Source organism: Microbulbifer thermotolerans (genome assembly GCF_001617625.1).
In the GTDB taxonomy this organism is placed as follows: domain Bacteria; phylum Pseudomonadota; class Gammaproteobacteria; order Pseudomonadales; family Cellvibrionaceae; genus Microbulbifer; species Microbulbifer thermotolerans.
Genome location: NZ_CP014864.1, coordinates 1 through 57,671, shown reverse-complemented (window position 1 = coordinate 57,671; position 57,671 = coordinate 1). Strand labels below are relative to the sequence as shown.

Here is a 57,671-nt window from a genome sequence, read left to right as displayed (position 1 = left end):
ATTGGCTCCGCCTTCGTGGAATTTGCGATTCCCCTGCCCGCCAATCTGGACTTGACCCTGGCCGGCCGCTACGACGATTACAGCGATTTCGGTTCCACCACCAACCCTATGGCCAACCTGCTGTGGACCGCCAATGACCGCCTGTCACTGCGCGCCTCCTGGGGCACCGGTTTCCGCGCCCCCTCCCTTGCACAGATTGGCCTGGGTCCATCCCAGGAATCCACTTTCTTCGTGGATACCTACGGTTGTGCGATAAACAGCACCTATTGCGCCAGTACCGACTACACCATTGTCTTTTCGGGCAACCCGGATCTGGAGGCTGAGGAATCTGAGTCTTTCAATCTGGGCGCAGTCATCACCCCGATCGACGACCTGCAGCTTTCCCTCGATTACTGGAGCATCACGCAGGAAGGCAAGATCGATGAAGTGCCCTTTGGCTATATCTACAACAAATACTGCAACGACCAGAACAGCACCGTGTGCCGACGCGATACACCCCTGCCCGGCGAGTCCCTCGGCGCCTTGCAGTCCGTTAACAGCAGTTTCCAGAATATCGGCGAACAAACGGTGTCCGGTGTCGATCTGAGCCTGGTCTATTCCAGTCTGCAGCTAGCGGGCGGCGATCTGAGTCTCCGCCTGGATTACACCTACTTGTCAGAGTTTGAACGAGTGGAACTAAATGCAGACGAGGTATTCCAAACCCGCGATCTGGCCGGCGAATACGAATATCCACAGCACCGCTGGTCTGCATCTGGCGACTGGACCTTCGACAACTTCGCCTTTACTGCCGGGCTGAATTATATCGGTGAATTTGAGGATACGCCGGATATCGACTTCGACGGCACCCTCGACTACGAAGCCAACAAATCGCGTACTGTGGATGCTTTCCTGACACTGAATCTGCAGGCCCGCTATACCGGTTTCGATAATCTGGTGTTGAGTCTCGGCGCCGACAACGCCCTGGATGAAGAACCGCCCTTCGCAATCGGCGATGGCGATTCAGACCTCTACGGGTATGTACAAAGTCAGCACGACCCTCGCGGCCGCTTTATCTATGGCAAGATGGTTTACAACTTCTGAGATCGCTGGCTCTGCCGTTTCAAGAAGGGGGCGAGCCCCCTTCTTTGCCAATTATCAGCGAAACTTCACTGCGGTACCGCTGACGCTGACCATCATTATACTTCCCTGCTGGCCGACCACTTCATAGTCAATATCGATACCGACAATCCCATCCGCTCCCAGCTTACGGGCTTCTTCCTCCATTTCTTCAAAAGCCACCTTGCGCGCTTTGGCCATCTCGCGCTCGTAAGCCCCGGCCCGGCCGCCGACAATATCCCGCACAGCACCAAAAATATCCTTGAAAATATTTGCTCCCAAGATGGCCTCCCCCACCACGACACCCAGATACTCCTGGATCTCGCGGCCATCAATCACGGAAGTGGTTGTCATTAACATCATTCACCTCTCTACAAAACACGAAGGATCTAGGGAACCTCTGATTAATTCATTTCCTGGTGGCAGAGGTTCTTCGGGAGCGGATGTGAAGTTCAGGTGATAGGACGGATATTTCGAAACCGTCGGATACAGGGATGTATCTGTCGGAGCTATAGGAAAGTACTCGTGCGTTTTCGAAATATCCGCCCTATTACCTGAGCGCCCCGGAAGCTACCATTGTGTTCACGCGAATTAATCAGAGGTTGACTAGAACGCAAAGCGAGCGAACTAGCGATTGCCCAGCCCAGCTACGCTGGCAGCGGATAGGGCAAAAACAACAAATGCAACAAATTCACACCCCAGTGGGCCAGTACACAGGCCCAGAAGTTCCGCCGCAAGCACCACAACAAGGCATAACCGAAACCGGCGAGGCTCACCAAGCCCAATGCCAACGGGGAAACTGCCCAACCGGTATGCAGCAGGGTGAAGAGCGCCGTCACCACCAAGGCTGCGATCCAGCGTCCCAGGAACAACTCCCCTCCGCGCTGCAGTACCCAGCGGAAAAAACCTTCCTCACTGATACACACCACTAATAAATTGATCAGTGCTGCGACTCCAATCGCTGCGCCGAACTTTAGCGAGGGGCCATAAATCATCAAACCAGCAAAAAACGGCAAAGCAATGGCAGCCAGTACTATCGGGAGATCGGCCAGCTTAAACCACTGGCGGCGGCGAATCATAAACGCCATAACGGCGGCCGCAATGGCCGCTTTGCCAGCGTTAAAACTGGCGTAAATCCGGTTGCCATCGTTATCTATATAGGGTGGCATCAGCGCTATTCGCTCGCTGCCCGGCACCTGTCCACTGGCGGCAGCCAACATCAATAGAGCGCTGAATCCGTAGGCCAGAGCCCGCTTCCATCCGACACTGGATTCTATGGCGTGCAATAGCAGCCACAGAAAGGGGGCTACCAGTCCCGCCCAGCCTAAGGGAAGCGCGCATAGAGAAAGCAGTGCAGCTACGGCAATAGCATCGTTTTTTTGCAGCAGCGGCTTCGCGGAATTGCTGTCCGTTCTGACGGAATTTGCAGAAAGCATCGTGTGTTTCGTTCCCGTTGGTGTATATGCAACTACGCAAGCTGCGGCAGCATGATACCTATCGCCGATCAATGACACACCATAAAGCGACTGACAAATTCTTCCGCCAGTGGACTTTTACATTTAATCGCTTTCCTTTGGTAAACATATTTCTAGGGAGCCTTCGACAAATTCGCCCCTTAATGACAACGGAATTTCTCCACCAGACGCAAATCTCAAGTGGGAATAGAAAGCGGAACCGTAATTGATTATTTCACCCCTTAAATGCCGCGCGCATGGATCGGTAGGTGAGTTTCATTTTAGCCGGGTCCAGGGGCGCTTTGAAAAAGGCGTGGTAGTGGCCGCGGGGGTTGAGCAGAACCACTTGTGATCCATGGTCTACGGTATAGGTGCCATTTTCCAGGGGGACCTTGTTGAAGGGGACATTGAGTTGGTTGGCAAATCGCTTGAGCTGTAGGAATTCACCGGTCACACCGCGGAATTCCGCATTGAAATAGCGCACGTAGTCGCGCAACTGCTCAGGGGAATCCCTTTTCGGATCTACCGATACCAGCAAAATATCAGTATCCGCACGGGTTTTATCATCGAGCAGCTGATAGAAATGATTCAAAGTTGCCAAGGTTGTCGGACAAATATCCGGACAGTGAGTGAAGCCAAAGAAAATTAGCGTCCAACGTCCATTGAGATCTTGTGTGTAAAACGGTTCGCCACTATCCGCCACCAGCTGGAAATCATCCAGTATACGCGGTCTTTCTAGTTTCACCGCACCATTGGCTCGCAACTCGGAATCAGTGAGTACCCTCGGCTGGCTCATTTTGTGTAAAAAGCCCGCGAGTACCATGACCATAAACAACAATAGAACGGCAACGGTCATCCAAATGCCGCGCCTTTGCTCCGGTGTCGCGCCCCCGTACTCCTCCACAGCTATTGAATTGCTCATAACTTACACCGCAACCAGGTAGTGATCCAACAACATTATGCAGAAGAGAGACATCAAATAAATAATGGAATATTTGAAGGTTTCCATACCCGCGTCCGGATTTTTGTCCCGCAACATTTCCACTGCCCAGTAGACAAAACCCAGTCCCAAAATCACAGCGCCGAGCAGATAGAGCCAACCGAGCATGGCGGTAGCGAAAGGCAGCAAACTGACCGCCAGCAAAATGAAGGTATAAAGCAGAATATGCAGCTTGGTGTATGCCACGCCGTGGGTCACCGGCAACATCGGGATATCCGCTTTTGCATATTCCTCGCGCCGATGCACCGCCAGCGCCCAGAAGTGCGGAGGTGTCCAAGCAAAGATGATCAGCATCAGCAGCAGGCCGTGACCGTGCAGCTCTCCGGTCACCGCAGTCCAGCCCAACAGTGGCGGCGCGGCGCCGGCGATGCCCCCAATGACGATATTCTGCGGTGTGGCACGCTTTAAAAATAATGTGTAGACAACGGCGTAACCGAGCAGGGAAAACAGGGTCAGCCAGGCGGTCAGTGAATTGACAAAAGCAAGCAGAATGGACATCCCCGCACAACCGAGCAGCAGGGCAAACAGCAGAGCTTTCTGCGGTTCAATCCGGCCTCGCGCCACCGGCCGCTGACTGGTGCGGGCCATTCTGATGTCCACATGACGGTCCACCAGGTGATTGACCGCAGCGGCACTGCCTGCGCAGAGTGCTATGCCCAAATTGCCCAACACCAGAATGTCCAGTGGCGGGGCAGCAGGCACCGCGAGCAGCATACCGATCACGGAGGTGAGGATCATCAGCATCACCACCCGCGGTTTGGTGAGTTCGTAGTAATCGCGCCAGCGGGCACGACCCAGTGTTGCGGTACGCGAGCTCATGGTTTCACCTCATTATTCTTATATGTGAATCTTTTCCCGTTTGGGATCAATCATAGCAACCACACGGTTGGACGTGGGGGCCTTCGGTGACTGTTTTTATCCCTTGGGTTTTAAGGAGTCTCAGAATAATTCGCTTCCCGACAGTAAAGAGGTTGCAAGGCCTGAGCGCCGCAAATTAACTACAGCGCTTGTACGAATTAATCAGAAGTTCCTTAACAAAAACAGGGGAACCCATACCTTTCCAAATTCCTAACACTCTCAATAACTTTTTCACAGGTCTGTCACCAGCACGCTATCATCGCCCGGCGAAACGGCTCGTGAAGTCATAGTGCCTGATGCCGCCGGCTGCGCTGTCTGTATCCGGTAAGCGAATGTCAGCAGTCCCAACAGCAACACCGCCGCACAGGCATTGTGCGCCACGGCAATCGGCAGCGGCAGGGAGAGCAATACATTGGCAATTCCCAGGCACACCTGCAGACAGAGCACCACGGCGAGGCCAATAGCCCAGCGGCGCGATCCCGCGCGCCAGGCGAGCACAGCAAGGGTCAACACCAGCATAGTGACCACCAGGGCGCCAATCCGGTGCGTCAAGTGAATCGCGGTACGGGCATCGCTTTCCAGTGCGCCACCCAGATAGTTGGGACCGATCTGCTGAGCAATATTAAAGCCCTGCAGAAAATCCGTTTCCGGCCACCATTGGCCGTGGCAGGTGGGGAAGTCCGCACAGGCGAGAGCCGCGTAGTTGGCACTGGTCCAGCCCCCCAAGGCGATTTGCAACACGACCGCCACAACAGCCGCAAACGCCAGTGGGCGGATTTTCTGCAGTGCACGGAATTCATGCGTGGGGATAAACCGCCCTTTGTTGGGCGGCGAGTTTCTCAACCGCTCGGCAATCAGCCACAACATCGACAGGGTCGCCATGCCCCCGAGCAGGTGTGCGGTCACTACCTGGGGCCACAGTTTGAGGGTCACGGTCCACATACCAAAGGCCGCCTGCAAAATGATCAGGGCGAGCAGAATATGGATTTGAATAAAAGCGCGTTGCCCCCGGCGGCGCCACGTCAGCGCCGTAAGCCCCGCAACCAGTAGCAGCAAGGCGCCGGCAAAGTAGCGGTGCACCATCTCCGGCCAGGTTTTGTCGGTTTCAACCGGTGCGTGGGGGAATGCGACGTTGGCACTTTCTATTTCGTGCTGTTCAACCGGCCACGTCAGGTGACCGTAGCAGCCAGGCCAGTCGGGACAACCAAGACCGGCATCCATCAGACGGGTAAAAGCGCCGAGCACAACCACCACCAGCGCCAGGGCACATCCGATCAGCGTCAAACGCAGGCGCCAGTCCGTATGTGGCTGACCGTCGGCAGATAGTGCAGTGTATGAATTCATTGTCTCTCCTTTACTGCTCATAGGAGTATTTCAACAAGCGCTTGATATCCTTCAGCAGCTGGTTGCCGCTGTGGCGGTTGTCATAAGCCATCATCGCAAAGCCCTGCTGATCCACCAGCAACAGCCTGGGATCAGAGATGTTACGGTGTTCTGTCTGTTGGTGCAGCTGCTGCCATGCGCGTTCCTCCAGGCGCACTAGGCGCAACCGTGGATGTTCCCGCTGCAGCATTTGCAACTGACCGTCCGACGGTGGTGCCATCACTACCAGCAAACGCTCTACCCGGTTCGCCTTGTCACCCAAGCGTATATGCACTTGACGGCTGGTGTAGAGTATTTTTTCACAGTCTGTGTCGCACTCACCACCCGGTATGATCAGGTAGCGCCACTTAGCCTTTTCCCCGGCGAATGTCTGTGGTTTTCCGCTCAAGTCGCTGAAAGGAAGATTCAGGATATTCACCGGCGGATGCAACAACTCACCCTGGTTAATCCTGCCGTCGGGTATGCCGTACCCGGTGTAGTAGACGATATAGGCCGCGACCATCGGTACGAGCACGGCGGCGATCATCAAAACCCCTTGAAGACGGCTGCGGGCAGAGGGCAACTCCCGACTATTAGCCGCAATACCCTTGTATTGGTTCACTGTTCAGTCACCTCTACGCGTTTTTTGCTGGTTTGCTGGATCTACACTTACTCTCGCAACTTCCGCGGCAGGTTTGTCGCCGCGAAAAACCACAGGATCACAAGCGCAATAGCCATAGCAAACCACTGTGTGGCATATGCTTGGTGACGCTCGGGCGGGCTGTTTAACAGCTGCCAGTCCGTCACCAACGCTGTGTCCGAATCCGCCGTCAAGCGAATGGACCAGTCGGGCCGCGCCAACTGTAGACGACCAGTAAATACCGTGTTAACCCTCTGTATTCTTTTTTCACTCGTGGTTTTCCGCCCCTTGTCGCTTGTTGCGACCGGATAAAGAAACCCGGTTATTACCTTGGCCGCCATTGGCCAATGGATTTCTGGCAGCTCATTCCTCTGCGGCGGTGCCGCCACCCATCCCCGGTTGATTATCCAGCGCTGCCCGCCGGATACGAAAATCTGAAGTACCTCGTAACCGGGACGGCCATTCCTGGTTTGATTGTCCAACAGGTAATATTCATCGGTATAACGGCCATGTAGACGCACCGGCTGGTAGTTATCGAGGTCCTCACCAAGTTCGATGATGGAGCGCGGCTGTGATGACAATCGGGCGTCTATAGCGGCATTGATCGCGGCTTTTTCCCCAGCGCGATGCAGCTGCCAGAAGCCGAGACACAGAAGCAGTGGAAACAGCAGACTGCTGAACAGAGTAAGAGGCCAGCTGCGTATCAGTGCTACACTGGCCTTCTTCGCTGGCACTGATGATGCTTGTACAGTCATGCCGATTCCGGCCCGCTAGCGGGCCCCTACAATAAAAATGGCAAATAAACTATGTGGCTGAAAATCGTTATTGTGTTTTTATTTCTCGCCGTGCTGGCCAGCTTGTCCAGTGCTCTGTTTTTCCTTCTGCGCGATATGGGCGCTCCGGAATCCAAACGCACACTCTACGCACTGGGCATCCGCATTACCCTGGCAGCACTGCTGTTGCTAGCCATCTGGTATGGGTTTGACAGCGGTCTGCTTTCCAATACCGCACCCTGGGCCGACAAGTATTGAGCGGTCTTCGCTGTCAGGGTGGCGGCACCGTAGCAATTTTGTATCTATGACTACCTGAGACCGCTTCGGTGACCGGGATTACGATCCCAGCACGTAGACGAAAATAAACAGCCCCACCCATACTACATCGACGAAGTGCCAGTACCAGCTGGCCGCCTCAAAGCCGAAATGATCGTCCGGTTTGAAATGGTGCGCTATCACTGAACGCAGCAGCATAATCAGCAGCATTATGGTCCCGAGCGTCACGTGGGCGCCGTGGAAACCGGTCAGCATAAAGAAAGTGGTTCCATAGATACCGGATTCCAGGGTGAGACCGAGATGTTTATACGCCTCGTAATACTCTTCCGCCTGGAAGAACAGGAACAGTGCACCGAGTACAACGGTGATACCCAGCCAAATATTAAACGCCTGGCGCTTGTCTTTTTTCAGAAAGACATGGGCAAAGTGGACTGTAACGCTGGAAGACAACAGGATAACAGTGTTCAACAGCGGCAAATGCCAGGGGTCTATGATTTCCTTTGGACCCACAAATTTCGCGGCATCGCCGTGGGCAGCGGCATCTGGCGTTACGTACAGTGGCCAGTTACTTTCAAACCCCTCCCACAGCATATTGGAAAGTCCCCGATCCCCCTCACCGCCGAGCCATGGAACTGAGTAAGTGCGAATATAGTAAAGGGCGCCGAAAAAGGCGGCAAAAAACATGACTTCTGAAAATATAAACCAGCCCATTCCCCAGACATAGGAGCGTTTTAGCTGTTCGCTGTTCAGGCCGGCCATGTTTTCCCTGATTACCGCGGAAAACCAGAACCAAAGTACTGCCGCCATCGCAAGGGCGCCGACGGAGAAAATATATGCGCTGCCGCCATTAATCCAATAGGCGGCACCAAAGGCGGTCAGGAATAGACCGATGGTGGCGAAAATAGGCAGCCGAGATTGCTCGGGCACATAGTAGCTGCTTTCAGTAGCCATAATTTCTATCCCTCTCGCTGGGGGTCAGCATTGTTGTTATCAAAATGGGCTGAAACTCTTTCCGTGACATCGAACAGCGTATAAGAAAGGGTGATGGTGTTGACGCTCCGCGGCAAATCCGGATCGACAATAAAGCGCAGTGGCAATTCCGCGCTTTCCCCCGCTTTCAACGTCTGCTGGTTGAAGCAAAAGCACTCGGTTTTATGGAAATACTCCGCGGCTTTGAAGGGCACCAGACTGGGTATGGCCTGACCGACCATATCTCTGTCCGTCGGGTTATAAGCCAGGAAAACCGCGTTTGTCTCCTCGCCGGGGTGCACTTTTATTGACACCCGGCCCGGCTTGAAATGCCAGGGCATATTCTCGTTGTTGCTCGCCACAAACTGCACCGTTACCGTCCGATCCGAGTCCACTGCGGCAGGTACGGCTTCGTATCTGCCGCCCGTTTTTCCGTTAAGCCCGGTAATTTCGCAAAAGGCGTTGTACAGGGGAGGCATCACGAAAATGGCAAACACCAGCATGCCGGCGGCAAGCGCCAGCAGCTTGGTGGCTAATTTTGCATTATCGCTCAGCCCCATCGCCGTCTCCCCCTTAACGCACGGCTGGTGGTGTGCTGAAAGTGTGATACGGCGCTGGAGAAGGCACAGTCCACTCCAAGCCTTGTGGATTGTCCCAAACCTCGTCTGTTGCTTTCTTGCCCCCCATCACGGTGCGCACGACATTGAACAAGAAAACGATCTGTGCGGCGCCGAACAGGAAGGCACCGATGCTGGAAATCTGGTTGAAGTCGGCGAACTGCAGCGCGTAGTCCGGAATCCGCCTCGGCATCCCAGCCAAGCCGACAAAGTGCATTGGGAAGAAGGTCAGGTTGAGACCAATAAACGCCAGCCAGAAATGCACCTTGCCCATGGTTTCGTTGTACATGTTTCCGGTCCACTTCGGCAGCCAGTAGTAAACACCAGCGGTGATGGAGAAGATAGCCCCAGGTACCAGCACGTAGTGGAAGTGCGCGACCACAAAGTAAGTATCGTGGTACTGGAAGTCCGCCGGCGCTATGGCGAGCATCAGGCCGGAGAAACCGCCGATAGTAAAGAGAATCACAAAGGCCACCGCGAAAAGCATCGGCGTTTCAAAAGTCATGGCGCCGCGGAACATGGTCGTGACCCAATTGAACACTTTGACCCCAGTAGGCACCGCAATCAGCATAGTGGCGTACATGAAAAAGAGTTCACCAGCGATTGGCATGCCCACGGTAAACATATGGTGCGCCCAGACGATAAAGCTCAGAAATGCGATTGAGGCCGTCGCATACACCATGGAGCTGTAGCCGAAGAGCGGCTTGCGCGCGAAGGTGGGGATGATCGTCGACACAATACCAAAGGCCGGCAAAATCATGATGTAGACCTCGGGGTGGCCGAAGAACCAGAACACATGCTGGAAGAGTACGGGATCACCGCCGCCCGCCGCGTTGAAAAAGCTGGTGCCAAAGTGAATATCCATCAACATCATCGTCACCACACCCGCCAACACAGGCATCACGGCGATCAACAGGTAGGCGGTGATCAGCCAGGTCCAAACAAACAGCGGCATCTTCATCAGCGTCATGCCGGGCGCGCGCATATTCAGAATGGTGGCGATGATATTAATCGCGCCCATAATGGAAGAGGCGCCCATGATATGAATAGAGAAAATGAAGAAGGTGGTGCTCGGCGGTGCATACTCCGTGGATAAGGGAGCGTAGAAAGTCCAACCGAAGTTGGGCGCCCCACCCTCCATAAACAGGGTTGAAAAAAGCATCGCGAAAGCGAATGGCAGTATCCAGAAACTCCAGTTGTTCATGCGCGGCAGCGCCATGTCCGGTGCGCCGATCATCATCGGAATCATCCAGTTGGCGAGGCCGACAAAGGCGGGCATCACCGCCCCGAAAACCATGATCAGACCGTGCATGGTAGTCATCTGGTTGAAGAACTCCGGCTGCACAATTTGCAAACCGGGCTCGAACAACTCGGCGCGGATCACCAGTGCCATGCAACCGCCCAGCAGGAACATCGCAAAGCTGAACCAAAGGTACATGGAGCCGATATCTTTGTGGTTGGTGGTAAAGAGCCACCGCTTGAATCCTGATTGCGGGCCGTGTGCCATGACCAGTTCCTCTACTGCTGATTCTTGAAATTAAGAATGTCGACGGGCTGCACGGTGTCGCCCATATCATTGCCGAAGGCATTGCGCTGATAAGTGATCACCGCGGCCAGGTCCACCTCGGACAGCTGCTGGCCGAACGCCTGCATCGCCGGGTTGACCTTGGAACCATAGATCACAATGTTCAGGTGCCCCTCCAGCGGCCCAGTGGCGATCTTTGAACCGGCGATGGCAGGGAAGGCTCCGGGCACACCCTGACCATTGGGCTGGTGACAGGCGGCGCAGGTACGGTTGTAGACCTGCTCACCGCGCGCGAAGAGTTCGTCGAAGGTAAACGTCTTCTCGGTAAGCGCCTTCATTTTGGCCGCGGCCACCGCGCGCTCGCTCAACCAGGCGTTGTACTCGGCCTCCGGAACCGCCTTGACCACAATCGGCATAAAGCCGTGATCTTTGCCGCATAGCTCGGCACATTGGCCGCGGTAGATTCCCGGCTCGTCAACCCTGGCCCAGGCCTCGTTGATAAAGCCGGGGATGGCGTCCTTCTTCACCGCCAGCTCCGGCACCCACCAGGAATGGATAACATCGTTGGCGGTGAGTAGGAAACGAACTTTCTTGTTCACCGGTATCACCAGTGGCTCATCTACCTCCAGGAGATAGTGTTCGCTCTTGGGCTGGCGGTTATCGATTTGAGTGCGAGGCGTGGACAGGTTGGAGAAAAAGGAAACATCGGAGCCCAGGTAGTCATACTTCCACTTCCACTGGTAGCCGGTGACCATGATGTCGATATCGGCTTCTTCCGTGTCGTAAATATCGTAGAGGGTCTTGGTGGCGGGAACCGCCATGCCGATCAGAATCAGGGTGGGAATAATCGTCCAGACGAGCTCCACGATTGTACTTTCGTGGAATTGCGCGGCCTTGTAACCCCTGCTCTTGCGGTGGCGCCACATGCTGTAAAACATCACGCCAAAAACCAGCACGCCGATGGCCACGCAGATCCAGAAGATCAGCATGTGCAGGTCGTAAGTACTCTGGGCAACCTCCGTCACCCCCTGCCTCATATTGACCCCCCAGCGCTCCGCCCCTTGCTCCTCCGCCAGTGAGGAATGGACGAGGCCGAGGGCGGCCGGGAAGGCGAACAGCCGTTTGAAGCCTTTCAACATCGCCTACAGATCTCCGTGTTTTCGCGGGATTCAGATACGAAACCCGTCGTTATTATTCTCGGCCGTTGGCCACCACGGATAACCGGAGTACTCCGCAACGGCGGAGTAAATCCACACAGATTTTGTGGACATGCTGTAGTAACACAAGACTACATACACTGGACGGGGAGACATCCCCGTGATACTGCTGTCAGTGCAACTTGTTATTCTTAGTTAAGATTTTTACTTCAGATGTCGTCGTCCGGAAGGTACAACCAACAACCTGTTTCTTTTTGTCGCAACTACTGCATCGCTAACAGGAACATATCGCCGGGGAAAAGTCAATCAGCCCCCGCTCCGTAACCGGCCGCATAAAGACCGCTCTCAACGTCTTCTGACGGCGCCGCGGCACGTCTCTGTAAAGTATTGACGCACTGGGAAATCCTGCAACCTTATCGCACAGTTTCGCTAGCGGCGGGAACGATAGTGCCCCATATTCGGATAGCTGTATGTCGCAACCACAACCCACAATGAACAGTCGCGTCTGGAATCTGGCCTGGCCGATGATTCTCAGCAATATCTCGGTGCCCCTGCTCGGCGCCGTGGACACGGCAATTCTCGGCCACCTGCCTTCACCGGTTTACCTTTCCGGTGTCGCCATAGGGGCGAGTGTCATGTCGATGCTGTTGTGGGCTTTCGGTTTTCTGCGTATGGGGACCACTGGCCTGGTCGCGCGAAGCGGTGATGGCGGCGCTGACTGGCTGCTGCGCGCGGTACTATCGGGGCTGCTTCTCGGTCTGTTGCTGGCGATTATTGCCTCTCCACTGCTCGAGGTCATCGTGCAGTGGATGAACGCCAGCCCGCAGGCCGCGCCCCACGCTGCAGCCTATCTTCAGATTCGCCTGCTGAGCGCGCCGCTTGCCCTGGCCAACTTCGCCCTGCTGGGCTTTTTTATCGGCCGGCAGGACAGCCGCGCACCGCTGTTTATCCTCTTGGCCGCCAATGCCCTTAATATCGTCTTGGACCTGGTGTTTATCGCCGGCCTCGGCCTGGGCGCAGAAGGCGCAGCCATGGCCAGTGTCTGTGCCGACGTCTGTGCCTTCGCCTGCGGCTTGCTCAGGCTGCGGCGGGTGGACGCGGATATCTGGAAAAATATTTCCCGACAGCTCCAGCGCACAGACTTCTTTCCCCACCGATCTGCCGCACCCTGGCTGGAACTGGCTCGCATCAATGGAGACCTTTTCGTACGCACCTGCCTGCTTCTGCTGACCCTGACCTTTTTTACCGCCCAGGGCGCGGCGCAGGGTGATGCGGTACTCGCGGCCAATGCAATATTGTTGCAGCTGTTGATGATGACCTCCTATGCCCTGGACGGTTTCGCTCACGCCACCGAGGCCTTGGTGGGCGAGTCAGTGGCAAAGAAATCCCCGCACTTATTCCACGCTACTGTGCGCAGTGCCGGTATCTGGGCTCTGGGCAGCGCGGCTGTGATCACACTGGTGCTCATATTCGGCCGCCCACTGATTTTGCCCTTGTTTACGGATCTCAATACTGTCATCGCTCAGGCGGAGCGAGCCTATTGGTGGCTCTGCACCCTGCCTTTGATCGCGGTCTGGAGTTACCAATTGGACGGGGTTTTTATCGGCGTGGGCAAAAGCCGGGAAATGCGCGATTCCATGTTTGTGGCAACCGTGCTCGTGTTTTTCCCGGTGTGGTGGTTGACCCGCGGCTGGGGCAACCATGGCGTGTGGTTCAGCCTATTTTTGTGGTTTGTTTCACGTTCTTTGGGCTTGGCGGTATATTATCGCTACTACACTTTAAAAGTGTCCTGGGTAGTACCGGGACAACAGAGTCATCCATCTTCTTTTGTCGTTAGCAGTATTGCCACCTCGCAAATCAACGGAAAAGGGGATACCGCCGTTGATGTGAGAAGTGGTAGTGATGTGTGACGACTATAAGATCATAGAAGATTCCATCGAACGGGCTGTCACGCTCGAGCGTCACCAGGGCCGCTTCCTTCGCTCACTCCAGCGCTCTCTGCCCCGGCTGCACCGGGCTATCCAAGTATCCCAGAGAGATATTGCGCAGCAGCTTACGCAGTTCGCCATTCGCTATATCCAGGTAGTACCCGAGTGGCTGCGACAGCTGGAAACACTGTGCGAAGTGGGCGGAATGCCTTTCAATCCAGTACGGGAGACAATTGTTCACGGTTTTGCCGAACCACCGGAGCGGCACCCGGAGCAAGTCGGTGTGGCAGCCCTGTTGGACGATGCCTACCTGGCACACCGCACGTTCGAGGAGATAAACGATCACCTGCAACCAGTCTGTGGCATGCCGCTGTTGCCGATGGATTCCATGGTGGCGAATCTGGTGGTCAGAGAATTGCTCGGCGAGATTTACGCTGTGGACTTGGACCAAATCTGCATGGCTTTGGGCCACCAGTTCCGGAAACAACGGCTGGCTCCGGAAAGCCTGGTGGCAATGATCCTTGCCCGACAGCGCTTGATCGAAACCCCAGGTACCTGGCCGGACTTGGCAGCGGAAATGGGTATTGCCCTGCGCCTCCCGTTGGGAGAGCGCCAAATCCATACACTACATTAAGCTGCGTGAGGCGGACATGTCCGCGAGACTCCGGCCACACGGGCACTGAGTGCGAAGTCTACCGCTATTTGTACTGCAATTGCTGCCGCTCGACTATCTGCGCCCAATTCCCATAGAACTGGGCTTCTCCCTGTAGGATGGCGCTGTTGAGGTTGTCGATCTCGCGGCGCAGATTCCGGTCATAAAAATACAGGCTTCCTCCGCGCAGACTGTATCCGTCCGGATTATCGGCGAGCAAGCGATAGAAACGCCCCACCCGTTGCAAATGCGCATCCACCTGCGTTTTTGAAAATTTCCCCTTGCGATAAAAATCCAGCACTTGGGAGTTAATCTCGCGCAGGGCGCGCTCGCGGCTCTGTGGAGACAGATTGCTGTTGCGCAATTGATTGTCGATATCGGCGAGCAGGTCCTGCAGATAGCGGTCCGCGGCCTGCGCGGAAATTTTCAGCTGGTCAATTACCCGCAACCGGTGCTTCAGGGCATTGCGATCCTTCAGCGTGCGACTGTCGGACATTTTCGGTGCGGCAAAATCGCCCAGGGGGCGGAAGATGGTTTCATGCTGCAGATTGCTGTGACGCGTCAATTTATCGCAGATAACCGTGGCTTCCTGCCACTCGGCAAACGGCTGCCCTTCCAGCAGTTGTTGCGGTAACTGCGCTTCCACTTCCTTGAGTTTGCGTTTCTGTTCACTATGGAAATCCGGCTGCGCGCGCCAGTCATTGGCTTGCAGCCGGAACAACGCCAGCAACCCCTGGTTAACGCAGCTGGCCAGCAGGTGTGCAGTTTGTTCACGCTGCTGTTCGCGTAAGTTGCGATAGTAGTCCAGTCCGTAGAGAGCGGCTATGGAGACCACCAGCAAAAAAGCCAGTAGCGGATACAGTTTTTTCACTAGGTTTGTTTTTTCGATGGTTGAATGATTTTTACCGGTACCGCGATTTCTTCTTCCCCTGCAGGCCTGTGCACCCGCGTGGCAAGTTCCCTGGGCGAGGACTGCAGTCGAATTTCGTCCTTGAATCCGCAGGCGACACACTCGCGGTAATTTTTATCATTCTGACGATAATTAACGATTCGGTCCATTTGGCCGCAGCGCGGACAAACGGCACCGGCGATAAATCGTTTTTTCGGCGGCTTTTCGCCCTCATCTTGTTTCATCGTTTTACTGCTCAGTTGGTTGACCTGAATGCCGTGAGTTCAGCGGCAGAGCGCGGTATAGGTGATCGCCACTTCTGCTTGCTGGCACTCAGCCTGGGGTTGTATTCAACTCCTGTTGCTCTATACCGGAATGACGCAGCAAAGCGTCTATTCTAGGTTCGCGCCCGCGAAATTCCGTGAACAGATCCAGCGCGTCGCGACTGCCGCCCTGTTCGAGAATAGCGTGTAGGAACCGCTCACCCGTGGCAGCATCGAAAATTCCCTTTTCCTCAAACAGAGAGAAGGCATCCGCAGAGAGCACTTCGGCCCATTTATAACTGTAATAGCCCGCGGCATAACCGCCGGCAAAAATATGACTGAAGCTGTGCTGGAAGCGGTTCTCATCGGCTACCGGGACCACCGCCACTTGCGCGCGCACCTTGTCCAGGAGCTGCTGAATATCGGCGGCGGAGGCGCCCTGCTCGAGGCAGTGCAGTTTAAAATCGAACAGTGCAAACTCCAGCTGACGCACGGTGAACATGGCCGACTGAAAATTCTTTGCCGCCAGCATACGCTCCAACAGTGTCTGTGGAAGCGGCTCACCGGTTTCGAAGTGCCCGGAAATCATCGCGATAACTTCCGGCTGCCAGCACCAGTTCTCCAGGAACTGGCTCGGTAATTCCACCGCATCCCAGGCCACACCGTTGATCCCGGATACGGCCGCCACATCCACTTTGGTCAGCATATGGTGCAGACCGTGGCCGAATTCGTGAAACAGGGTGGTGACCTCGTAGTGGGTCAGCAGGGAGGGCTTGTCCGCAGTAGGTGCGGAAAAGTTGCATACCAAATAAGCCACCGGCAGCTGCAGGCCATTGGTAGTCTGCCGGCGCACGCAAACGCTGTCCATCCAGGCGCCGCCGCGCTTGTTCTCGCGGGCAAAGGGGTCCAGGTAAAAACCAGCGATGCGCTCGCCGTTCCGTTGCAGCCAGAAGAACTGTACATCTCGGTGCCAGCAAGGTACCTGCTCATCCTCCTCCACGGTGACGCCAAACAGTTTTTCCACCACCGCGAAAAGACCGGCGAGCACTTTGCGGTAGGGGAAATAGGGGCGCAGTTCCTCCTGGCTGACCGCGTAACGCGCCCGTTTTAGCTTTTCCGACGCCCAGGCGATATCCCAGGGTTGCAGTTCAGCCAAGCCGAGTTTTTCCGCGGCGAAAGCCTGCAGTTCAGCGAAATCCCGCTCCGCCGCCGGTTTCGCCCGCGCAGCCAGATCCCCCAGAAACTCCAGCACTTTGTCAGTGTCCGGCGCCATCTTACTGGCCAGTGACAGTTCGGCGTAATTGGCCATTCCCAACAGCCGCGCCTGCTCCGAGCGCAGGCGCAATATCTCTTCCATCACTGCCGAGTTGTCGAACTCGCCGCCGTTGGGGCCGGTGTCAGAGGCGCGGCTGACATACGCCTTGTGCACCCGCTCCCGCAGGTCGCGGTTGTCGGCGTGGGTCATGACCGCGAGATAACTGGGGCCTTCGAGCGTAATCACCCAGCCTTCCAGTCCCCTGGACTGCGCCGCCGCTCGGGCGGCGGCCAGTGCCGTCTGTGGCAGGCCGGAGAGCTCACTTTCGTCTTCTGTATGCCAGGTCCAAGCATTGGTGGCATCGAGCACATTATTGGCAAAACGGCTGGATAACTCCGCCAAACGCTGGCTGTTGGCAGCGAAAGTCTCCCGCGCCCGCCCCTCGAGCCCAACCCCGCCCAAGACGAAATCCCGCAACCCCAATTCCACGGCTTTCTTGCGCTGCTGCGGCCAGCTAGAGAATGCGGGTGAATCCGCCAGCTGCTGGTAGATGGCGTACAGATCGCGGTTCTGCCCCAGCTCGGTCCAATAGGCGGTCACCCGGGCCAACGCTGCCTCGTAAGGCGCCCGCCAGGGTCCACTCAATACACTGTTAAGGTGACTGACTGGCGAAAAGGCGCGGTTGAGCTGGTCCTGGACCTCTTCCAGGGGAGCCAGGGTACTTTCCCAACCCGGCTTATTTAGCCCTTCTTGCAACTTCCGGCAGCATCGATCGATCAATTCGGCGATTGCCGGTTCCACATCCTCCGGCCGCAAACGGTCAAACGGCGGGAGCAGTGGCATATCGAGCAGAGGAGAAGTCGGTACGGAATTGGACATACAAGACCCACGTGTAGGATAAGGCTATGATAGGGCGCCGATTGTACAGGAGATTGATGATGTCCCCACTGCGTGCCCTCGGAGACTCAGACCGTGAAAAATCGCCCCGGCTCGGCCAGGGTGTGTATATAGACCCGCAATCCGCCGTCATCGGCGACGTGACCCTGGGAGACGACAGCTCCGTGTGGCCCATGGCGGTTGTGCGGGGCGATATGCACCGCATCCGCATCGGCGCGCGCACTAGTGTGCAGGATGGGGCGGTGTTGCACATCACCCACGCCGGCCCCTTCAACCCGGAAGGCTGGCCGCTGACCATCGGCGACGACGTGACCATCGGCCACAAAGCGTGTCTGCACGGCTGTACTGTCGGCAACCGGGTATTGATCGGTATCGGGGCCATTGTATTAGACGGCGCCGTTATTGAAGACGAGGTTGTGCTCGCCGCTGGCGCGCTGGTACCTCCAGGGAAGACACTGGAGAGCGGCTTCCTCTATGTCGGTTCACCGGCCAAACCCGCGCGGCAATTGACAGATAAAGAAAAAGCTTTCTTCCGCTATTCCGCCGACAACTACGTAAAGTTAAAGAATCAGTACCTAGCTGAGCGCCAACAATCCTAAACTTCCGCCGCTCGAGCGGTTGCCCGGCTCAATCCGTCATGATTCTCTCCGAAACTGGCGGGTCGCCGAAGTGTCGATCGTCTGTCAACGCAAGGAGCTACCACATGACACCGGAACAACATCTGCAAGAGATAGAAGCATTCTCCCGGCGCTACCGCTACGATATGGATTATCTGAAGGAGTTCCTTCACGCCTCACCGAAGGGCTACGAGAAATTTGCCAATTTTCGCCCGCTTTCCCACCACCGGGAATTCCTGTCGGCTGACATCTATTGGGTCAGCAAACTTGCCGCTATGCAGGTGGCAGACTGCGGCGCTTGCCTCCAGTTAAGCGTGCGTATGGCCCTGGAAGCGGGACTGGATAAATCACTGGTGCAGGCCTGTCTGCAGGGCGGCAGCCACCTGCCGGACAAGCTGAAGGATATCTTTGATTTCGCCACTGCAGTGGCCGGCCACCAGGACATTGATCCCCAGCTGGAAGAGCGCATCGACACCATTCTGGAAAAACGCCAACGCATAGAATTGGGCGTTTGTGTCGCCACTGCCTCCGTTTACCCCACGATCAAGCGGGCGATGGGCTATGCGCAAAGCTGCTGTCTGCTGGACGTTGATTTTTCCGTCTGAGCCCCCTCGAGTCTTACCGCGACGCCTGCATAAATCAGTCCGGGGCTCTCTGGTGCACCAACAGGCTTTTCGCCCGGTGCAGCAACTGGCGGGTGAGCTCGTCCAAGAGGGCACCGCCGTTGCGCCAATAGTGCCAATAGAGCGGCACATCCACCGGGCGATCCGGCAGCAGCTCCACCAGCTCCCCCCGGGCCAGCTCTCCCACCGCCTGCAGTTCCGGTACCAGCCCCCAACCGAGACCGGCGGAAGCCAGGCATACAAACCCCTCCGCGGACGGGCACAGGTGATGGGCGAAGTTGCCGCTCACCCCCAGAGATTCCAGGTAGCGGTGCTGGAGTGAGTCGTCCGGCCCAAACACAATGGCGGGACTGTGCGCCAGTGCTTCGGATGTCACGCCTCTGGGGAAATAGCGGGCGATAAAGCCGGGGCTTGCCAAAGCCCGGTAGCGCATGGCACCCAGAAGGACGCTGCGGGCACCGGCTACCGGACGCTCGGAGGCGCACACACAGGCAGCTACCTCCCCGGCGCGCATGCGCTTGAGCCCGACCTCCTGATCCTCCACCACATGGTCCAGCAATACCCGCTGCGCCGCACAGAATTCAGCCACGGCCGGGGCCCACCAAGTCGCCAGCGTGTCGGCGTTTATCGCAATTCGCAACCGCTCGGGTCCGCCGCCCTCAGACAGCGTCGGTACCAGCTCTGTCAGGTCGCGCTCAAGCAGGCGCACCTGCTGGATATGGTTGAGCAAATGCCGCCCCAATTCCGTCGGCTGGGGCGGTGTCGCCCGTACCAGTACCGGCTGCCCCACCCGGGCTTCCAGTAGCTTGATTCGCTGTGACACCGCCGATTGGGACAGACCCAGTGCCACTGCGGCCCGCTCAAAGCCACCCTGCTCCACCACGGCGGCAAGTGCAAAAAGCAATTTATAGTCAAACATCAATTTCTCTAATACATCATCATGAAAATTTGTTTTTCTTATACATTCTTTCGCGACACACTCACCACTATTATCTCTGCCCATATGATTGCCCCATGAGAACCCAAACACCGCTTGCGACGCTGTTCCGCTGCTTCCGTGTACCCGGATTCCCGCGAGGAGTATGCTGAGATGTGGCAAAGTTATGTGAACGGCCTGTTAGTGGCCGCCGGGCTTATCGTGGCCATAGGTGCGCAAAATACGTTTGTCCTGGCCCAGAGTCTGCGCCGTGAGCATCACTTGCCAGTGGCAGCGCTCTGTGTGCTGTGCGATGCGATACTGGTTTCCGCTGGCGTTTTCGGCCTGGCCACTCTGTTGCTGCAAAGCCCGACACTGTTGGCGGTGGCACGCTGGGGCGGCGCGGCTTTTCTGCTCTGGTACGGAATCAAGGCGCTGATGCGAGCGCTTCGCCCTAGCGGGCTCCAAACTCCCGACTCAGTCCCGCGTTCGCGCCGGGCGGTTTTGCTCTCCGCACTGGCTGTGACTCTACTCAACCCGCACGTATATCTGGATACCGTATTGCTGATCGGCTCACTCGGTGCCCAGCAGCCCGCACCCGGCGCCTATGCACTGGGCGCCGCCAGCGCCTCCCTGGCCTGGTTTTTTACCCTGGCCCTGGGTGCCGCTTGGCTCTCGCCCTGGCTGGCGCGTCCAGCAACCTGGCGCCTGCTTGACTTGGGTGTGGCTGTGATGATGTTCAGTGTGGCCAGCCAGCTGCTGCTGAGCCACTGAGTCCCGGCTTGATTTGCGTGGGTAATGACGTGCTTATCTGGCTTCGGCGCGCAAAAGCCCCGAAGCGGCGATGCCGCCAATAGCACAAGCGAGAATGATCACCAGGGGCGCCATCAGGCCCAGAGAAAGAGCGCCGAGGCCATAGCCGCGCATTGGCAGTAGCAGAAATAACAAGACACCGGCCGGGATCAGCGACAGCCAAAACCCCCGGGAGAACCAGGATCTGTGCCAGGGCAGTAAAAAAATCAGCCCGCAGATACCGCCCCATACGATGCGCTGATACAGGTAGCCAGCGGAGAGGTGCGGGGCAATATCAACCCCCAGCCAGCGGGTAAAGCCGTAGTGCCCCATGGCCCAGAGTCCGAGTGCGTAGCAAAGACCGCCAAAGGCGCCCGCGGCAAAACAAAGCGACAGGTTCCGCAGAAACTCACGCACAAAAAATCCCCCTAGACTACTTGTTCTGCAATTCTTTCCGCAGCTGCTGCAGTATCGGCGCGACATCCGGCCGCAGGCCCCGCCACAGAAAGAAAGACTCCGCGGCTTGTCCCACCAACATACCCAGGCCGTCTGCCACAGTGGCGCCCCGTGCTTTGGCCCAGCACATAAAAGGCGTCGGTTCCGCGCCGTACACCATGTCATAGGCCTTGCAGTTCTCGCCGAGAATTTTTTCCGGCAGATGCGGCATTTCGTTGCTGAGACCGGCGGAACTGGCGTTGATGATGAGGTCGAAGGCGCACGGAAATTCTTCCAGGCCGCCAGCTGTAATTTCGGCGTCAGCGGAGAATTCTTTAGCCAGCCATTCGGCTTTTGCCACAGTCCGGTTGGCGATATGAATTCGCTCCGGTGTTTCCGCCAGCAGCGGCAAGAGTACCCCGCGGGCGGCCCCGCCGGCTCCGAGCACCAGGACCCTCCTATCGCGGATTACCCACCCCAGGTTGTCGCGAATATCGGAAACCAGACCGGCGCCGTCCGTATTGTCGCCGAGCACACGGCCATCATGCAGTTTCTTGAGGGTATTGACGGCGCCGGCGGCACGGGCGCGCTCGGTCAATTCGTCCGCGAAGTCACAGGCGTCCAGCTTGAAGGGCATAGTGACGTTCAATCCGCAGCCGCCACTGGCGAAAAAGCCCCGCGCAAAGGCCGCGAACGCCCCCTCTTCCACCAGTTGCCGCCCGTAGTGGATATCCTGCCCGGTCTGCGCGGCAAAGGCACCGTGAATGCGCGGCGAGAGCGAATGGGCAATCGGATTGCCCACGACCGCGTAGTTGTCCGTCACTTGCGCTGTCTCCCTTGTGCGCGCACGGCGCGGCGGATCTTTGTCGCCTCGTCCACCATGATCAAGCTGTCGATTTTAAGTCCGGCATCGGTATCACTAACCAGATAGCGGACGGTGGTGTTGTATAGCTCCACGCTTTTTTCCCCCTGCGCGGTCAACAGAATCCAGTTCAGTGTCACCAGGCTGCTATTGGTGTTCACCTCGATAATATCGGTGACAGAGCCGACTATTTGACTGACCCCCAGGCGACGGTAGACTTTCAGCAGCCTGGCCACCTGCTGCACAAACTTCTCTCTGGACATTGCCTCCTTGCCGCTATCCTCGCGGTAGTAGTGCAGAGGGAAACGGTAAAAGTCGGCAACCTGCAAGCCATCTCCCCCTTCCAGTTGGCGTCGGTAGTCCTGAAACAGCCTGTTGATCTCTTCCAGTCGCACTTTGTGCACGACAGTCTCCCTGTTTATTCAATCCATTCGCGACGGGGCAGGAACTCCGTGTACAGTTTTTCCTCGTCGGAGCCCGGCTCCGGCTGCCAATCGTATTGCCATCGCACCAGCGATGGCAAAGACATCAAAATCGATTCAGTGCGGCCCCCGCTTTGCAGTCCGAAGAGGGTTCCGCGATCGTACACCAGGTTGAATTCCACGTAGCGGCCGCGGCGGTAGAGCTGGAACTGCCGTTCCCGCTCACCATAGTCGGTGTCCTTGCGCCGGCGCACAATTGGCAAATAGGCGTCCAAGTAACTGTCGCCCACCGAGCGCATCAATGCGAAGGCGTTGTCGAACCCGCCTTGGTTAAAGTCGTCGAAAAAGAGTCCGCCGACACCCCGGGCCTCACCGCGGTGCTTGAGATAGAAGTATTCATCACACCACTGCTTGAATCGAGGATAGACGTCGGCCCCAAAAGGGTCACAGGCTTTTTTCGCTGTGCGGTGCCAGTGCACCACATCCTCGTGAAACCCGTAATAAGGCGTCAAATCGTAACCACCACCAAACCACCAAACCGGCGCCTCACCGTCTTTTTCTGCGACAAACAAGCGTACGTTGGCGTGACTGGTGGGCACATAGGGATTGCGCGGGTGGATCACCAGGGACACCCCCATCGCGTTGAAGGAACGGCCAGCCAGTTCCGGGCGGTTGGCGGTGGCTGAGGGCGGCAACCCCTCGCCGTGGACGTGGGAAAAGTTGACCCCGCCCTTTTCAATCAAAGCGCCCTCTTCCAGCACCCGGGTCCGGCCACCACCACCACCGGGCCTGCTCCAAACGTCTTCGCGAAAGGGAGTGCCGTCTTCGGCGCTTAGCGCCTCGCAGATACGATCCTGCAGCGTCAGCAAATAATGTTTTACCGCCTCGATATCAATTTGACTCATGGTGTGAAACCGCTCTGTTGTGGGAAAGTCTCCGGCCGCTGGCCAGAGTGGATTTTCAACCGCCGGGGCGCAATACCTCACCACTGATCAGATCGCGGATTTCGCTGGGCGCATTGCGGCCACCGGTGGCGCCGCCACCGACAAAATCCAGGGTGTCGCCGAAATAGCGCAAAACTTGGTACTTGTGCCTCGCCGGCTGACAGCCGGAAGGGTTGGCGGAGGTGGATACAATAGCGCCGCCAAAAGCGCGCGTCAGCGCAGCGGTAAAGGGATGGTCGGTGCAGCGCAGTGCCACCGATTGGTGGGCACCGCTGATCCAGGAAGGAACGCGGCCGCAGTGTGGCACCAACCAAGTGACCGGACCGGGCCAAGTGGTGTGAATCTGTCGCAACTGCCGCTCATCGAGCGGATCCAGCAAGCCGGCGAAATGTCGCTCTTCTCCGGAAACCAGAATCAGCCCCTTCGCCACAGGCCGGTCCTTCAGCTGCAGCAGGCGCTGCACTGCCCGGTGGTTATTCGGATCGCAGGCGAGCCCCCACACAGACTCCGTGGGGTGGGCGATAACACCGCCCGCGGCCAGAGCGCGAGCGGCTTTTTTTACGGCGATTGGAGAATAGCGCACGGCGCCAGGCTTACTTGGCCTTGCGCTCTTGCAGGCGTTTCTGCAGCTCAGCGTCCTTGGCAATAATGGCCTCCGCATTGGCACGGCGCTCATCCACCAGTTTTTGGTGCATGGTTGCGTCGGACACGCCGATAATCTGCGCGGCCAGATAGGCGGCATTCTTGGCACCGGCTTTGCCGATGGCCACAGTTGCCACAGGAATACCACCGGGCATCTGCACAGTGGAAAGCAGTGCGTCCAGTCCGTCCAGTGAAGCGTTGATCGGTACACCGATCACCGGCTTTAGGGTGGTGGCGGAAACGGCACCCGCCAAGTGGGCGGCCATGCCGGCGGCACAGATAAAAGCAGCACAACCGCGTTTATCGGCGTCGACCACATAGTTGTGGGTATTTTCCGGCGTGCGGTGCGCCGAAGTGACTTTCACCTCGTAGTCGATACCGAACTTCTCCAGCACGTCGAAGGCGGCTTCCATGGTTGGCAGGTCCGAGTCGGAGCCCATCAGGATGGCTACAAAAGGCTTGCTCATGTCGGTTCTCTTGTTTCTGGCATGCAGGAAGCGCGGCAATCTAGCCGATTGCGCCGCCGCGGACAAGGCGCTCTCCAACGAAACTACAGCAGCAGCCTGATGCGCTTTCGAATTGCCTCCCCTCTATCTAAGCACCTCGGGCTCAGCGACAGCTCACCTGAGCTTCACATCCGCCCCCGAAGAACCTCTGATTAATTCGCTTCCTGACGGTAAAAATTCTTTGGCGCTAGATGAGAAGCTCAAGTGATAGCATGGCCATTTCGAAACTGTCGGATACAGGGAAGTACTCGTGCGTTTTCGAAATGGCCATCCTATTGCCTGAGCGCCACGGAACTAACCAAAGCGTTCACACAAATTAATCAGAGGTTCCCTAGCGTATGCCCAATGCGACCCTGACACCATCGGCATAGTCCGGGTGGACCTTTGCAAAGTGCCCCAACTGGCGCCGAATGATCTCTTCCGGTACGCCGGACATGGACTCGGCGATATTTTCGAACAAGCGCTCTTTCTGGCCATCATCAAACAGATTAAAAAGGGCGCGGGCCTGACTGTAGTCGTCATTGCCCTCGCTATGTTCGTAGCGATCGGCATCACCGGATATGGCCAGCGGCGGTTCCTTGGCGCGGGGATCCGCAATCGGACCTGCAAAAGAGTTCGGCTCGTAATAGGCATCCGGATTTCCAGTCCGGCAGCCGGTAGTGTTCATTTCTCCGTCGCGGTAGTAGTTATGCACCGGACATTTGGGCGCGTTGATTGGCAGGTGTTCATAGTGGGTACCGAGACGGTGGCGGTGGGCATCGGCATAGGCAAAGATGCGCGCCTGGAGCATCTTGTCCGGAGAATGGCCGATACCGGGCACGATGTTCGATGGTGAGAACGCCGCCTGTTCTATTTCGGCGAAGTAATCGTCCGGGTTGCGGTTGAGTTCCATCACACCCACATCGATGGGCGGGAAATCGCCGTGTGGCCAGACTTTGGTGAGATCAAAAGGGTTAAAAGGCATTTTGTCCGCATCCTTTTCCGGCATCACCTGTACCTGCATGGTCCACCGGGGATAGTCGCCCCTTTCGATGGCGCCGTAGAGCGCCTCCTGATAGCTCTCGCGACTGTGACCAATCACTTCCGCCGCTTCTGCATTGGTGAAGTACTTGTGCCCCTGTTGAGTCTTAAAATGGAACTTGACCCAGTAGCGCTCCCCGCTGTGATTCCACAGGGAATAGGTGTGAGAGCCGTAGCCGTTCATATGCATGGGCGATACCGGGAGGCCGCGGTCGGAAAACAGTATGGTGACCTGATGGATACTTTCCGGGCACAGGGACCAAAAGTCCCACATGGCGGTCGGTGAGCGCAGGTTAGTGCGCGGGTGACGCTTCTGGGTGTGGATAAAATCCGGGAACTTGTATGGGTCGCGAACGAAGAATACCGGCGTGTTGTTGCCCACCAAATCCCAGTTGCCGTCTTCGGTATAAAACTTGAGCGCAAAACCTCGCACATCCCGCTCCGCATCCGCGGCGCCACGCTCTCCGGCAACGGTGGAGAATCGTGCCAACATAGGGGTCTCAACACCTGGCTGCAATACCTTGGCGCAGGTATAGCGAGAAAGGTCCCCCGTAATCTTCAGAGTGCCGTGCGCACCCCAGCCATTGGCGTGTACCGTGCGCTCGGGAATCCGCTCGCGGTTCTGGTGCGCCAGCTTTTCGATCAACTGATAGTCCTGTAGCAGCAGGGGCCCTCGCGGCCCTGCGGTAAGACTGTTGCGGTTATCCGGTACAGGCGCACCGGCCGTGGTGGTGAGAGTGGGTTTGTCCGCCATTGGCAACCTCCTGTTCCAAGTCCGAATCAGTATTGTCGGACCCGCGATGCACGGCGAACCGGTTGACGGGCAAGACCTCTTCTAATCGATCGTTTCCTGCAGGTGGGCCGCCCCGGCGGGCGTCAATTGATAACCGCCGGGCAACTGCTCCACTATCCCCGCCAACTCCAGCTCCAGCAACTGCGCCATCAGGGGGCCCGTATCCTCACCGGTATCCCGCGCCAATTGCTCCAGCGTGCGGAGATCCCCGCCCAATGCTTCCACCAGACGCCGCTGCCGTGTTTCCAGAATTCCGCCGCCAGGTTCATGCGCGTCAGCCGGCGGCTGAGCCAGAAGGCCACCCAGTTGCTGGACGATATCCATACTGGTCTCGACCAACGCCGCGCCTTCCTTGATTAATTTGTGGCAGCCGCGAGCCAACGGATTGTGGATTGAGCCGGGGATGGCGAACACTTCTCGGTTCTGCTCCAGGGCCAGTTGTGCTGTGATCAGAGAACCTGAGCGCAGCGCGGCCTCCACCACTAATACCCCCAGGGATAAGCCAGCGATAATGCGATTGCGCCGCGGGAAATTGCTCGCTTCCGGGGCACTGCCCATGGGCTGTTCACTGACGATGGCTCCACCGCCAGCAACAATGTCCTCCGCCAGTGGCTGGTTACGGCGCGGGTAGAGCCTGTCCACACCGCTGCCGAGCACCGCCAGGGTTACGCCCCCGGCTTTGAGCGCGCCGAGATGCGCCGCGGCATCCACCCCGAGCGCAAGGCCGGAGGTAACCGCAAAACCGCTGCCGGCCAGCTCGGTGGCAAAAGCGCGGGCGTTGTCCAGTCCGCTGCGGCTGGCCCGTCGGGCCCCCACCACCGCAATCTGCGGCAGCTGCAAGGCCTCAACGGCACCGCGCACATAGAGCAGCGGCGGCGGGCGGGAGATTTCCGCCAATAGGCGCGGATAGTCGTCTTCGCTGTGGGACAACAGCCGCACCCCGGCGGCAGCACAGCGTTCTTGTTCCGCATACGCCCAGGCGACCTGCGCGCTGTGCTCACCGAGCCTTGCCAACTCGCGCCATTGGCCTTGAACCCGTTCGGGGAAACGATTGGGAGGGAATTCGGAGAGAGATTGCAGCGCCCCGACCGGGTCGCCGAAATGTTCGATCAGTTGCCAGTAGCGGCCGGGGCCCAAACCCTCCAGCCGCAACAGCGCCAAGGTAGCAGTCAACGCATCCATGCGAATTGGCTTCTCGTGCTTTTGCGTGTGGGCGGCAGCCCCAAGTGGCGGTGCCGCCGCACGCAAGGCAGTGCGCGTGGAACGCCTTTAGGGGTTGCGCACCAGATCCATAACTTCCAGGGGCCGGTCCGCTTCGAGCACCAGCGCCAGACTCATCTTCTCGAAGGTCCGGAATACCATCATCACGCCAGCGTACTCGTCCGGCAACTTCACAGTATCGCGCTCGATACGGTCGCGAACCGTAGCGCCCTGCTTGTAAATAGACAGCACATGGCCGGGTTGCAGCCCTTCGCGCTCGCCGCGATTCACCACGACCACATCGTACTTGCCGATCTGGGTTACACCTTCGTCCACACCGAGGATGTAGCCGTCCACAGGCACCGCCGGCGCACCGGGCTGGAACAGGGCCGCGATAGAGCGCTCCTCCACCGGTAACAACCGGTCTTCCAGGCGAATCTCGCGGGCCGTACGTGTAACTTGCATCGTGGCCACGGCAAAGTTTTCGCGGTGATCCGGGTCCAGCTGGAACAGGTCAGCGGAACCCACGTCCAGTGCCTGGCGGCCGAGTATCTCGCCGGTGACCGGGTCCGCGTAGACGGGACCGGGGCGATAGATACCGTAGGAGGCCAGCGGCTCACGGAAATCGCCGCGGGCGTAAATCCTTTCACCGGCCCCCATCAAAATGCGTTGATCGGCACCGGAGATTACATAGGGCGCGCCTTTGAAGGCATCCGGTGCGACAATACGGGTGCGGGAAAGGAAAGCGTTGATAGCGTCCAGCGGAATCGCCGGTATTGCGTCCGCCAGGGGTTCGCGACGCACCTGCGGGTGCAAGCTGTTCGTTCCGGCCGCCGGGCTCAGTTTGTAGCCGCGCGGTCCCCGCTCCAGGTGCAACTGGGGCTGGCCCTCCACATAGACGAGGCGCAGCCGGTCGCCGGGATAGATCAAATGCGGGTTTTCCACCTGGGGGTTAACCTGCCAGATTTCCGGCCATTGCCAGGGCTCGGCGAGGAAGCGGCCGGAGATATCCCAAAGCGTGTCCCCCTCCTGCACCACATAAACATCCGGGTGGTCCGGGTTGAGGCGCACCTGGTCCTGCGCCTGAATGCCAAAGGCCACCGCCAGCAACAGGGCCGTGGCCGCCAGAATAATTTTTCTCATTGAAGCATTCCTATGCTCTTTATCGCTATAATCTTACGGCGCCAGGCCACCGCCCCGGTGGTTTAGCGGCAAATATCGAGCGCGATCATTATGTTATCAGCGCAAGTTCCATGAATACTAGAAGTTTGTCACGGTGTTATGGCCAAACTTGAGATCCTCGAATTTCCCGATCCGCGCCTGCGCCAAGTCGCAAAACCGGTCGAAAAAGTAACCGACGAGCTGCGCCGACTGGTGGACGACATGTTCGAAACCATGTACGCCGCCCCCGGTGTCGGCCTGGCCGCAACCCAGGTAAACGTCCATCAGCGTATCGTGGTGATCGATGTTTCCGAAGATCAAAACGAACCGCTGGTGTTTATCAACCCGGAAATCGAGGTGCTCGACGAGGAGATACACCAGTACGATGAGGGCTGCCTGTCGGTGCCCGGCTTTTATGAAACGGTGGAGCGGCCGCGCAAGGTGCGCGTCAAGGCCCTGGACCGCAATGGCGAGACCTTCGCTCTGGAGGCTGAGGGCCTGCTGGCGGTATGCGTGCAACACGAAGTGGACCACCTGGACGGCAAACTGTTTGTCGACTACCTGTCGCCGCTGAAACGCAACCGCATCCGCTCCAAACTGGAAAAAGCCCACCGCAGACGCGCCTGAAGACCTTCTGAATTGATTCGCCGCCGGGGGACCCCGGCGGCCCTTCCACAGCGGAACCCATGACGCAACCATTGAATATTGTTTTCGCCGGCACACCGGAGTTTGCCGCCGTACACTTACAGACACTGCTCGACAGCCAGCACAGGGTAATCGCCGCCTACACCCAGCCGGACAGGCCCGCCGGGCGCGGAAAAAAGCCGCAGGCCAGCCCGGTCAAACAGCTGGCACAGCAGCACGAAATTCCCGTTTACCAGCCCCAGAGCCTGCGCGATGAAGCGGCACAGGCAGAGTTGGCCGCACTGAATGCCGACCTGATGGTAGTGGTCGCTTATGGCCTGATACTGCCGCAGGCGGTACTGGATACACCGCGCCTGGGCTGCGTTAATGTGCACGCCTCCCTATTGCCGCGCTGGCGCGGCGCCGCCCCCATACAGCGCGCCATTGAGGCCGGCGATGCGGTCAGCGGCGTATCCATTATGCAGATGGAAGCGGGCCTGGACACGGGCCCCGTACTGGTGGAAAAGCGCTGCCCGATCACCCCGGCCGATACCGGTGGCAGCTTGCACGACAAACTGGCAGGTCTGGGTGGGCCGGCCCTGCTGGAAGCCCTCGAACAACTGGCTGCCGGCACCGCAGTACCGCGAATCCAGGACGACACCAAAGCCAACTACGCCGCCAAAATCAGCAAGGAAGAAGCGCGCATCGACTGGCTCCGCCCAGCGGAGGAGCTGGACCGGCAAATTCGCGCCTTCAACCCTTTCCCCGTCTGCTGGACCACCTGTAGCGATGCAAAAGGGAAGCAGCGGTTGCGCATTTACAAGGCGCAACTGGAGCGCGGCTGCCACCGCGACATCCCCGGCACCATCCTCTCCGCCGACGCCGAGGGCATACTGGTTGCCTGCGGCCGCGAGGCGCTACGGCTGCAGCTGCTGCAACTGCCAGGCAAAAAAGCCCTGCCAGCAGAAGAGATACTCAAAGGCTACCGGGCGCTCTTCGCACCCGGTGTGCGGCTGGGTGAATAAATGACTGCCGATGTCCGCGCCCAGGCGGCGCGAGTGCTGGCGGCCCTGTTTGCGGACCAGGGCTCCCTGGCAAAACAGTTGCCGCTGGTCGAAGGCAAGGTGCGTGAACGCGACCGGGCGCTGCTGCGTGAACTCTGCTACGGCAGCGCGCGCACCGCGCCGCGGCTGCAGTTGCTGGCGCAGAAGCTGCTGCGCAGGCGGCCGGCGGATAGGGAAATTGAGGCACTGCTGTTACTCGGCCTCTATCAGCTGGAGTACACCCGCATTCCCGACCACGCCGCCATCTCAGCCACAGTTAATGCCGCCCGCGAACTGGGGCTGGATCGCGCCACCGGTCTTATCAATGGTGTACTGCGCGCCTATCAGCGCAGCCGCGAACAGCTACAACGGAAACTATCCGGTAACCCACAGTTCAGTTCCGCGCATCCGGACTGGCTGTGGCGGCGCATAAAAGCCGCCTGGCCCGATCGGGCCGGGGAGATTTTCCGCGCCAACAACGCCAGCCCGCCGATGACGCTGCGGGTCAACAGCGGCAAGATTTCCCGCAATGACTATCTGCACCAATTGCAGGCGGCCGGTATATCCGCCACCCCCTGCGACATCTCGCTGGTGGGCATCACGCTCGCCCAGCCCCGTGCAGTGGATCAATTGCCCGGCTTCAATGAGGGTCTGGTCAGCGTACAGGACGAATCGGCGCAGCTGGCGGCACAACTGCTCCAACCCGCGGCGGGCGAGCGGATTCTGGACGCCTGTGCGGCGCCCGGCGGCAAAAGCTGCCATCTGCTGGAACAGCAGCCATCGATTGCGCTGAGCGCGCTTGACATAGATGAAGAGCGCCTGGACCGCGTGCGGGAAAATCTGTGCAGAACCCGCCTCGCGGCGGAACTGATCTGTGCCGATGCCACCGAACCCGCGGCCTGGTGGGACGGACAGCTCTTCGATCGCATTTTGCTCGACGCCCCCTGCTCCGCCACCGGCGTCATCCGCCGCAATCCGGATATCAAACTGCTGCGCCGCGAAGCGGATATCGCCGAACTGGCGGATCTTCAGGCCAGAATCCTGCGGGCAATGTGGCCACTGCTCAAACCCGGCGGCAGCCTGCTCTACGCTACCTGCTCGATACTGCCGGCGGAGAACGCCGAGGTGGTGGCAGGCTTCGTTGCGGAGGCGGAGGATGCGAGCGACAATACGCCGCACACGCTGAATGGCGCGCTCTGGGGCGAACCCCAAATCGCGGGTGTGCAGCGGTTTCCGCAGCCGGACGGTGGCGACGGTTTCTACTACGCTCTGCTGAGCAAAGCCGAATAACAGCGGCCCGAACCGCGAACTTCGACAGTCTATGAAAATTATCATTCTCGGCGCCGGCCAAGTGGGCGGCTCACTGGCAGAAAGCCTCGCCTCCGAGCGCAACGATATAGTGCTGGTGGACAGCGACGAGAAAACCCTGCGGGAGTTGCGCGACCGCCTGGATATCGGCGTCGTGATCGGCCATGCCGCCCACCCGAATATTCTGCTGGAGGCGGGGATAGAAGACGCCGACATTCTGGTGGCGGTAACCAACAACGACGAAACCAACATGGTCGCCTGCCAGATCGCCCACTCCCTGTTCCGGGTGCCCACCAAGATCGCCCGGGTGCGCGCCGGCGCCTACCTGCAGCACCCCCAGCTGTTCGACACCCAGTCTATTCCCATCGATGTCTTGATCAGCCCGGAGCACCTAGTGTCCGAGTATGTCGCGCGCCTGATTGAGCACCCGGGCGCACTGCAAGTGCTGGATTTCGCCGATGGCCGGGTGCAACTGGTGGCGGTACGAGCGGTAAAAGGCGGTCCGCTGGTGGGCCGCCAGTTGCGCTACCTGCGCGAGCATATGCCCAAGGTGGACACCCGCGTGGCCGCCATCTACCGCCGCAACACCCCGATCATTCCCCAGGGCGACACAGTGATCGAAGCCGGCGACGAGGTGTTCTTTATCGCCGCGCGCGCCAATATCCGCGCAGTCATGAGCGAACTGCGCCGCCTGGAACACGGCTATAAACGCGTCACCATCGCCGGAGGAGGCAATATCGGCCTGCGCTTGGCGCACAAACTGGAAAACCGCTACGCGGTAAAAATCATTGAGCAGAGCCACGAGCGGTGCGTTTTTCTGTCAGAGGAACTCTCCCATACCATCGTGCTGAACGGCAGCGCCTCGGACCAGGATCTGCTGCTGGAAGAAAACATTGAAGACACGGATGTTTTCCTTGCGGTAACCAACGACGACGAGGCCAACATCATGTCCTCTCTGCTGGCCAAACGCCTGGGGGCGCGCAAGGTGATGACCCTGATCAATAACCGCGCCTACGTCGACTTGGTGCAGGGAGGGGAAATCGATATCGCCATATCGCCGCAGCAAAACACTATTGGCAGCCTGCTCACCCATGTCCGCCGCGGCGACATGGTCAACGTGCACTCGCTGCGCCGCGGCGCTGCCGAGGCAATAGAGGTCATCGCCCATGGCGACAAACGTACCTCCAAGGTGGTGGGCAGAAAGATCGAGGATATCGACTTGCCCGAGGGCGCCTCAATCGGCGCCATAGTGCGGGAAACGGAACAGGGCAGCGAAGTGCTGATCGCCCACGACGACGTAGTGGTGGAGACGAATGACCACGTCATTGTCTTTTTGGTGGACCGCCGACAAACACGCCATGTGGAACAATTATTCCAGGTGGGCTTCAGTTTCTTTTAACTGCGGATGCGGGCGGAAAAAGACGATCTACCCGTTTTCAGGACAGACAACAGGCTGAATAGCGCCGATGCGGATAGCGGTAATAACGCGAGTTTTCGGAATCCTTCTGACGGTATTCAGCCTGACGCTGTTGCCGCCAATTGCCGTGTCTCTCTGGTACGACGACGGCACCCATACGGCCTTCGGCGCCGCTTTTGTGATTACGCTGATCACCGGTCTGTTTTTGTGGCTGCCGGTACACGATCTGCACCAGGAACTGCGCACCCGCGACGGCTTTGTGGTGACCTCCCTCTTCTGGCTGGTACTGGGCAGTTTCGGTGCCCTGCCCCTAATCATCAGCCCGCAGCCGGCTCTGGGGATCACGGACTCCATTTTCGAATCCATCTCCGGACTGACGACCACCGGCGCCACTGTCATTACCGGCTTGGACAACCTGCCACCGGCCATTCTCTATTACCGCCAGCAATTGCAGTGGTTCGGCGGTATCGGCGTGATCGTGATCGCCCTGGCCATTCTACCCATGCTGGGCATCGGCGGCATGCAGTTGTACAAGGCGGAAATCCCAGGCCCAGTGAAAGACACCAAGCTGACCCCGCGCATCGCCGAGACAGCCCGTGCACTGTTCGTTATTTACATCACCCTGACGTTACTGTGTGGCCTGGGCTACTGGTGGGCGGGCATGACGGTATTCGACGCGGTGGCCCACGCTTTTTCCACCGTGGCCAACGGCGGCTTTTCGACCCACGACGACAGCATGGGGTTCTACGCCAACAACCACGCGATCATGACCATCTGCATCCTGTTCATGTTCACCGCCGCGATCAACTTTGGCCTGCACTTCTTCGCCTTCCGCAACCGAAGCCTGACGCACTACTGGCGCGACTCGGAATTCCGCTTTTATGCGACTCTCACTGTCTCCGCCGGGCTGCTAATCAGCTGCTATCTCTGGTTCTTGGGGATGTTCTCTCCGGGCAGCAGTTTTCTGCACGGATTTTTCCAGGTGGTCTCCATCGGCACCACCGCTGGTTTCGCGTCGGAAAATTTTACCGCCTGGCCCGCCTTCCTTCCCTATTTTTTATTGTTGCTCGGTATTATGGGCGCCTGCGCCGGCTCTACCTCCGGAGGCATCAAGGCGGTGCGGGTCATGCTGATCATGAAATCCGGCCTGCGGGAACTGAACCGTTTGGTGCACTCCAATGCGGTGGTACCGATCAAGGTAAACCGTAAACTGGTGCCCGAGCGGGTCACCGACGCCGTGTGGGGTTTCTTCGCCGTTTATATTCTCTCTTTCTTTGTACTGACAATTATCGTTATGGCCACCGGTGAAGACTTCGTCACCTCGTTTTCTACCGTTGCTTCTTGTCTCAGCAATATCGGCCCCGCCCTGGGGGAAGCGGCCAGTCATTACGGATCAGTGAATGAAGTGGCCAAGTGGTTTCTGATTCTGGCGATGCTGATGGGGCGACTGGAAATCTTTACTCTTCTGGTACTGCTCACCCCAGCGTTCTGGCGCCACTGATCCTCTCCACTCAGCGCAAGTGGTACGCTGCTTCTGTGGTAAAAAATTTAAATATCTGCCACAGTAAAGCTCGGCTAGAAATCACTAATAATAAGCAAAGCATTAATGAGCAAAAACACTCGCGAGTTGCTCGGTCAACTGAGTATTGACCGGGACGCGCCTTCCGAAACTGCCTTGCCCGCACGACAGCGCGCGATTGCCGCCGCTGTCGGTGCGCTCGGCGGCCTGCTGCTGGGCGCTCTGGCGGTATCGGTAATACAAGGAGAGGGGAAGGCACCACAGCCAGCCATCGCAGCCGCAGTAAAAAAAAACACTGCGCACGAAATTGCTCCCCCAGCCATCCGGGAACGGGAGACAGTCCTCAACGCTTCCGGCTATATCACAGCGCGCCGCATTGCCACCGTGTCCTCCGAAGTGATGGGTCTGATCTCGAGTGTGGATGTAGAGGAAGGAATGTATGTGACCGAGGGCCAGGTGCTGGCCCGTCTGGACGACAGTAAGGCCAAGGTGAATCTGGCCTTTGCCCAGGCCCAGGTGAAGGTGCTTCAGGCGCGCCAGGCCAGCATTATCGCCAACCTGGAAGAGGCGCGACGCCAGCGCATCCGCTATGCCGGTCTGCGCGACAAGGACTATTCCAGCCAGGCCGAACTGACCCGGAGCGAGGCCACCGTGGCGAGTCTTCAGGCGGACCTGGCCAGCGCGCGCGCCGATATAGAAGTGGCCAAAATCGAGGTGGAACGCCAGAGAGAGCACCTAGAAGACCACACGATTCGCGCACCCTTTTCAGGGGTTGTTACACAAAAGAATGCTCAACCCGGTGAAATCGTCGCGCCCAGTTCCGCTGGCGGCGGCTTCACCCGTACCGGTATTTGCACCATTGTGGATATGAACTCCCTGGAAATCGAAGTAGATGTAAACGAGGCCTTTATTGGCAGGGTATCGCCGGGGCAGAAAGTTATCGCCAATCTGGATGCCTATCCGGACTGGGATATTCCCGCTACCGTCGCCGCGATCATTCCCACCGCCGATCGCGCCAAGGCCACAGTGCGCGTGCGCATCGGCATAGACGGAAAGGATGCACGAATTCTGCCTGATATGGGGGTAAAAGTGGCTTTTCTGAGTACCGGCGAATCACTGGGAAACCTCTGATTAAGATGCTGCACAATGCGGCAGATACACATTGAGGTCAGATGAGAATCTCACCACAGATTTCGCGAGTATTAATCAGTGCTTCTCTAGCGGGAAATACTTATACGAAATGAAAATTCAATAAATAGCCGAGGTGCCAGTCAATGCCACAGGATGTATTGTTCCAGTTAAATGGTGTCAGCAAGTGTTTCGTCAAAGGTAAAGAAAAAATCACTATATTTGAAGATCTCGATCTGACCATCAACCGGGGTGATTTCATCGCCATTATGGGCCCTTCGGGTTCCGGCAAAACCACCTTGTTGAATATGCTCGGTGGAGTTGACCAGCCCAGTGCCGGCGAAATCTGGTTCGACGGCGCGCGGGTGGACAATCTCAGCGAAGGCGCCCTGACCCGCTGGCGCGCCCGCAACATCGGCTTTATTTTTCAGTTCTACAACCTGATGCCGATGCTGAACGCTGCGCGCAATGTGGAACTGCCCCTGCTACTGACAAAACTGTCGAGGGCCCAGCGCAAAAAACATGTGGAGACCGCATTGGCGCTTGTGGGTCTTTCCGACCGCGCCAAGCATATGCCCGGTGAAATGTCCGGCGGACAGCAACAGCGGGTGGCTATCGCCCGCGCTATTGTTTCTGACCCCCAATTATTGCTGTGCGACGAACCCACCGGAGACCTGGATCGCACCACCGCCGACGAGGTTCTGGAGATGCTGCAGCTATTGAATCGTGAGCACGGAAAAACCATCGTCATGGTCACTCACGACCCCGCCGCCGCCAAATACGCCAAGCAGACACTCCATCTGGACAAAGGCAAATTCGTACAAAGGGAATTGGTGGCATGAGTGATTTCTATTTAATTTACAAAAACATGACGAGGAAGCCGCTGCGGCTTTTTCTTACCTGCTTTTCCATCTTTATCGCGTTTCTGATTTTCGGCACCATAATTACTTTTAAAAGCGCATTGGATGCGGGTGTGGAAATGTCCGCAGACAATCGCCTGGTCGTATTTAACCGCATCAATTTCACAGTCCCCTTACCGGAAAGTTACTTCCACAAAGTCGCTGCCGTCGAAGGGGTGCGGGATGTAACACACCTCAACTGGTTCGGCGGCTACTATCAGGAGCCGGCAAATATCATCAGTGTGATGGCCGTGGAACCGGAATCCTATCTCGACGTCTATTCGGATCAACTGGTGCCACCGGAACAACGCGAGGCTTGGCTGCGCAACCGCCAGGGTATATTGGTGGGGCAGAAGCTTGCGGAAATGTATGGTTGGAAAATCGGCGACCGGGTGCCCATCTCCTCCAATATTTTTTCCCACAGAGACGGCGGTCAAACCTGGGATTTCGTTGTCGAGGGGATATTTCACAATGCCGATGCGCAAGCGGACACTCGCATGGCGGTATTCCACTACAAATACTTTCAGGAGACAGCCACTTTCGGTGGCGACACCATAGGCTGGCTGACACTGACCACGGAAGATGCTTCTTTGAATGAGCAGGTGGCGAAAACTATTGATGCCATGTTTGCCAACTCACCTTACGAGACAGATACAAGCACCGAAAAAGCGTTCAGTAAGGCATTTATTGAACAGATCGGCAATATCGGGCTGATTATATTCGGCGTGGTATTTATGGCATTTTTCACCATTCTCGTAGTAGTGGGCAATACCATGGCACTGTCCATTCGCGAACGCACTGGCGAGATCGCGGTTCTCAAGACACTGGGATTTTCCAGCCCGAGAATATTCCGCATGGTGTTGTCGGAATCCCTCCTCATCGCTCTGCTCGGCGGCCTCTCCGGTCTGGCGATGGCTTACTTTCTGCTCGAAGGCATCAAATCCACCATGGGCCAGTTCCTGCCGAATCTGATCATGGACGGCAAAATTGTTATTCAAGCGGTCGGCTATATGTTGTTGCTGGGGATTGTCACCGGCCTGCTCCCAGCGCTCAATGCACTGCGCCTGAATATCGTCACGGCATTTAACAGGGGGTAAAGAAATGGGCTCTCTTTTTTCACAAATTGTCACCGTGACCGCAATGAATATCCGCAGCCTGCCGCGTCGCTTGTGGATGTCCCTGGCAATGGTGCTAGCCTCGGCGGTGGTGGTGGCGGTACTTATGGCCTTTCTGGCTATGGCCAAGGGATTCGAGGCAACCATGGAAGGCGCCGGATCGGACCGCGTGGCGATTTTAATGCGCGAGGGCGCGGCGGCGGAGTTGAACAGTGTGCTCACCCGCGAGCAGGTCAATCTGGTGGCCGAGTCTGCAGGTATCGCCCGCGACGCACAGGGCCCGCTCATTTCACCGGAGCTCTATGTCATCGTTGACGGCATCAAAAAAGCCAGTGGCACAGAAGCCAATATTCCACTGCGCGGCCTGAACGCCAAGGGCATGGCCATGCGGGAAAATATGCATCTGCTGGAGGGGCGCATGTTCACTCCGGGCACCAACGAGATGATCGTCGGTGCCGGTGTGCTGAGGGAATTTGACGGCTTTGAGATCGGCAAGGAAGTACGCTTCGGAAAAAATGTATGGACAGTGGTCGGTATTTTCTCCACCGGCGGCAATGTGTTTGAAAGCGAGCTGTGGGCAGATGCGGCGATGGTCCAGGCCCACTACAACCGCGGCAGCAGCTACCAGACGATCCGCGTGCAACTGCAAACCCCCGGCGATCTCGCGCCGCTGCGGGAAACCATAGAGCGGGAGCCGCGCCTGAATCTGGATATCCAGACAGAGCGCGACTATTTCGCCAATCAGGGGGAACAGTTGCGGTATATGGCCATCTTCGGGCGTGTAATTAGCTTTGTGATGGCTCTGGGGGCACTCGCCGGTGCGCTGAACACCATGTACACATCGGTGGCGGACCGGGCGAAAGAAATCGCCACCCTGCGCGCCCTCGGCTTCGGCAATTTTTCCGCCTTCTGCGGTACCGTCGCCGAGGCGCTGGTACTTGCCGCGGCCGGCGGTCTGCTGGGCTCTCTGGCTGCCTTTCTGTTTTTCGACGGCCTCAGCACTTCCACATTGGGCGGCAGTTTTACCCAGGTGGTGTTCAGCTTCGAAGTGTCTCCGGACCTGTTTATGCAGGGCGCAGCTCTGGCCCTGTTTATCGGTTTCGTCAGCGGTTTCTTCCCCGCCTGGCGCGCCGCGCGGGTACCGGTGGTGGTCGCATTCCGCAACGGCGCGTGATTGTGCCTCAAAAGGCTGGAGTGCCCGCGGGCACTCCGGTCAGCGCCGATTTTTCTGATAGATGCGACTCTTGCCTTCCGGCTGCTTGCGGAACCGCTTGTACTCCCACTGATACTGCTCCGGTGCCTCGGCGATACAGGCCTCAACACCGCGGTTCATGGCCGCCAGTGACACCTTCTGCTCATCGCTGTAAATCGCCTGCTCCGCAGGCAGGAACACCAGTTCGAAGCCACCCTCAACCCGCTTGCCAAACCCAAACACGCAGCGGCAGCCGGTGCGTTGCAGTAGGTTGTAAGCCAGCGTCATAGTAAGTGCCGGCCTACCGAAAAAGGGCGCGAAATCACCGCCCATATCCGGCTCCTGGTCCGGTAATACCATGACGATATTGCCGGCCTTCAATGCCTTCAGCAGCGCGCGTACGCCGTGCACGTTGGTGGGTACCATGTTGGTACCTGTGGCCTCGCGCCCACTGCGGATGATCGGGTCCAGCGCGGCGATTTTCGGTGGTGCGTAGAGGGCTGTGGAAGGGCCGAGGGTGGCCAGATACATGCCGAAGATTTCCCAGTTGCCGGTGTGTGGCATGAGTACCAAGACACCGCGGCCCTCTTCCACACCATCACACAACAACTGTTGATTGCGCACCCGCACTATATGGTCTTCGCTACGACTCCATGGCTGACGCCAGATTGTCGCCACCTCGAACCCGGTCATGGCTGTATGCAGGACACTGTTCCGCGCCAGCTGCTCCCTCTGGTCGGGGTCCATGGCCGGGTAGCACAGCTGCAGATTGATACGGCTGACGCGCAGACTATCGCTGCGGCTGAGAATTGCCAGGCGGCCAAACAGGCGGCCGAGCCGGCGCGACCAGCGCAGCGGCAATCTGCCAACCAGTTTGAGTGCAGCCACCGCCAAGCGGCTCTTAATATCCAATGCGACTACTTCTCCATTCGGACTCGTGTTCAGTATGGCCACCGGCTACCCGCCGCGCAGCCGCAGCGCTTTCAGCGCGCAACCTGCTGCCGCTATAATTGCGTCCCTTTGCCCCCAGTCAGCGAACACAAGCACTTACTGATCCGGAGATAGCGGTGTCCAAGCAATACGACCTCAGCACCTTCCAGGGCTTAATATTTGCCCTGCAAGATTACTGGGCGCGCCAAGGGTGCGTCATTCTACAGCCTCTGGATATGGAAGTGGGCGCCGGCACCTTCCATCCGGCCACCTTCCTGCGCGCGGTGGGGCCCGAGACCTGGAACGCCGCCTATGTGCAGCCCTGCCGGCGTCCCACCGACGGCCGCTACGGCGAAAACCCCAACCGGCTTCAGCACTACTACCAGTACCAGGTAGTGATGAAGCCCTCCCCGGACAATATCCAGGAGCTGTACCTGGACAGCCTGCGCGCCCTGGGCATCGACCCTGCCGTGCACGATATCCGTTTTGTCGAGGACAACTGGGAATCCCCCACCCTGGGAGCCTGGGGACTCGGCTGGGAAGTGTGGCTCAACGGCATGGAGGTGACCCAGTTCACCTATTTCCAACAGGTGGGCGGCCTCGAATGTTTCCCAGTCACCGGAGAGATCACCTACGGCCTGGAGCGCATCGCCATGTACCTGCAGGGCGTGGAGTCCATTTACGACCTGGTGTGGACCCGCAGCCCCGACGGCAGCCCGGTCAGTTACGGCGATGTTTTCCACCAGAACGAGGTGGAAATGTCCCACTACAACTTCGAGCAGGCAGACGTGGAGTTCCTGTTTGCCACCTTCGACCACTGCGAGCGTGAGAGCGGCCGCCTGATCGAGCAGGGCCTTCCGCTGCCGGCCTATGAACAGGTTATGAAAGCCTCCCACGCGTTCAATTTGCTGGATGCCCGCCAGGCTATCTCTGTTACCGAACGCCAGCGCTACATTCTGCGCGTGCGCACCCTGGCCCGGTCAGTGGCCCAGGCATACTACGACGCACGCAAGGCCCTCGGTTTCCCGCTGGCCGCGGAGGCGCTTCGCAAAGAAATACTGGCGGAAGAAGTCGCAGAAGAGGAGAAGCAGTAATGGCGCGGGAATTTTTGGTAGAACTGGGCACGGAAGAGCTGCCGCCGAAAGCGCTGCGCAAGCTGATGGACGCTTTTGCCGAAGGCGTCACCGAGGGGCTGAAAGCCGCCGAACTGGATTTTGGCGCGGTAAAAGCTTACGCCGCACCCCGACGATTGGCGGTGACCGTTTCCGAGCTGGCGGAAAAACAACGGGACAAGCAGATACAAAAACTCGGTCCTGCCGTGGCCGCCGCTTTTGATAAAGAAGGCAAGCCCAGCAAAGCCGCCGAGGGCTTTGCGCGCAGCAACGGGGTAAGCGTTGAGCAATTGAGCCGTATCGACACCGATAAAGGCGAACGACTGGCCTTTGTCAGTGAGCAGAAAGGTGCCGACACCGCGACCCTGCTTGGGGACATTGTCAACCAGGCACTAGCCAAGCTGCCGATACCCAAACGCATGCGCTGGGGCGCGCGCCGGGCCGAATTCGTGCGCCCAGTGCACTGGCTGCTGATGCTGTTCGGCGACCAAGTGGTGGACTGCGAAGTTCTGGGACTCAAAGCCGGCAACACCACCCGCGGCCACCGTTTCCACTGCAACCGCGAACTTGAAGTCGCGTCCGCCAGTGATTATGTGCGGCAATTGCGCGACCCCGGTTACGTGGTTGTGGATTTCGCCGAGCGGCGCGAAATCATCCGCGAACAGGTGATGGCCGAAGCCAACAACGTCAACGGCGTGGCTGTCATCGATGAGGATCTACTGGACGAAGTCACCGCTCTGGTGGAATGGCCCGTCGCCCTCACCGGTCGCTTCGAGGAACGCTTCCTGGAAGTACCTGCGGAGGCACTGATCTCGTCCATGAAAGAACACCAGAAATACTTCCACGTGGTGGATCAGGACGGCCAGCTGCTGCCCTTCTTTATCACCGTATCCAATATCGAAAGCCGCGATCCGGCCCAGGTGATTCACGGCAACGAGCGGGTGATACGCCCGCGCCTGGCTGACGCCGCTTTCTTCTTCGAAACCGACAAAAAGACCAGCCTCGAATCCCGCCGCGAGAAGTTGAAGAAAATTGTCTTCCAGCAGCACTTGGGCAGTGTCTATGACAAGACGGAGCGGGTTGCGGCGCTGGCTCGCGCCATCGCCGAAAAGACCGGCGCCAACGCTGACCTCGCCGAGCGCGCCGGCCTGCTGTGCAAATCCGATCTGGTCACCGAAATGGTGTTCGAGTTCCCCGACCTGCAGGGTATTGCCGGTTACTACTACGCGGAAAATGACGGCGAGCCGCTGGATGTGGCCAAGGCCATGTACGAGCAGTACATGCCCAAGTTCGCTGGCGACGAGCTGCCGCGCAGCGAAACGGGTACCCTGATTGCCCTGGCGGACCGGCTCGATACACTGGTGGGTATTTTCGGTATCGGGCAACCGCCCAGCGGCTCCCGCGATCCCTTCGCGCTGCGCCGCGCCAGCTTGGGTGTGATCCGCCTGCTGGTGGAAAAGAAGCTGGACCTGGATTTGCGTGATTTGCTGGAGCAGGCCCGCGACCAATACCCTCGCACCGCACTGGGCGAATACAACACCGTTGTCGAGCAAACGCTCACTTACGTTCTCGAGCGCTTCCGCGCCCGCTACGAAGATCAGGGTATCGCCGCAGAAGTCTTTATGTCCGTGGCCGCCCGCAAACTTTCTCGCCCGCTGGATATCGATAACCGCGTGCACGCGGTACATGCCTTCAGCCAACTCCCAGAGGCAGAAGCACTGGCCGCGGCTAACAAACGGGTGTCCAATATCCTCGCCAAATTCGAGGGATCTGTTCCCAGTGAAGTGAACGAGCAGCTGCTGCAAGAGGACGCGGAAAAAGCCCTCTACGCAGAGGTGCAGACGGCGCGCACCGAAGTGGAACCGCTGTACAAAGCAGCAATGTTCGCCGAGGGCTTGGCCGGTCTCGCCGGACTGCGTGAAACCGTCGACAACTTCTTCGATCACGTAATGGTAATGACCGACGACGAAGCACTGCGCAACAACCGCTTGGCATTACTGGCACAGTTGCAATCTCTCTTCCTCGAAGTGGCGGACATCTCTCTGTTGGTACCAGCGAAATAGTAAAAAAATCACTTGCTGCAGAACGAAAGTACCAAGTTTTACAGCAACGGATGTTACGACCCTGAATTACGTCTCGGTAATTAGGAATAGTTATCCAGGGAACCTCTGATGAATTCATCAGAGGTTCCCTGGGTTCTAAAAACGCAGGGAGTTCGAAGGGCTCTTACACAGCGAATAAAAATGTCAGAAATTTCGCTTAAAGCCGCACATCATGTGAAACCTCATATACTGGAAATCGAGTTTTCAGATGGTCATAAGCAGCTTGTCGATTTTGCGACATTTATTTTTTCGATGGAGCACCCCGACTACGAAAAATATAAGTCCGAATCAAACTTTCGAACTTTTAAAATCGTCGATGGAAACCTGAATTGAGACGATTACACGATGATTTTTCCAGTCGAAGACCTGTATAAAAACAACCTGCTAAAGAACAAATAGCGGCCCGGTATTCTCTCCAACAGAGCGAAAAAGAATTTCATGGCAATCATCGTGCTGGACAGGGATGGAGTCATCAACTATGACTCCGATGCCCACATCAAATCCGCTGACGAGTGGACCCCTCTGCCCGGCAGTATCGAAGCCATGGCCGAATTGAGCCGCGCAGGGCACCAGCTGGTGATTGCCACCAACCAGAGCGGCCTGGCACTGGGCCTGTTTGACCTGGACGACCTGGAAGCGATGCACGCAAAAATGCGCGCGCTGGTGGAGGATGCCGGCGGCGAGATCGCAGCCATTTTCTACTGCCCTCACAGCCCCGAAGATAACTGTCGCTGCCGCAAGCCCGAACCCGGATTGCTCGATGCGATAGAAGCGGAGTTCGACACCAGTCTGCACGGCTGTTACCTGGTCGGCGACCAGCTTAAAGATTTACACACGGCCCTCACGAAAGGCTGCAGGCCCGTACTGGTGAGAACTGGGGCCGGTGAGGGGACGCTGCGACAACTCCTGCAGCAGCCCGACGAGCGGCTGGCAGATACCGCTGTATTCGACGACTTGGCCCAGTTCGCGCAATTCCTGCTCGGCACTTCTCCCTCCGGAGCACAATAAAACAATTGTCGCGCCAATCGATTGAATTGCGCCGTTCCCTCCTTTAAAAGCAAGTTTCAGGAAATTTCAATCCGCCAATTCGCGCACCATCAGTAGCGGATTACCCGCGGAGGAAGGGTTGAAGGATCTGACCCGCAGTACCGCCATTCCCTGCCCGGGAGAGCGGCGGAAAGTCCCGCCTTTCAATCGCTTCCTGTCCTGAAAAAATCAATCACGAAGGGACATCAAAAAATGAAGATAATAAGAAGTTCACTGCTGCTTGCCGGCATACTGCTGTCTTTCGGCAGTATGGCAGAAACAGATCCAAAGACGTTGAAGCCGGATATCCGCCGGGACCACAAGGTATACATCGTCCAGTTGGCGGATAAGCCACTGGTGGCCTACGAAGGCCACATTCCCGGACTGGCGGCTACCAAACCAAACGCCAATGCAAAACTGAACCCCCAAAGCAGCCAGTACCGCCATTACGCCGACTTCCTCCGCGCTCGGCGCGATACGGTACTGGCCTCTGTGCCGGGGGCGCGCAAGGTACACGAATATCAGGTGGCCTTTAACGGGTTCGCTGCTCTGATGAGCAGCAAAGACGCCGAAGCGCTGCGGGCACGCAAGGATGTGCTCGGTGTCTGGGAGGATAAACTGCTCAAACCCCAGACGGATTCAACGCGGGATTTCCTCGGTCTCACCGGCTTCTTCGGGCCCTGGCTCTGGGGCGTCACCGGCGAGGATATCGTGATCGGCGTAATCGACAGCGGCGTCCACCCAGAACATCCGAGCCTGGCGGATACGCCCACACCGCGGCGCGGCAACCGTGGCCGCGCGGTCCCCTACGGGCCAGTGCCGGATCACTTTGTCGGTGAAGGCTGCGATTTCGGCAATTCGGAATTCAACCCGGCGGACGCCCCCTTCGAGTGCAACCGCAAGCTGATTAAAGCGGAGTCATTTTCCGACGCTTTCCTGACGGTGAATACACTGGCGGACTATGAGTTTCTCTCCGCTCGGGATGCCGGCGGCCACGGCACCCACACCGCCACTACCGCCGGCGGCAACTACGGTGTCGAAGGTCCCACCGGCGGCATCCTCAGTGGTATGGCCCCCCGCGCTCGTATCGCCGTGTACAAGGTGTGCTGGGATGCGCCCAATCCCGACGACAGCGGCTGCTTCTCCTCCGACTCCATGGCCGCTATCGATCAGGCGGTAGCCGACGGCGTGGATGTCATCAACTTCTCTGTCGGGGGCAGCAGTACCACCTTCAATGGCCCCGACGACATCGCCTTTTTATACGCCGCCGATGCGGGTGTGTTTGTATCCGTATCCGCCGGCAATCGGGGTCCGGATTCCGAGACCGTCGGTACACCATCCGGAGTGCCCTGGGTAACCGCGGTGGCCGCCATGGAAGACGATCAGAGTTTCGGCACCGGACTGCGGCTGGACGCGCCGGCAGACATCGCCGCAACCTATGAAGGGCTGGAGGGCGGCGGCCCGGTTTCCCTGGCCGACGTTGGCGCTATTTCCGCCAATGTAGTGACTACCGAACCCCAGGATGCCTGTGGGCCACTGACTAACAGTGACGCCATCGACGGGCAGATCGCGTTGGTAATCCGCGGCGGCTGTGCCTTTACCGACAAGTACAATAACGCTGCCGCCGCCGGTGCCCGCGCCATCGTCGTGTACAACGACGGCACCGGGCCCGATCGCATGGATCCCATCGTCATGTCGGCCCCAGATACCACCATTCCCGGCATTATGATTCGCCACTCGGACGGTGCGCTGATCGCCGCCAGCAGCGACAGCGCCGGTACCCTCAGCCCGGAGATCCAGGTATCGCGGGTCGACCGCATTGCCGGATTCTCCTCGCGCGGTGCCAATGGCGGCGCCCCGGATATTATCAAACCGGATGTGGCCGCACCCGGGGTCGGCATCATCGCCGGAACCTCCCCGGTTTCCAGCGGCGGCAATTTGTTCGCCGCCATGAACGGTACTTCCATGGCCAGCCCCCACGTGGCGGGGGTAATGGCACTGCTGAAGCAGGTACACCCGGACTGGACGCCGGCCATGGCAAAATCGGCTTTGATGACCACCGCGCGCAGTGGCCTGCGCAAATCCTTTGGTTCCGAAGCGGCGGATCCATTCGATATAGGCAGCGGTGCCATCAGTCCGTCCGACGCCTTTACTCCCGGCCTGGTATACGACGCGGGTCTGCCGGATTACTTCGCCTTTCTCTGTGGCGCTGAAAAGCAGCCCCAATTGGTGGATGGCACCACCTGCAGCGAACTGGAAGACCTTGGATACTCCACAGACTCCAGTGACCTAAACCTTGCTTCCATTGGTGTCGCGGAGCTTGCCGGCAGCCAGACAATTACCCGCAGGGTCACCAGTGTGGCACCGGGACGCCAGTGGTATTGGGTTTCCGTGGACGCGCCCGAGGGGGTCAATGTCCACGTCCAGCCCCGGGTATTGCGCCTCAAGCGGGGCGAGAGTGCCACTTATCGGGTGACTTTTACCGCCACCGATGCCGCCAGCCTCGGCGAGTGGACCTTCGGCTCCCTCACCTGGCATTCCCTGGGTAACCGCTATCAAGTGCGCAGCCCCATCGCCCTGCGTCCGGTGCCCATCACCGCGCCAGAATCTGTCATTGGTAACGGAAGTGAGGGCTCACTCAGTTTCGATGTACAGTTCGGTTACAGCGGCAATTACCAAGTACAGATCAGCGGCTTGGCCGAAGGTATCGCCTATCCCGGCGCTGTAGAGGATGGTGACAACGACCTGATTTTCTTCGAGATACCCGAAGGCACGGAGCTGTCCCGAATAGCTTTGTTTGATGCGGATGTAGGTGCCGGGGACGGTTCCGACGACCTGGATCTGCAAGTCTACGGTCCGGCACCCGACTTCCCGCTGGTAGGCAGCAGTGGCACGCCAACTTCCGCAGAAACGGTGACGCTGCGCAATCCGGAGCCGGGACAGTACGCGGCATTCGTGGTCGATTACGCCTCCGCCGCCGGTCCAACACCCTACACGCTGTTCAATTTCAACCTGAAGGGCGACGCTGGCAATGCGCTTTTGAGCGCACCCACCGCGGCAGACGTCGGCAGACGTAGCAGTGTGTCTCTCGATTGGATGGGGCTGGCGCCCGGTGGCCGTGCACTGGGATTACTCCGCCACGGTGATGGGGAACAAACCTTTGCCGAGACGGAAGTGATGATCAATACCCAGTGATTTTCAGGGCACCCCGCGCTCGCGTGGAGGTGCCCAAACAAACGGGCCGGATCAGGAGAGCGACTCGGCCCAAAGATCGTATTCATCTGCGTGGGTCACACGCGCACGAACCTTCTCGCCCGGTGTGAGGTGTGTCTCGCCGTTTAAGTAGACGGCGCCGTCAATTTCCGGCGCGTCCGCCCAGGAGCGGCCAATCGCCCCCTCTTCATCCACCTCATCGATCAACACTTCGATTTCGCTGCCGATCTTCCGCTGCAGACGCGCCGCACTGATTTCCCGCTGGTGCGCCATAAATCGCTCCCAACGCTCTTGTTTCACTTCCTCCGGTACCGCTCCCTCCAACGCGTTTGCCGGAGCGCCGTCAACCGGCGAGTACTGGAAGCAACCGACGCGATCGAGCTGTGCCTCACTCAACCAGTCGAGCAGATACTGGAAGTCCTCTTCCGTCTCCCCAGGGAAGCCGACGATAAAGGTGGAGCGGATGGTCAGGTCCGGACATATCTCACGCCACTTTTTGATACGCGCCAGGGTTTTGTCTTCGAAGGCCGGGCGTTTCATCGCCTTCAAAATTTTGGGACTGGCATGCTGGAAGGGAATATCCAGATAGGGCAGCAGTTTGCCCTCCGCCATCAGCGGTATCACATCATCGACATTGGGGTATGGATATACGTAGTGAAGGCGTACCCATACACCCAGAGATGACAGTGCCTCGCACAGCTCCAACATGCGGGTTTTCACCGGGCGCCCATCCCAGAAGTCCAGTTTGTACTTCAGATCTACGCCGTAGGCGCTGGTGTCCTGGGAAATCACCAGCAGCTCTTGCACGCCGGCTTTCACCAGTCGCTCCGCTTCTCCCAGCACCTCGCCCACCGGACGGCTGACCAGCTTGCCGCGCATACTGGGAATAATGCAGAAGCTGCAATTGTGGTTACAACCTTCGGAGATTTTCAGATAAGCGTAGTGGCGGGGGGTCAGCTTGATACCCTGAGGCGGCACCAAATCAACGAACGGATCGTGTTCTTGTTGCGGGGGCACAACCTCGTGAACTGCATTGACCACCTGTTCGTACTGCTGTGGGCCGGTTACCGCAAGTACACTCGGGTGGACTTGGCGAATATTTTCTTCTTCGACGCCCATACAACCGGTGACAATGACCTTACCGTTTTCGGCGATGGCTTCGCCAATCGCATCCAGGGACTCGGCCTTGGCGCTATCGATAAAGCCACAAGTATTGACCACCACCACGTCGGCGGCCTCGTAGCTGGGCACCAGCTGATAGCCCTCCATACGCAGCTGCGTCAGAATGCGTTCGGAATCCACGGTTGCCTTGGGGCAGCCGAGGGATACGAAGCCGACTTTCGGGGTGTTGCTGGTCATTTTGGCTCCCGAGCACTTATTTGGGTTTGTTTAAAAAGCGGGCAATTCTAACGGTGCCGGGCCCGCTTGCATAGCGACCGGAGCTCTGCTCTGCCCCTGCCGCTGTGCGCTTTTGCCGGAAAATGTTTGCTTGACCTGCCCGCGTTGAGGCGCACAATGCCGCCCTCGGCCACTATCTATGGAGAATACATTGGCGGATCTGATATTAAACCGCGGTGCGGAGCGCCGCCTGAAACGCGGCCATCTATGGATCTACAGCAACGAAGTGGACACCAAGCGGTCGTCCCTCAAGGGTATTGAGCCCGGCAGCCAGTGCCGGGTGCTGGACAGCCGGGGTAATTCGCTCGGCACCGCCTTTGTAAATCCCAGTCAACTGATCTGCGGCCGCCTTGTCTCCCGCGACAAAGAACTGGATGCCGCCCTATTAAGTGAGCGCTTACATTCTTCATTGAGACTGCGGCAGCGCTACTTTAACGCCCCCAATTACCGCCTGGTATACGGTGATTCGGACTGGTTGCCAGGGCTGGTGGCGGACCGCTTTGGCGATCACCTTGTGGTACAGGTGAGCAACTGGGGCATGGAAAAGCTATTGCCGCAGGTGGTGGACGCCCTCGCATCTCTGCTGAATCCGCGCGGTATCTTGCTGCGCAACGACCACCAGGGCCGCAGCCCGGAGCAAATGCCACTGGTGAACGAAGTGGTCTACGGAGAAGTGCCGGAAATGGTGCCGTTTTCCGAAAACGGCGTCGCACTGCTGGCGCCGGTGCACAGGGGACAGAAAACCGGCTGGTTTTACGATCATCGGGACAACCGCGCGCGGCTGAACCAGTGGATCAAGGGCAGGCGCGTACTGGACCTCTTCTCCTACGCCGGTGGCTGGGGCGTACAGGCACTGGCCAACGGGGCCGACCATGTCACCTGTGTGGACGCATCGGAACAGGCACTGCAGTGGTGCCAGGAAAATGCCGCTCACAATGGCGTGGAGGGGCGTTTACACACAGTGCGCGGCAAGGCGCTGGAGGTCCTGAAAGCCATGGTGGCCGAGGGGGAGCAATTCGATGTGGTGGTACTGGATCCGCCCGCCTTTATCAAAAGGCGCAAGGACCACAAATCTGGGCTGGCCGCCTACCGGCATATCAACCAACTGGCAATGCGCCTGCTGGCCGCAGATGGCCTATTAGTGAGCGCTTCCTGCTCGATGCATTTAAAAGCGGATGAGCTGGTCGACTGTGTACGGGGAGCCGCGCACCAACTGGGGCGCCCGGCGGCGCTGCTCGCCAGCGGGGGCCAGGGCGCGGACCATCCTGTGCACCCGGCGATTCCCGAGACCAGCTACTTAAAAGCGCAATTTGTCCACCTCGGCAAACGCGGTGCATAACGCAACCTATATTGGCCGACTAGGAGCTGCCGGGTTCCCTGACTAGGATTGTTTGCAAGTATTTACTTACGGTGCTGGTATGATCCGACCTGCGGTTCCCTCGGACTTCCAACGTCTGCAAGCGCTCTGGCTTCGCACTCTGGTCGATGCGCACCCCTCTATTCCACAACAGGTTTGGCAGGGCAAACTGAGCAATTTTGGCCACTGTCTGCAAACCGCTGACCTCTGTTTGGTCTATACGGCAAATGGAAAGCAAACTGCGGAGGGGTTCGCACTGATTACAGGAACCGACCAACTGGAGTATCTCTGTGTTAGCCCAGCGTTCACAAAGCGGGGCGCCGGTAGTGAACTGATGCGCTGCGCCAAGCGGGGACGGCCGCAACTGCTGATGACAGTGTTGGAAGAAAACCTGAACGGGCGCTACTTTCTGCAGCAGCAGGATTTTAAGGAAACCGGCAGGCAGCCCTGCGCCGTTAGTGGTCAGGCAGAGATCTTGATGCGCTACCGACCAAAACTGAAAGCAGCGTAAATAAGTTGCCTTGATTCCTTATAACTGAATCTTATGGATTCACTTCTTTTTATTGTTTCTCTCTAGTTGCCGCAAGCGTTAGCATGCCAACCTCCTGATAGAACACCAGTTTCGAGTTTTTTATGGGTAACGCCAGCAGCAATGCCGTCCGCGCCTATCCCCAGCGCACCTTCCATCACGGTGCGGACCTGGAGGCGCTGAATCAACAATTTCAGGGTGCCAAGCCCAGTGAAATTATGCGCTTCACCATTGAGCACGCGGAGAATCCGGTCGTCTTCACCAATTTCCGCCCGCTGGCGGTGGCATTCCTGCACTTGGTCACTCAGGCTAAACCGGATATCCCGGTAATCTGGGTGGATCACGGCTATAACACGCCGGAGACCTACCGCCATATCGATCGCTTGGTGAAAGAATTCAATCTCAATCTCTTCACCTATACCCCGAAGGTGTCTGCCGCGCACTACAAAGCGGTTTACGGAGAAATTCCCCCGCTGGATACGCCGGCGCACGATTTCTTCTCCCGCACCGTCAAACTGGAACCCTTCAATCGGGCCATGGAGGAATTGAAACCAGATGTGTGGATGAACGGCATTCGCCACGATCAAAACGCGCACCGGAAGAGCCTGAATATCTTCACCACCGGCAGCCACGGTACCATCCGCGTGGCGCCCATGTTCCACTTGAAGGAAATAGACGTCGAAGAGTACGTCTATCAGCACGACCTGCCGGACAACGATGTTTACTTCGACCCCACCAAAGGCGAAGAGCACCGGGAGTGCGGGCTGTTGCTGGAAAAGTGATGTGTCCTATCCGATTATAAAAAGGCCGCTCATAGAGCGGCCTTTTTTGTTCTTGCTGAATGCAGCTTGGAACCCCTATTCCGGTTAACCCAAGCCCTTATACATCCAGGTTTTCCACTGCCAGCGCATTGCTCTCGATAAACTCCCGGCGCGGTTCCACCTGGTCGCCCATCAGCGTGGTGAAGATCTGGTCCGCGGCGATGGCGTCTTCCACCGTTACCTGCAGCATGCGGCGGCTCTCAGGGTTCATGGTGGTTTCCCACAGCTGATCGGGGTTCATTTCACCAAGGCCCTTGTAGCGCTGTATACCGTAGCCGCGGCGGCTTTCATTCATCAGCCACTCCAGGGCTTCGGGGAAGCTTGTCACCGGCTGTTGCTTCTCACCACGGCGGACATAGGCCCCCTCTTCCAACAGGTCCTGAAGCTTCTCGCCCAAGGTACAGATCGAGCGGTATTCAGCGGAATCGAAAAATTCATGCCCGAAGGGATAATCGGTACCGACTCCGTGGGCGATTACGCGGACATGGGGCAAATGAAGGCCGCGTTCCGTGTTTTCCTTCAGTGTGACCTCGTGGCGGCGACCACCGCCATTACCTTCCTCGGCCAGGCGCTCCCGCAACTGCTCACACCAAGCTTCCATTTTTTCCCGGGATTCCAGGTCATTCTGAGCCAGGCTGGGCAGGTAAATCATGCTGCGCATCACCTCTTCGGGGTAGAGGCGTGACAGGCGGTCAATCGTCGCCAAAACTGCGCGGTATTCACCTACCAAGGCCTCCAGCCCCTCACCGGAAAGCGGCGGAGCGTCCGGGTTGACGAACAGACTGGCACCTTCAAGGGCAGCATTGGTGAGAAACTGGGTCAGTGCCGCCTCATCCTTTAGGTACTGTTCCTGCTTGCCTTTGCTGATTTTGTACAAGGGCGGCTGAGCGATGTAGACGTGGCCGCGCTCAATCAGTTCCGGCATTTGGCGGAAGAAGAAAGTGAGCAGCAGAGTACGAATATGGGCGCCGTCCACGTCGGCATCGGTCATGATGATGATGTAGTGGTAACGCAGCTTGTCCGGGTCGAACTCGCTTTTGCCGATACCGCAGCCCAGTGCGGTAATCAGAGTGCCGACTTCGGCGCTCGACAGCATTTTGTCGAAACGCGCCTTCTCCACATTCAATATTTTGCCCTTCAAAGGCAATATGGCTTGAGTGCGGCGGTCGCGCCCCTGTTTGGCGGAGCCACCGGCGGAATCACCCTCCACCAGATACAGCTCTGACTTAGCCGGGTCCTTTTCCTGGCAATCCGCCAATTTACCGGGCAAACCGGCGATATCCAGCGCCCCTTTGCGGCGGGTCATTTCACGCGCTTTGCGCGCCGCTTCACGCGCTTTGGCGGCGTCGATCATTTTGGTTACAACCGACTTGGCATCCTGGGGGTTTTCCAGCAGGTAATCGTTGAAATGCCGCCCCATTTCCTGCTCTACCGCAGGCTTCACCTCGGAGGAAACCAGTTTGTCTTTGGTCTGCGAAGAGAATTTTGGGTCTGGAACCTTGACGGAAATAATCGCCGTCAATCCCTCGCGGGCATCGTCACCAGTGGTGCTGACCTTATCCTTTTTACCCAAACCTTCTTTTTCGATGTAGTTGTTCAGACCGCGGGTCAAAGCAGCGCGGAAACCTGCCAGGTGTGTGCCGCCATCCCGCTGCGGAATATTGTTTGTATAGCAGTAGATATTTTCTTGAAAACTGTCATTCCACTGCAGCGCCACTTCCACGCCAATGCCATCTTCGCGCTGACTTTGGAAGTGCAGTACCTTGTTAATTGGCGTTTTGTTCTGGTTCAGGAACTCAACGAACGCTTTCAGGCCGCCTTCGTATTCATAGATCTCCTCTTTGCCGCTGCGCTCATCCTTCAGCACTATGCGCACACCAGAGTTGAGGAAAGAGAGCTCCCGCAGCCGCTTGGCCAGTACATCGAAGTGAAATTCAATATTTGAGAAGGTTTCCGGCGAAGGCTTGAAATGCACTGTGGTGCCGGTGGTGTCTGTTTCACCAACGACAGCCAGGGGCGCTTCGGGAACGCCGTGGCGGTATACCTGCTCGTGGACCTTTCCACCGCGACGGATGGTCAGCTTTAGCTCTTCCGACAGCGCATTCACCACGGATACGCCCACGCCGTGTAGACCACCGGAGACCTTGTAAGTGTTATCGTCGAACTTTCCGCCGGCATGCAGCACAGTCATGATCACTTCCGCTGCAGACACCCCCTCTTCCGGGTGGATTTCGGTGGGAATGCCACGCCCGTTGTCCGCCACGGATACTGACTGGTCCGGGTGAATGATCACTCGGATTTCATCACAGTGCCCTGCCAACGCCTCGTCGATGGAGTTGTCCACCACCTCAAACACCATGTGGTGCAGGCCGGTGCCGTCATCCGTATCGCCGATATACATACCCGGGCGTTTGCGCACGGCATCCAGCCCTTTCAATACCTTGATACTGCTGGAGTCATAGCTTTGCTGCTCTGACATTTACTCACTCCATCAAACTTATGTCGCGGCCGAAGACTCGGCACTGATATGCCCATGTTCCACGTGGAACACTTTGGGGCTGTTCCAGGGTGGGGATAACGCAAGCCAGGGGCGACTGGTCGCCTCCACCTCAATTCCGGTAACCAACACTTGGCTGGCACAGCGGCTAACCCAACGGGCGAACTGTAATTGATTCAACTCATCCAATTCCGACGGCAGGTCATCCACCAGGAACACAGGCTTTTCCCGGTGACGACAGACAAGCTCAGCCATCGCGGTACGCAAGGCGCAGACCAGCATTTTCTGCTGGCCACGGGATAGAATCTGGTGGGCGGCTTCGCCAGAGGCAGAAAACCTGAGATCAGCCCGATGCGGCCCCACCCGCGTATTGCCCTGTGCCAGATCCCCCTGGCGCGATTCTTCGAGTGCCTGAATCAGGGAAACCTCTTTGCGCCAGCCGCGCCGATAGGACATCTCAATCCGCGATAACGGGGAATCGGGCAACGACTTAAGCAAGGCCGTTAAGGCAGCATTAAGTCCAGCGAAAAGCCTTTGACGCAACGCGTCGACATGCTCTCCACTCTCCGCCAGTCTGCGTTCCCATACCGAAAGTAAATCCGGCACAATTTTACCACGGCGGAGCAACGCATTTCGCTGACTCAGTGCGATTTGATAGTTTTTCCACGCCTCGGCAAAGGAATGTTCCACGTGGAACACTGCCCAGTCCAACAAACGCCGGCGCACACCGGGACCACCATCGAGCGCCGAAAAACTGTCGCTGTTAATCACCTGCAACGGAAGGCAGCTAGCCAGCTGTGAACTGGAGGACGCAGGTGCGCGATTGATCCGTATGCGCCCCCCACCATCTGCGAGCCGCTCTACCCCAAGGCTATCGCCACCTGAAAGCCGGCCGAAAACGGTCAAGCCAAGTGCACCCTCCTGAATCACAGCCTTGTGTTTTCTGGAGCGAAACGAGCGACCGGTAGAGAGCATATGTACCGCTTCGAGCAGAGACGTCTTTCCGCTGCCGTTGGGACCGCAGAAAAGATTCACCCCCTGTACCAGAGACAGTTCAGCGAAAGTGATATTGCGGAAGTTGCTCAGCTGAAGACGATTCAAAGCCACGGCTAGCATACCGTTTACAGAACAAAGTGGCAGGAGCCGGATGAAACTCCCATAAAAAGACCGCCATATCCGGAGATATGGCGGTGATGAGAAGCGCTGTTAAGGAAACGGGCACTGCTGACAATCAGAGCCGCATTGGCATAACCACGTAGAGGGAATCCCCCTCTTCGGGCTGCTGTATCAAGGCACTGCTGTTGGCGTCTGCGAGGCCAATGCGGATCTTTTCACTATGGATCGCGGCAGTCACATCCAGCAGGTAGGAAACGTTGAAACCGATCTCCAGCGGTTCGCCAACGTAATCCACCACCAACTGCTCCTCAGCTTCTTCCTGCTCCGGGTTATTGGCCACTATCTGCAGCAGCCCCTCAGACACCTGCAGGCGCACACCGCGATATTTCTCGTTGGAAAGAATAGCGGCGCGCGAGAAAGCTTGGCGCAATGCCTGACGATCAGCATAGATTTCATTGCCCGCCGCACGCGGCAGCACACGTTCATAGTCCGGGAACTTCCCATCCACAAGTTTGGATGTGAAGGTGAACTGACCGCTGACAACGCGGATATGATTGCTTCCGAGCACGACTTCCGCCTGTGCATCGGTATCCTCCAGCAGGCGCCCCAGCTCCAACACCCCCTTGCGCGGCACAATCGCCTGAATGGGTGCATCGACATTCAGTCCCGGTGCATCGCGGTCACAGAGCGCCAGCCTGTGCCCGTCGGTGGCCACAGCGCGCAGCTGCTGTGGGCGACACTCCAACAGCAGACCGTTCAGGTAGTAGCGCACATCCTGCTGCGCCATGGCGAAGCTGGTAGCCTCGATCAAACGGCGTATTTCCCGCTGTGAAATCGCAAAACGGGTCTGGGCACTGGTCTCGTCCTGATTGGGGAAATCCGCTGCGGGAAGTGTGGAAAGCAGAAAACGGCTGCGGCCACTGCGCAGCACCAGGCGCTCGCCATCGCGCTCAAATTTAAGTTCGGCGCCATCGGGCAGCGACCGGCAGATATCCAACAACTTGCGCGCCGGTACGGTCACCTCCCCTTCCATTTCCACTCCGTCCACCGGCAGGCGGCCGACGATTTCCACTTCCAGATCGGTACCGGTCAGCGACAGTTCCTGCCCCTGCAGCTGAATCAATACATTAGCCAGCACCGGCAACGTCTGGCGCTTCTCCACAACGCCGGCGACCAGTTGTAGCGGTTTTAATAGGGCGTCCCGGCTCACATTGAATTTCATCGGTAATTTCGCCTTGCTTGGATTTATCGGTTATCGTCAGTCATTGAATCAGGTTGTCAACGAGCGGGTCAGCAACTTAACGTCCTCGCGGATATCCGCGTCCGTCTCCTGCAACTCGCGAATCTTGCGGCAAGCGTGCAGCACTGTGGTGTGATCCCGCCCCCCAAAGGCATCGCCGATCTCCGGCAGACTGTGATTCGTCAGCTCCTTGGCCAGGGACATCGCCACCTGGCGTGGCCGCGCCACCGAGCGGCTGCGACGCTTGGAGAGCAGATCCGACACCTTAATCTTGTAGTACTCAGCCACCACCCGCTGAATATTATCTACGCTTACCAGCCTGTCCTGCAGCGCTAGCAGATCTTTCAACGCCTCCCGTACCAACAGGTCATCGATAGGTCGGCCGGTAAATTGGGCGTTGGCAATCACCCGCCGCAGTGCCCCTTCCAGCTCACGCACATTGGAACGTATGCGCTGGGCGATAAAGAAAGCGGAATCATGGGGCAGGTCCACACCCACCTGCTCCGCCTTCTTCATTAAAATGGCCACTCGGGTCTCCAGCTCTGGTGGCTCCACCGCTACCGTCAACCCCCAGCCAAAGCGGGACTTCAATCGCTCCTCCAAGCCGTCAATTTCCTTGGGGTAACGATCACAGGTGAGGATGATCTGCTGCCCACCCTCGAGCAATGCGTTGAACGTGTGGAAAAACTCTTCCTGGGAGCGCTCTTTACCGGCAAAAAACTGGATATCGTCAATTAACAGTGCGTCTACCGAGCGGTAATACCGCTTAAAGTCACTGATCGCGTTTAATTGCAGCGCCTTGACCATGTCCGCAACAAAACGCTCCGAATGCAAATAGACCACCTTGGCATTGGGATTGCGCTCCACCAGCGCATTGCCCACCGCGTGCATCAGGTGGGTCTTGCCGAGGCCAACACCTCCGTAAATAAAGAGCGGGTTATAGGCGCCGCCAGGGTTGTCGGCAATTTGTTGTGCCGCCGCCAAGCCCAACTGATTGGACTTGCCCTCAACAAAGGATTTAAAGGTGAAATTGCGGTTTAAAGAGCTGCCGTGCTTGATCGCGCCTTCCACTTCTACATTGCGCACGGGTTCGGCGCCCGGCCGTTGAGCGCCCCCCCCGCGCAGGTCGGTCAACGCCAGCTCTCCACTGGTGATTTGCTCCGCGCTCCCCTCCTCCTGCACTGCCGGATGGGGCGCTACCCGTGCGGCGGAAAATCCCCTTGCGGGCGCCGGCTGAGCAGTCGCAGCCGACTGGCGCGCGGCCACGCGGGTACGCTGAAAACGCGCCGGGCGCCTTTCTGTAATCTCCAATACCACCTGGATCGGTTGACCACCAGAAAATTCCTGTAACAGCTCGCGAATGCGGTTGAGAAACTTATCCGCCACCCAGTCGAGCACAAAGCGGTTGGGGGCCAACAGCCGCAATTCGCCCGCGGAACTCGCCGGATTGACACGCAGTGGCCTTATCCAGGTATTGAACTGCTGTGCGGGCAATTCATCCTGCAAACAGCTAGCACACTGCTTCCAAACGGATTCAGACAA

General features: G+C 57.9%; 54 protein-coding genes (1 of these 54 running past the window's edge). 24 read left to right on the top strand and 30 right to left on the bottom strand.

The window, feature by feature from the left end; all coding sequences use genetic code 11:
• On the top strand, positions 1-1,080 hold the end of the coding sequence (locus A3224_RS00270) for a TonB-dependent receptor (RefSeq protein ID WP_067157171.1). Its footprint begins 1,536 nt before the window's first position; 1,080 of the gene's 2,616 nt are visible here — the last part of the coding sequence; the start codon falls outside the window, past its left edge; it ends in the stop codon at positions 1,078-1,080.
• A gap of 54 nt (positions 1,081-1,134) precedes the next feature.
• Here A3224_RS00270 and A3224_RS00265 read toward each other — a convergent pair whose 3' ends face one another.
• The 7 genes from A3224_RS00265 to A3224_RS00235 form a co-directional block, all read right to left on the bottom strand.
• Positions 1,135-1,449, bottom strand: a complete 315-nt coding sequence (locus A3224_RS00265) for a heavy metal-binding domain-containing protein (RefSeq protein WP_456237901.1) — start codon at positions 1,447-1,449, stop codon at positions 1,135-1,137.
• 293 nt (positions 1,450-1,742) lie between these two features.
• Positions 1,743-2,531, bottom strand: a complete 789-nt coding sequence (locus A3224_RS00260; protein ID WP_067149931.1) for a CPBP family intramembrane glutamic endopeptidase — start codon at positions 2,529-2,531, stop codon at positions 1,743-1,745.
• Between the two features lie 253 nt (positions 2,532-2,784).
• A complete protein-coding gene (locus A3224_RS00255; protein ID WP_067149928.1) occupies positions 2,785-3,471 on the bottom strand; it encodes an SCO family protein in 687 nt (228 codons plus the stop codon).
• Between the two features lie 3 nt (positions 3,472-3,474).
• Positions 3,475-4,368 carry a heme o synthase gene (gene cyoE / locus A3224_RS00250; RefSeq protein WP_067149925.1) on the bottom strand — a complete coding sequence of 298 codons (894 nt, stop codon included), beginning with the start codon at positions 4,366-4,368 and terminating at the stop codon, positions 3,475-3,477.
• Between the two features lie 270 nt (positions 4,369-4,638).
• The gene (locus tag A3224_RS00245; protein ID WP_082817329.1) at positions 4,639-5,751 is read right to left on the bottom strand and encodes a COX15/CtaA family protein; all 1,113 of its coding nucleotides are present in this window, start codon (positions 5,749-5,751) and stop codon (positions 4,639-4,641) included.
• A 10-nt stretch (positions 5,752-5,761) separates the two neighbouring features.
• Positions 5,762-6,391, bottom strand: a complete 630-nt coding sequence (locus A3224_RS00240; RefSeq protein WP_067149922.1) for a hypothetical protein — start codon at positions 6,389-6,391, stop codon at positions 5,762-5,764.
• Positions 6,392-6,438: 47 nt separating this feature from the next.
• On the bottom strand, positions 6,439-7,164 hold the full coding sequence (locus A3224_RS00235) for an SURF1 family protein (RefSeq protein WP_067149920.1): 726 nt from the start codon (positions 7,162-7,164) through the stop codon (positions 6,439-6,441).
• 51 nt (positions 7,165-7,215) lie between these two features.
• Here A3224_RS00235 and A3224_RS00230 point away from each other — a divergent pair, with 51 nt between their 5' ends.
• Positions 7,216-7,440 (top strand): DUF2909 domain-containing protein, encoded by a 225-nt coding sequence (locus tag A3224_RS00230; protein WP_067149917.1) that lies wholly within the window; start codon positions 7,216-7,218, stop codon positions 7,438-7,440.
• Between the two features lie 78 nt (positions 7,441-7,518).
• Here A3224_RS00230 and A3224_RS00225 read toward each other — a convergent pair whose 3' ends face one another.
• The 4 genes from A3224_RS00225 to coxB are packed head-to-tail and all read right to left on the bottom strand — an operon-like array spanning position 7,519 to position 11,708.
• A complete protein-coding gene (locus A3224_RS00225) occupies positions 7,519-8,409 on the bottom strand; it encodes a cytochrome c oxidase subunit 3 (RefSeq protein WP_067149914.1) in 891 nt (296 codons plus the stop codon).
• Positions 8,410-8,414: 5 nt separating this feature from the next.
• Entirely contained in the window at positions 8,415-8,987 is a 573-nt protein-coding gene (locus A3224_RS00220; RefSeq protein ID WP_067149911.1) for a cytochrome c oxidase assembly protein, read from the bottom strand.
• Between the two features lie 13 nt (positions 8,988-9,000).
• Positions 9,001-10,551 carry a cytochrome c oxidase subunit I gene (ctaD, locus tag A3224_RS00215; protein ID WP_067149908.1) on the bottom strand — a complete coding sequence of 517 codons (1,551 nt, stop codon included), beginning with the start codon at positions 10,549-10,551 and terminating at the stop codon, positions 9,001-9,003.
• Positions 10,552-10,562: 11 nt separating this feature from the next.
• Positions 10,563-11,708, bottom strand: a complete 1,146-nt coding sequence (gene coxB / locus A3224_RS00210) for a cytochrome c oxidase subunit II (RefSeq protein ID WP_067149905.1) — start codon at positions 11,706-11,708, stop codon at positions 10,563-10,565.
• A gap of 488 nt (positions 11,709-12,196) precedes the next feature.
• On the opposite strand from coxB, the gene A3224_RS00205 reads away from it, so the two are divergent.
• Positions 12,197-13,636 (top strand): MATE family efflux transporter, encoded by a 1,440-nt coding sequence (locus A3224_RS00205; protein WP_231902420.1) that lies wholly within the window; start codon positions 12,197-12,199, stop codon positions 13,634-13,636.
• Complete coding sequence (locus A3224_RS00200; protein ID WP_067149902.1) at positions 13,629-14,288, top strand: hypothetical protein; 660 nt, start codon at positions 13,629-13,631, stop codon at positions 14,286-14,288. The genes A3224_RS00205 and A3224_RS00200 overlap by 8 nt, the downstream gene beginning before the upstream one ends.
• 64 nt (positions 14,289-14,352) lie before the next feature.
• Here the strand turns inward: A3224_RS00200 and A3224_RS00195 are convergent, their stop codons facing one another.
• From A3224_RS00195 to A3224_RS00185, 3 genes are all read right to left on the bottom strand, one after another.
• Positions 14,353-15,177 carry a hypothetical protein gene (locus A3224_RS00195; protein WP_067149899.1) on the bottom strand — a complete coding sequence of 275 codons (825 nt, stop codon included), beginning with the start codon at positions 15,175-15,177 and terminating at the stop codon, positions 14,353-14,355.
• Positions 15,177-15,440: a YheV family putative zinc ribbon protein gene (locus A3224_RS00190; protein ID WP_067149896.1), complete on the bottom strand. Its 264-nt coding sequence runs from the start codon at positions 15,438-15,440 to the stop codon at positions 15,177-15,179. The genes A3224_RS00195 and A3224_RS00190 overlap by 1 nt, the downstream gene beginning before the upstream one ends.
• A gap of 88 nt (positions 15,441-15,528) precedes the next feature.
• Complete coding sequence (locus tag A3224_RS00185; RefSeq protein ID WP_067149892.1) at positions 15,529-17,592, bottom strand: M3 family metallopeptidase; 2,064 nt, start codon at positions 17,590-17,592, stop codon at positions 15,529-15,531.
• Between the two features lie 59 nt (positions 17,593-17,651).
• Between A3224_RS00185 and A3224_RS00180 the strand changes: the two genes are divergently transcribed.
• Positions 17,652-18,209: a gamma carbonic anhydrase family protein gene (locus A3224_RS00180; RefSeq protein WP_067149890.1), complete on the top strand. Its 558-nt coding sequence runs from the start codon at positions 17,652-17,654 to the stop codon at positions 18,207-18,209.
• 104 nt (positions 18,210-18,313) lie between these two features.
• The gene (locus A3224_RS00175) at positions 18,314-18,832 is read left to right on the top strand and encodes a hypothetical protein (protein ID WP_067149888.1); all 519 of its coding nucleotides are present in this window, start codon (positions 18,314-18,316) and stop codon (positions 18,830-18,832) included.
• Positions 18,833-18,866: 34 nt separating this feature from the next.
• Here A3224_RS00175 and A3224_RS00170 read toward each other — a convergent pair whose 3' ends face one another.
• Positions 18,867-19,769 (bottom strand): LysR family transcriptional regulator ArgP, encoded by a 903-nt coding sequence (locus A3224_RS00170; RefSeq protein WP_067149885.1) that lies wholly within the window; start codon positions 19,767-19,769, stop codon positions 18,867-18,869.
• Positions 19,770-19,940: 171 nt separating this feature from the next.
• Here A3224_RS00170 and A3224_RS00165 point away from each other — a divergent pair, with 171 nt between their 5' ends.
• Positions 19,941-20,540 carry a LysE/ArgO family amino acid transporter gene (locus A3224_RS00165; RefSeq protein ID WP_067149882.1) on the top strand — a complete coding sequence of 200 codons (600 nt, stop codon included), beginning with the start codon at positions 19,941-19,943 and terminating at the stop codon, positions 20,538-20,540.
• Positions 20,541-20,573: 33 nt separating this feature from the next.
• Here A3224_RS00165 and A3224_RS00160 read toward each other — a convergent pair whose 3' ends face one another.
• The 9 genes from A3224_RS00160 to A3224_RS00120 all read right to left on the bottom strand — a co-directional run bounded on the left by A3224_RS00160 (position 20,574) and on the right by A3224_RS00120 (position 28,525).
• The gene (locus tag A3224_RS00160) at positions 20,574-20,975 is read right to left on the bottom strand and encodes a hypothetical protein (RefSeq protein WP_067149879.1); all 402 of its coding nucleotides are present in this window, start codon (positions 20,973-20,975) and stop codon (positions 20,574-20,576) included.
• 16 nt (positions 20,976-20,991) lie between these two features.
• The gene (gene aroE / locus A3224_RS00155) at positions 20,992-21,816 is read right to left on the bottom strand and encodes a shikimate dehydrogenase (protein WP_067149876.1); all 825 of its coding nucleotides are present in this window, start codon (positions 21,814-21,816) and stop codon (positions 20,992-20,994) included.
• On the bottom strand, positions 21,813-22,259 hold the full coding sequence (locus A3224_RS00150; RefSeq protein WP_067149873.1) for a hypothetical protein: 447 nt from the start codon (positions 22,257-22,259) through the stop codon (positions 21,813-21,815). The genes aroE and A3224_RS00150 overlap by 4 nt, the downstream gene beginning before the upstream one ends.
• A gap of 14 nt (positions 22,260-22,273) precedes the next feature.
• Entirely contained in the window at positions 22,274-23,182 is a 909-nt protein-coding gene (gene hemF, locus A3224_RS00145) for an oxygen-dependent coproporphyrinogen oxidase (protein ID WP_067149869.1), read from the bottom strand.
• 55 nt (positions 23,183-23,237) lie between these two features.
• Positions 23,238-23,804 carry an L-threonylcarbamoyladenylate synthase gene (locus A3224_RS00140; protein WP_231902419.1) on the bottom strand — a complete coding sequence of 189 codons (567 nt, stop codon included), beginning with the start codon at positions 23,802-23,804 and terminating at the stop codon, positions 23,238-23,240.
• A 10-nt stretch (positions 23,805-23,814) separates the two neighbouring features.
• Positions 23,815-24,330: a 5-(carboxyamino)imidazole ribonucleotide mutase gene (gene purE / locus A3224_RS00135; protein WP_067149866.1), complete on the bottom strand. Its 516-nt coding sequence runs from the start codon at positions 24,328-24,330 to the stop codon at positions 23,815-23,817.
• A gap of 370 nt (positions 24,331-24,700) precedes the next feature.
• Positions 24,701-26,143, bottom strand: coding sequence for a catalase (locus A3224_RS00130; protein WP_067149864.1), 1,443 nt, complete (start codon positions 26,141-26,143; stop codon positions 24,701-24,703).
• 81 nt (positions 26,144-26,224) lie between these two features.
• Positions 26,225-27,364 carry a DNA-processing protein DprA gene (dprA, locus tag A3224_RS00125; RefSeq protein WP_067149860.1) on the bottom strand — a complete coding sequence of 380 codons (1,140 nt, stop codon included), beginning with the start codon at positions 27,362-27,364 and terminating at the stop codon, positions 26,225-26,227.
• Between the two features lie 87 nt (positions 27,365-27,451).
• A complete protein-coding gene (locus A3224_RS00120; protein WP_067149856.1) occupies positions 27,452-28,525 on the bottom strand; it encodes a LysM peptidoglycan-binding domain-containing protein in 1,074 nt (357 codons plus the stop codon).
• A gap of 138 nt (positions 28,526-28,663) precedes the next feature.
• Between A3224_RS00120 and def the strand changes: the two genes are divergently transcribed.
• The 9 genes from def (at position 28,664) to A3224_RS00075 (ending at position 38,770) form a co-directional block, all read left to right on the top strand.
• The gene (gene def, locus A3224_RS00115; RefSeq protein WP_067149852.1) at positions 28,664-29,170 is read left to right on the top strand and encodes a peptide deformylase; all 507 of its coding nucleotides are present in this window, start codon (positions 28,664-28,666) and stop codon (positions 29,168-29,170) included.
• A gap of 59 nt (positions 29,171-29,229) precedes the next feature.
• Positions 29,230-30,192: a methionyl-tRNA formyltransferase gene (gene fmt, locus A3224_RS00110; protein WP_067149850.1), complete on the top strand. Its 963-nt coding sequence runs from the start codon at positions 29,230-29,232 to the stop codon at positions 30,190-30,192.
• The gene (rsmB, locus tag A3224_RS00105; protein WP_067149847.1) at positions 30,193-31,500 is read left to right on the top strand and encodes a 16S rRNA (cytosine(967)-C(5))-methyltransferase RsmB; all 1,308 of its coding nucleotides are present in this window, start codon (positions 30,193-30,195) and stop codon (positions 31,498-31,500) included. It begins immediately after the preceding gene.
• A 31-nt stretch (positions 31,501-31,531) separates the two neighbouring features.
• Positions 31,532-32,917, top strand: a complete 1,386-nt coding sequence (gene trkA, locus A3224_RS00100; protein ID WP_067149844.1) for a Trk system potassium transporter TrkA — start codon at positions 31,532-31,534, stop codon at positions 32,915-32,917.
• 67 nt (positions 32,918-32,984) lie between these two features.
• Positions 32,985-34,436, top strand: coding sequence for a TrkH family potassium uptake protein (locus A3224_RS00095; RefSeq protein WP_067149841.1), 1,452 nt, complete (start codon positions 32,985-32,987; stop codon positions 34,434-34,436).
• Positions 34,437-34,541: 105 nt separating this feature from the next.
• Entirely contained in the window at positions 34,542-35,585 is a 1,044-nt protein-coding gene (locus A3224_RS00090) for an efflux RND transporter periplasmic adaptor subunit (RefSeq protein WP_067149838.1), read from the top strand.
• Between the two features lie 143 nt (positions 35,586-35,728).
• Positions 35,729-36,424, top strand: coding sequence for an ABC transporter ATP-binding protein (locus A3224_RS00085; protein ID WP_067149835.1), 696 nt, complete (start codon positions 35,729-35,731; stop codon positions 36,422-36,424).
• On the top strand, positions 36,421-37,578 hold the full coding sequence (locus A3224_RS00080) for an ABC transporter permease (protein ID WP_067149832.1): 1,158 nt from the start codon (positions 36,421-36,423) through the stop codon (positions 37,576-37,578). The genes A3224_RS00085 and A3224_RS00080 overlap by 4 nt, the downstream gene beginning before the upstream one ends.
• A gap of 4 nt (positions 37,579-37,582) precedes the next feature.
• Positions 37,583-38,770: an ABC transporter permease gene (locus tag A3224_RS00075; RefSeq protein WP_067149829.1), complete on the top strand. Its 1,188-nt coding sequence runs from the start codon at positions 37,583-37,585 to the stop codon at positions 38,768-38,770.
• A 39-nt stretch (positions 38,771-38,809) separates the two neighbouring features.
• On the opposite strand, the gene A3224_RS00070 is transcribed toward A3224_RS00075, so the two are convergent.
• Positions 38,810-39,700, bottom strand: a complete 891-nt coding sequence (locus tag A3224_RS00070; protein ID WP_067149826.1) for a lysophospholipid acyltransferase family protein — start codon at positions 39,698-39,700, stop codon at positions 38,810-38,812.
• A 155-nt stretch (positions 39,701-39,855) separates the two neighbouring features.
• On the opposite strand from A3224_RS00070, the gene glyQ reads away from it, so the two are divergent.
• The 5 genes from glyQ (at position 39,856) to A3224_RS00045 (ending at position 47,153) form a co-directional block, all read left to right on the top strand.
• On the top strand, positions 39,856-40,812 hold the full coding sequence (gene glyQ, locus A3224_RS00065; RefSeq protein ID WP_067149823.1) for a glycine--tRNA ligase subunit alpha: 957 nt from the start codon (positions 39,856-39,858) through the stop codon (positions 40,810-40,812).
• A complete protein-coding gene (glyS, locus tag A3224_RS00060) occupies positions 40,812-42,893 on the top strand; it encodes a glycine--tRNA ligase subunit beta (protein ID WP_067149821.1) in 2,082 nt (693 codons plus the stop codon). Before glyQ ends, glyS begins: the two co-directional genes overlap by 1 nt.
• A gap of 108 nt (positions 42,894-43,001) precedes the next feature.
• Entirely contained in the window at positions 43,002-43,265 is a 264-nt protein-coding gene (locus A3224_RS00055; RefSeq protein ID WP_197463016.1) for a DUF2442 domain-containing protein, read from the top strand.
• Positions 43,266-43,370: 105 nt separating this feature from the next.
• Positions 43,371-43,940: a D-glycero-beta-D-manno-heptose 1,7-bisphosphate 7-phosphatase gene (gmhB, locus tag A3224_RS00050; protein ID WP_067149817.1), complete on the top strand. Its 570-nt coding sequence runs from the start codon at positions 43,371-43,373 to the stop codon at positions 43,938-43,940.
• A gap of 231 nt (positions 43,941-44,171) precedes the next feature.
• Positions 44,172-47,153: a S8 family serine peptidase gene (locus A3224_RS00045; protein WP_067149815.1), complete on the top strand. Its 2,982-nt coding sequence runs from the start codon at positions 44,172-44,174 to the stop codon at positions 47,151-47,153.
• A gap of 51 nt (positions 47,154-47,204) precedes the next feature.
• Here the strand turns inward: A3224_RS00045 and rimO are convergent, their stop codons facing one another.
• Positions 47,205-48,530: a 30S ribosomal protein S12 methylthiotransferase RimO gene (rimO, locus tag A3224_RS00040; protein WP_067149813.1), complete on the bottom strand. Its 1,326-nt coding sequence runs from the start codon at positions 48,528-48,530 to the stop codon at positions 47,205-47,207.
• 190 nt (positions 48,531-48,720) lie between these two features.
• On the opposite strand from rimO, the gene A3224_RS00035 reads away from it, so the two are divergent.
• The 3 genes from A3224_RS00035 (at position 48,721) to A3224_RS00025 (ending at position 51,237) form a co-directional block, all read left to right on the top strand.
• A complete protein-coding gene (locus A3224_RS00035) occupies positions 48,721-49,908 on the top strand; it encodes a class I SAM-dependent rRNA methyltransferase (protein ID WP_082817578.1) in 1,188 nt (395 codons plus the stop codon).
• Between the two features lie 79 nt (positions 49,909-49,987).
• Complete coding sequence (locus A3224_RS00030) at positions 49,988-50,437, top strand: GNAT family protein (protein WP_074901838.1); 450 nt, start codon at positions 49,988-49,990, stop codon at positions 50,435-50,437.
• 122 nt (positions 50,438-50,559) lie between these two features.
• On the top strand, positions 50,560-51,237 hold the full coding sequence (locus A3224_RS00025; RefSeq protein ID WP_067149804.1) for a phosphoadenosine phosphosulfate reductase domain-containing protein: 678 nt from the start codon (positions 50,560-50,562) through the stop codon (positions 51,235-51,237).
• 97 nt (positions 51,238-51,334) lie between these two features.
• Here the strand turns inward: A3224_RS00025 and gyrB are convergent, their stop codons facing one another.
• From gyrB to dnaA, 4 genes are all read right to left on the bottom strand, one after another.
• Positions 51,335-53,755, bottom strand: coding sequence for a DNA topoisomerase (ATP-hydrolyzing) subunit B (gyrB, locus tag A3224_RS00020; protein WP_067149801.1), 2,421 nt, complete (start codon positions 53,753-53,755; stop codon positions 51,335-51,337).
• An 18-nt stretch (positions 53,756-53,773) separates the two neighbouring features.
• Positions 53,774-54,880 (bottom strand): DNA replication/repair protein RecF, encoded by a 1,107-nt coding sequence (recF, locus tag A3224_RS00015; RefSeq protein ID WP_067157159.1) that lies wholly within the window; start codon positions 54,878-54,880, stop codon positions 53,774-53,776.
• A 124-nt stretch (positions 54,881-55,004) separates the two neighbouring features.
• Positions 55,005-56,111, bottom strand: coding sequence for a DNA polymerase III subunit beta (gene dnaN / locus A3224_RS00010; protein WP_067149798.1), 1,107 nt, complete (start codon positions 56,109-56,111; stop codon positions 55,005-55,007).
• Between the two features lie 48 nt (positions 56,112-56,159).
• The gene (gene dnaA, locus A3224_RS00005) at positions 56,160-57,671 is read right to left on the bottom strand and encodes a chromosomal replication initiator protein DnaA (RefSeq protein WP_067149794.1); all 1,512 of its coding nucleotides are present in this window, start codon (positions 57,669-57,671) and stop codon (positions 56,160-56,162) included.

Bases quoted from the DNA above. Each gene is read 5' to 3' on its own strand.
- ctaD (WP_067149908.1), bottom strand. From the start codon at position 10,551: ATGGCACACGGCCCGCAATCAGGATTCAAGCGGTGGCTCTTTACCACC.
- fmt (WP_067149850.1), top strand. From the start codon at position 29,230: ATGACGCAACCATTGAATATTGTTTTCGCCGGCACACCGGAGTTTGCC.
- gyrB (WP_067149801.1), bottom strand. From the start codon at position 53,755: ATGTCAGAGCAGCAAAGCTATGACTCCAGCAGTATCAAGGTATTGAAA.
- A3224_RS00055 (WP_197463016.1), top strand. From the start codon at position 43,002: ATGAATTCATCAGAGGTTCCCTGGGTTCTAAAAACGCAGGGAGTTCGA.
- A3224_RS00170 (WP_067149885.1), bottom strand. From the start codon at position 19,769: ATGTTTGACTATAAATTGCTTTTTGCACTTGCCGCCGTGGTGGAGCAG.
- rimO (WP_067149813.1), bottom strand. From the start codon at position 48,530: ATGACCAGCAACACCCCGAAAGTCGGCTTCGTATCCCTCGGCTGCCCC.
- rsmB (WP_067149847.1), top strand. From the start codon at position 30,193: ATGACTGCCGATGTCCGCGCCCAGGCGGCGCGAGTGCTGGCGGCCCTG.
- glyS (WP_067149821.1), top strand. From the start codon at position 40,812: ATGGCGCGGGAATTTTTGGTAGAACTGGGCACGGAAGAGCTGCCGCCG.
- A3224_RS00080 (WP_067149832.1), top strand. From the start codon at position 36,421: ATGAGTGATTTCTATTTAATTTACAAAAACATGACGAGGAAGCCGCTG.
- A3224_RS00230 (WP_067149917.1), top strand. From the start codon at position 7,216: ATGTGGCTGAAAATCGTTATTGTGTTTTTATTTCTCGCCGTGCTGGCC.
- A3224_RS00255 (WP_067149928.1), bottom strand. From the start codon at position 3,471: ATGAGCAATTCAATAGCTGTGGAGGAGTACGGGGGCGCGACACCGGAG.
- A3224_RS00045 (WP_067149815.1), top strand. From the start codon at position 44,172: ATGAAGATAATAAGAAGTTCACTGCTGCTTGCCGGCATACTGCTGTCT.
- coxB (WP_067149905.1), bottom strand. From the start codon at position 11,708: ATGTTGAAAGGCTTCAAACGGCTGTTCGCCTTCCCGGCCGCCCTCGGC.
- trkA (WP_067149844.1), top strand. From the start codon at position 31,532: ATGAAAATTATCATTCTCGGCGCCGGCCAAGTGGGCGGCTCACTGGCA.
- A3224_RS00245 (WP_082817329.1), bottom strand. From the start codon at position 5,751: ATGAATTCATACACTGCACTATCTGCCGACGGTCAGCCACATACGGAC.
- dprA (WP_067149860.1), bottom strand. From the start codon at position 27,364: ATGGATGCGTTGACTGCTACCTTGGCGCTGTTGCGGCTGGAGGGTTTG.
- A3224_RS00220 (WP_067149911.1), bottom strand. From the start codon at position 8,987: ATGGGGCTGAGCGATAATGCAAAATTAGCCACCAAGCTGCTGGCGCTT.
- A3224_RS00180 (WP_067149890.1), top strand. From the start codon at position 17,652: ATGTCCCCACTGCGTGCCCTCGGAGACTCAGACCGTGAAAAATCGCCC.
- def (WP_067149852.1), top strand. From the start codon at position 28,664: ATGGCCAAACTTGAGATCCTCGAATTTCCCGATCCGCGCCTGCGCCAA.
- A3224_RS00095 (WP_067149841.1), top strand. From the start codon at position 32,985: ATGCGGATAGCGGTAATAACGCGAGTTTTCGGAATCCTTCTGACGGTA.
- A3224_RS00175 (WP_067149888.1), top strand. From the start codon at position 18,314: ATGACACCGGAACAACATCTGCAAGAGATAGAAGCATTCTCCCGGCGC.
- A3224_RS00205 (WP_231902420.1), top strand. From the start codon at position 12,197: ATGTCGCAACCACAACCCACAATGAACAGTCGCGTCTGGAATCTGGCC.
- A3224_RS00120 (WP_067149856.1), bottom strand. From the start codon at position 28,525: ATGAGAAAAATTATTCTGGCGGCCACGGCCCTGTTGCTGGCGGTGGCC.
- hemF (WP_067149869.1), bottom strand. From the start codon at position 23,182: ATGAGTCAAATTGATATCGAGGCGGTAAAACATTATTTGCTGACGCTG.
- A3224_RS00200 (WP_067149902.1), top strand. From the start codon at position 13,629: ATGTGTGACGACTATAAGATCATAGAAGATTCCATCGAACGGGCTGTC.
- cyoE (WP_067149925.1), bottom strand. From the start codon at position 4,368: ATGAGCTCGCGTACCGCAACACTGGGTCGTGCCCGCTGGCGCGATTAC.
- gmhB (WP_067149817.1), top strand. From the start codon at position 43,371: ATGGCAATCATCGTGCTGGACAGGGATGGAGTCATCAACTATGACTCC.
- A3224_RS00225 (WP_067149914.1), bottom strand. From the start codon at position 8,409: ATGGCTACTGAAAGCAGCTACTATGTGCCCGAGCAATCTCGGCTGCCT.
- A3224_RS00165 (WP_067149882.1), top strand. From the start codon at position 19,941: ATGTGGCAAAGTTATGTGAACGGCCTGTTAGTGGCCGCCGGGCTTATC.
- A3224_RS00265 (WP_456237901.1), bottom strand. From the start codon at position 1,449: ATGACAACCACTTCCGTGATTGATGGCCGCGAGATCCAGGAGTATCTG.
- A3224_RS00085 (WP_067149835.1), top strand. From the start codon at position 35,729: ATGCCACAGGATGTATTGTTCCAGTTAAATGGTGTCAGCAAGTGTTTC.
- A3224_RS00260 (WP_067149931.1), bottom strand. From the start codon at position 2,531: ATGCTTTCTGCAAATTCCGTCAGAACGGACAGCAATTCCGCGAAGCCG.
- purE (WP_067149866.1), bottom strand. From the start codon at position 24,330: ATGAGCAAGCCTTTTGTAGCCATCCTGATGGGCTCCGACTCGGACCTG.
- dnaN (WP_067149798.1), bottom strand. From the start codon at position 56,111: ATGAAATTCAATGTGAGCCGGGACGCCCTATTAAAACCGCTACAACTG.
- A3224_RS00030 (WP_074901838.1), top strand. From the start codon at position 49,988: ATGATCCGACCTGCGGTTCCCTCGGACTTCCAACGTCTGCAAGCGCTC.
- A3224_RS00075 (WP_067149829.1), top strand. From the start codon at position 37,583: ATGGGCTCTCTTTTTTCACAAATTGTCACCGTGACCGCAATGAATATC.
- A3224_RS00130 (WP_067149864.1), bottom strand. From the start codon at position 26,143: ATGGCGGACAAACCCACTCTCACCACCACGGCCGGTGCGCCTGTACCG.
- A3224_RS00090 (WP_067149838.1), top strand. From the start codon at position 34,542: ATGAGCAAAAACACTCGCGAGTTGCTCGGTCAACTGAGTATTGACCGG.
- A3224_RS00185 (WP_067149892.1), bottom strand. From the start codon at position 17,592: ATGTCCAATTCCGTACCGACTTCTCCTCTGCTCGATATGCCACTGCTC.
- A3224_RS00025 (WP_067149804.1), top strand. From the start codon at position 50,560: ATGGGTAACGCCAGCAGCAATGCCGTCCGCGCCTATCCCCAGCGCACC.
- A3224_RS00190 (WP_067149896.1), bottom strand. From the start codon at position 15,440: ATGAAACAAGATGAGGGCGAAAAGCCGCCGAAAAAACGATTTATCGCC.
- A3224_RS00235 (WP_067149920.1), bottom strand. From the start codon at position 7,164: ATGACTGTACAAGCATCATCAGTGCCAGCGAAGAAGGCCAGTGTAGCA.